Origin of the sequence: Pararhizobium antarcticum, from assembly GCF_001885585.1 — a bacterium.
GTDB classification, from domain to species: domain Bacteria; phylum Pseudomonadota; class Alphaproteobacteria; order Rhizobiales; family Rhizobiaceae; genus Pararhizobium; species Pararhizobium antarcticum.
In genome coordinates, this window is the sequence record NZ_LSRP01000071.1 from 1 (window position 1) to 55,382 (window position 55,382).

The window sequence follows — 55,382 nt, forward strand, 5'->3', positions numbered from 1 at the left end:
GGTTGGTGGTGGCCAAAGTTGGCGTCGCAACTGTGCCCACGGCCGTGCGCGGCATGCCATTGGTGTTGACCGTGGTGCTGGTCGATGGCGCCCATGTCGCGATCCGGTTGACCCCGAAATGCGGCTGCAGCGGAAAGAACCGGCCCGACGGGCGCTGCACATCGAGCCATCCCGCCCCGGCGCGGTCGCGGGCGTAGACGGCGAGCTTGCCTGCGGGCGGCGGGTCCGGGGCGGCGGGCAGGCTGGACATGTGCAGGGGTTCGGGCAGTTCAACCCGGCCCGAGTTGCGGTCGATCCTGATGGCGTCGAAAAAGGTCGATCCGTTCGGGCTGACCTTGAAGCTGAAGTCGTCATTGCCCAGCAACCCGATCAGCGCTCGTGCCGAAAACCCGGTCTTGAAGGCGAAGGCGGCGTCGTTTCCAGCGGCGTTCTTGTTGAATGTCGCCTCGATCCCCGCGCCTGCATTATTGAACAGCATGGCCGGGGCATTGATCGACAGGCGATTGTAACTGTCAGCCGTGGCCCCGCCGAGGCCCAGCAGCTGGGCGGTCAGGTTGGCTTGCGGCATCCCGACCTGCGTCACGGCATTGGCGAAGGTGACGGTTGGCGTGGTCACCACCGTGGAGCCGCCAGCCCCCGCGGTGGCCGAGCCGATGTTGACGACCGTGGTTGATCCGGATGCGCCGCCGGTGCCGAGGTTCACGGTCTTGGTGACGCCGGTCGTCGTAGTCCCGGTTCCCATCCCATAGGTTGCTGTCGTCGTTGCCGTGCCGATGTTTGCCGCAGCCGCCGAAATTGTGACGGTGCCCGACGCTGTCAGGGTGCCGGAGAAGGTCTTGTTGCCGCTGAACGTTTGGGTGCCTGCAAGGATCGCCAGTTCCGAAGATGTGTTTGGCAGCGTGAAGGTTCGGGTGGTGCCGGTGGTGAAGCCAGACAGCAAAAACGTCGCCTTCTTCGTTGGATCGGCGTTGTTCACCAGACTGAAGATGGCATCAGACACATCCACCGGTTCGCCGACCGCATCCCAGGTGGTGCCATTCCAGACAACAAAGGCAGCCTCATCCGCGATCCAAGCCAGCCAGCCTGGGCGCGGTACCAAGCGCATCCAGACGCCGTCGACCCAGAAGGCCACGTTCAGATCCCAACCGGCCCAGAGACCCGTGGCCCCACTGGCCACAATATGCCGATCACCGTCGGCAGGGCTCGCAGGCGGTGTGGTGCGCGCGCGATCGAGGACCGACAGCTGGACCATGGCATCCAGCAGCCGCAGCGCCTCGTTGTGGGTGACGTGTTTTTGGGCCTGCGATGCCAAGATGTAGGGCAGCAGGAGATGGGTAGTGATGTCGGACATGGCTGCCTTCAGAAGGTAAGTGTGACGGATTGCCCAGCGCCCCGGCCGATCAGGGCCGAAAGCTGATAGATGCGGATGGAGAGGGATTGGCCCGGGCCGAGGGGCGCGCCCCAATCGGCGGTCTGCTGGGCGGCGGTGTAGAGGGCAAAGGGTGTGGCAACTTCCAAGGTTCTCTTGCGAGTTGCCCCGTCCAGAATGTCGACCTCATACACCTCGCTGTCCTCGGCCAAAGAAACATCGCCCGCACCCCAGTTGTCGGCCGCCAGCGACCGCGACCGGCGTGTCCAGCGGATCGTCAAGTCGCCCGGGCTGCGCGCTGTTCGCCATGGCTGTGGAACATGGCACCCCGAGAAGGGCCGCAGCCCAGCGCCCTCGGGTGTGAAGCTGGTGGCGACAAAGGTCTCATCGCTGACCGGCCGCGACGCCGGGCCGATGCGCCAGTTCCATGGCAGACCGAGATCGGCCTCAGAAATCGGTAGTGGGGCCAGCGTGGTGTCCAGCACGACAACCCGCGCGCCGGTCGGCACGACACTTACGACTGCGTTCTCTGTTCCACGCTGACCACGCAGCAGCCGGGTCAGGCGATACCGCCCTGCTGCGATCAATTCGGCATTGCCAGCCTGGACGATCTCCCATGCGCCGGGAGCGGTTTCGATGGCCAGCGCATTGGCACCGCCAAGCAGGGTAATATCCGTGACGCTTTCCAGCGTTCCGAAATAGAGATCGACCACCAGCGCGTTCCCAAGATCGAAGCGCGACACAGGCCCAGCGTAGAAGTCCGCTGCGAGCACGCCCATGCGGGCGCGCGCGCTAAATGTGGTCAGCAGTGCAAATCCATCCGTCGCCGCACTGCGATACACCGCCATTTCGCCGGGCCATGGCTTTGCGTGGGCGGCAATGAGCGGCCGGTGCGCAGGTTGATCCTCGCGCAGTTGCGGCAGGTCCAGCAGAAGCACATCTGGCGTGCCGAAGACCGTCGGCGTCGACAATGATGCAGGGCGGGACTCTCCGGGCGGCAAATCGTAGACGGCCCGGTCCTGGCGAACAGCATCAATGCTGCGCAGATCGGAATCGGCAATCGACACCAACCGCATCTCGGTCAGGCGGCCGTCATGGTCGAGCAGGATCACATCGCAGGGATCCAGCGCCAGACGTGAAGGCGGCAGGCGGAACACGGCACTTTCGCGCCCGACCCAAGCCTCCATCAGCGCACGACGGCAACGGCGCTCCGCCTCTTCGGGCGGCACTGCCATCGGGAACGCCTCGGACGCGATGCGCGTGGTGTCGACGGTGATGCGCCGGGCCTCGACCTGCGCCGCGTCATAATCCTCATCCGCGCGGGCAACCTGCCATTTCAGCGCCTGCGGCAGTTCGGTTTCCTGCGCGCGGGTCAGTTCCATCACATCGCCCTGTGCCGAGGCGGGTGCGACCATGCTGTCGGGCGCGATGGTCAGACCGGCGACCCGGCCGCGCATCAGAAACCGGATGCGGCCCTCACTCTCGACGGCATCAAAGCCGAAGTGGCGGGCCAGCGTGGAAATCGACGCGCGCGGGGCTTCCAGTGCAGAAATCACATAGCCCTCGACCGCGCCCCAAAGCCCGGAAACGTCGATATGAGATACCGGCATTCCGGCGCGCAGGCAAAGGTGGCGAACGAGGGCGGCAAGCGATACCGCACCCAGCCGCCCGGTCAGCCAGTGACCGAGTTGCCAATTCGGGCCATCGGTCCAGACGTCCGTCAGTTCGGGAAAGAATGGATAGGGTCTCGCGTCCCAGGTCCATGCGGCGCATTCCGGCACATGAACCATGCGCGCGCCGCTAACGCCCGAGATCGGATTATTCTCCGAGTTGTTCCAGAACAGATAGGTGACTTCCAGATAGGCGCGCTGGATCGCATCGTCGCGCCAGCCGCGAGAAAAGTATGGCGTGAAGCTTTCGGATGACTTGGGATCGAAGAACACGTTGGGCTGGTTGGTGCCACGATCAATCGCTGGACACCCTAACTCTGTGAACCAGATCGGCTTTGATTGCGGCACCCATGCCGTTGGCGTCCCAATTTCCACACCACCGGGTCGGTTGAAATGCGGGTTTTGCCACCATGCCCGCAGATCCTTGAAGCGGAAGACCCATGGCTTGGCCGCTGCCCCATCAGTGATCGGCGTGCGAACCTGCGCCGTCCGGTCGGCTGGATTGGGATAGAACCAGTCAAACCCTTCGCCGCCGATGATGTTCGATTGCAGATAGGCGCGGTCGTAGATCGCGGGCGCCAGCGTGGCGTCGGCGTGATCAAACCCGTCGCGCCAGTCTGACAGCGGCATATAGTTATCGATTCCGATGAAATCGATGCTGGCATCCGACCAGAGTGGATCGAGGTGAAAATACACGTCATCTGAGCCGTCGCCCGGATGATGCCCGAAGTATTCCGACCAGTCAGAGGCGTAACCGATCTTCGGCCCAGCGCCGAGAATGGACCGGACATCGGCCGCGAGGCTCTTAAATGAGGTGACGGCGGGATAGGTGCTGGCACCCGAGCGGATGGTTGTGAGTCCGGGCATTTCTGACCCAATCAGAAAGGCGTCGACGCCACCAGCTGCTTTGCACAGATGCGCATAATGCAGGATCATCCGCCGCAACGACCATTCGCCCACTAGGCCCGTCCAACTGACGCTTTCGCCGGAAACCGCAAAGTTCGCGGGCGTGGCGGTACCGAACAGCGCGGTAACCTGCGTCGCGGCCGAGGCAGTTTTGTCCACGGACCCGGCGTAACCCGCCGCCGGGGAACAAGTGATGCGCCCGCGCCAGGGAAACGTCGGCTGGCCCACCGTGGCGGCATTGGCACTGTAGGGGTTGGGCTTGGTATTGCCGGGCGGGACGTCCATGAGGATGAAGGGATAAAAGGTGACGCGCAACCCGCGTGCTTTCATCTCCTTGATCGCCTGTACCACCGCGAAATCCGCCGGTGTTCCGCCATAGACCGGGCGGTCCTCCGCATCTCTGCTGACCAGAAACGCATCCGCGCGCGTTACGCCATTTACAACCCAAGCAGAGGGCGTCGTCGTCTTGGCCGCAACCTCCACGCCGGGGCGGACTTTGCAATTGCCTGCGCGCAGGTCATCGCCGAACCACGCCACTACCAGCGACACACTTTCCACCGCCGGTGCCATGGACTGCAGACGGTCCAGCGCCACGACGATGTCTGCCGTGTCGGAAATCGCATTCAGGTTTTCGGCAACCGTCGCCCCACCAGCGCCGCTCGATTTCTTCACTGGCACCGTCGCGTAGCTGAACTCGCCAGAGGCCGGGATCAGCGTGACGGCTTTGACCAACCCCTCGGCCGTGTCCGGGTCCGCGAGGGGCCGGAACACCTCAAAACTGATCTGCGGCAGGCGATTGCCGAAACCACTGAGGTTCAGTTCCTCAAACACAACATAGGCAGTGCCACGATAGGCGGGGGTGTTGGCCGCGCCCATCTTGGCTGCAATGAAGGGATCGGGGCTTTGCGCCTCGTCGCCCGGATACCAGCGCCAGGTGACGCCGGTCATATCCATCGCCTTGCCGTCGGCCCAGACGCGGCCGATGCCGGTGATCTCGCCCTCGCACAAAGCGACGGCAAAAGACGCATAGTAGAGATACTCGGTGGTCGTGACCTTAGGCCCGCTGCCCTTGCCACCGCCCTGACTGGTGGTGTTGACCTCTTCGCGGAAATCGGTGGCCCAGATGATGTTGCCGCCGATGCGCATCCGACCGAACAGGCGCGGGATCACTGCGCCTTCGGTCGAGGACGTGATGCGCAGGCTATCCAGCCGCGCGCCCTCGATGCGTTGAGCCGGGGCGAGGGACGACACGATCCAGTTGTCGACGACCGATCCGATGGTCGAGCCGATGAAGCCACCGATGACAGCACCGGAAAAGCCGAGGATGGCACCGCCAAAAGCGCCACCAATCGCGGAGCCGACGGCACCGAGAACCAAAGTTGCCATGTGAAAATCTCAGATGTTGCTGGAGCGCGGAAACAGGAAGGCGAAGGCGATGCGCCGTCGCCATCTTGGGGTCAGGGATTCCTCGACGACGCCAAGCCGTTCGTAGGAATGAATGAAGCGGTCAGGCGCGGTCAGGATCCCGACATGCTTGGCAATGGCGCGTGAGGCCATGCGGAACAGGACCAGCGCGCCGGGACCGACATCACTCATTGCAATCGGGATCAACAACGATGCGGCACCGTTCGCCAGCACCTCGTGCGGCCCTGTTTCGCCCCAATCCCGACTGTAGGGAGGGATCTGAAAAGGTTCGTCCCCAACCACGTCGCGCCAGACGCCGCGTGCCAGCCCGAGGCAGTCGCAGCCGACCCCGCGCAGACTCGCCTGATCGTGATAGGGCGTGCCCAGCCAGCTTCGCGCTGTGGCGACAACGAGGACGGGATCAGCGGAAATCACAACACGCCACCTTCATGCCCGCCGTCCTGGCTGGCATAGCGCAACACTGCATCCTGCCCAGGGATGTTCGGAAAGCCCCTGAAGTTGGCGGAGTTGGCGAACTTCGCCCCGCAGGTGGCGATCCGCTTGTCGCAGCCCGCCCGCGCGATGAAGCTGTCCCCCTCGGCGATGGCGCGCACCGGGGCTTCCAAGAGGGTCAGGGTGGCGATGGCATCGGCAACGCCATGGGCCAGTAATTCAGTGATCCGCCCGGCATTGGCACCGCTGGTCCAGGTGACTGTTCCGGATGTGAACCAGCCAGCGTTAAAGCCGGGCAAACCAGACGCCATGAACGCGCGGTCGCGCAACAGGTCCGTGACCACGCCCGAACCCTTGTAGACGGCGTTTTCCAGATTGATCCCGCAACGCGCGTCGCCCAGCGCTGCATCACAGCCCGCCTGAAACGTCCGCCCGACAGTCTGACCCAACACATGCGCCAGTGACCGAACTTCCGCCACGAATGCCATGCGGCCGCGCCGGATTTGCCCCACGCCCCCTCGGCGCAGCAGCACCCGCTGGCTGGTGTCGGCCCAGTTCACCCGCCACAGCTCGACCGCAGCATTGTCCCAGCGCCCGTCGAGGATGTCGGTTTCTGTGATCCGGTCCGAGGTCAGCACGCCGGTCGCGTCCTGCGCATCGACGGCCAGATCGGAACCTGATCGAATTTCCGACGCGGCAAACCCGCTTTCAGGCTCAAACTCGGTACCGTCAAAGGCCAGCATCCGGTCATGATCGGTGAAGCCCAGCGCCACGCCGTCCGCCCGCGAAATCCGCCAGCACCAGGACATGGTGGTGGTGCCATCGTCCAGATGAGCCTGCAGTGCGGGAGAGAGGGATTTCATCTGCGGATCTCCAGCAGCGGTATGGAGGTGATCGAGCCCAGCCGTTCAACATCGAGGGTCACGTCCAGCGTGTCAGTGTCGAAGCGGACGGGCACGTCGAATTCGAAGCCTGCGGTGATCGCGATGCCCGCGCCCGGTGCGGCGGCGAACGTGACGCTGCCGTTGGTAGTATCGACGCTCCAGCCGGTCATCTGCTCGACCCCGTTCAAGGCAAGGCGAACGCTGCCTGCGACAGGTTTGGCGATGGCGCGGGTCCAGCTTTGTGCGCCGGAGGTGTAGCGTTTCAGGAGCGCGAAGGTTGTGACAGCGCCGTTGCCGGTGCCGATCGGCTGGTCCGTCGGGGCCACGGCTTGCGACGGCATGCAGGATTTGTAATCCGCCCAATCCTTGTAGCGGAACCCGTGCAGGCGGCCGTTGCGGGCCTCGAAGAAGGCGACGACCAAAGCCAGATCATCGGCGCGACGGATGCCATAGGCCACGTCAAAGCGGCGGCGCGAGTTGGCCCAGCTGGCGTTGCGTTCCTCGTCACCGGAGGCAAGTTCGACGATCTGCGTGCGTCGTTCCGGGCCGCCTCGCGCGCCACGGCTGATGTTGTCGGGGAAGCGAACTTCATGGAACGCCATCACATGCCCCTTCGGCCCAGCGACACGGCGCGGGCAATGTCGGCCGCGACCTGTGTGCGGGATTGCCGGAAGCTTTCGGCGTCACGCGCATTGATGGTGACGGAGATATTCGGGGCTGCACTTTGACCCTTGCCATAGCCAGCCGCTTCCCGGCGCGACAGAACCCGCTCACCCCGTTGCAGGATCGCCGGAACCTCGTCGGGTTTGATGCCTGCCCAGCCACCGGAATGCATACGCGGGGCACCGGCGAAGGCCAGCGCCGGGACCATGCGGCCCGGGCCCGGCGATCCGACAGTGCCACCGGAATGCAGGATATCTGCGAACAATCCACCTGCACCGCCCAGCGCGCCCGAGAGGGCATCGGCGATAGGCCCGAGGATGAAGCGCCGCGCCGCCAGCTTGGCCAGATCGGCGATCATCGAGGTCACGAGGTCGCGGAAATCCAGTTTGCCGGTTTTGACGAAGGTGGCCACGGCGTTCTCGGCGCTTTGGAATGCGCCAACCAGTGTCTGGCCGATATCGCCGCCGATGTCGCGGGCCTTGGCTGCATAGTCGGCGAGCGCTGCGGTGACTGCGCCCCAGCCGGTTGCGGCTTGCTCCGCGCCCTCGGCCGCTGCCGCCCCGGCAGCGCGTGCCGCGGCTCCTGCACCACCGGCGGCGGCGGCCGTTTCGTCGAGTTCCAGCCCGAGCGCATCCGCCGAGGCCGCAGCATCGGCCAGTGCGGCTTCAGCTTCGGTACCGGTGCCGGTCACGGCGTCGCGCAGCGCTTGCCAGCTGGCCAACGGTCGACCGGCGGCATCGGCGAGCATTCCTGCGGCTTCGCGGTAACCATCGGCACGGGCGCGGGCGTCGTCGGCCATTGTGCCAAGCCCGAGGTCAGGTGGTTCAAGATAAGTGCGTGACAGAGCGGCGGAGAAGGCATCACCTGCGGCGGCACCCGCTGCGGTTGCCGCACCCTCAAACGGGTTGCCGATCCGCGCCAGTTCCAAGGGATCCAGCGAGCCGATCCGGACCCCACCTTCACCCGTTGCCCATTCCGGCAGCAGCGACAGAGCGGTGTTCAATCCGGTGATGAAAGTGTTGATCCGGGTGACGACACCGTTCAGCATCGCTTCGACGCCGGAGATCAGGCCGTTCGCGGCCTGAAAGGCAAAGTCGCCAATGGCACCGGGCAGACTGCCCCAGATCGCCACCGCCGCATCATAGGCCCCTTGGAAGATCGCCGCCGTCCGGTCGCCGAAGCTGACCACGCCCGCGATGGTGCCCTCAAGTGCCGTGAGACTTGCGGCCTTCAGCCCCTCCCACCCGGCCGCCATTTGTGCCAGCGCACCATCGAGCGCCAGGCCCATCCGCGACCAGACCTCCTTGGCCAGATCGCCAAGCAGCCGGAACGCCTCTCCAACGCCGCCAACCCGGGTGACAAGTTGTGAGAATTGATAGACCAGCTCACCCGCGCCGACGATCAGCGCCCCGATGCCGGTGCGGATCAGCGCTCCACGCATGAAGACCAGAGCGGTGGCGAGCCCCCGCACCGACAGCGCAGCCGCCGCCATAACAGCCACCCAGCGCCCGGCCATGATGCCCGCGAACGTCGCAGCATAGGTGGTCAGCCGTCCGAGGTTGTCGAACAGCGCCTTGATCGCGATCCCGAGTGGCCCGGTGCGGCTGGCAATGGCTGCCATGGCGTTGGCCATTGCCTCCAAGGCAGGCGCCGCGGCGACCGCCAGCTGGTTCGACAGCCCGCGCCAGATCAGGCCGAGACGCGAGATCGCGTCATTGGTACGCTCAATCTGATCGGCGTCAGCTTCGGAAACGACAACCCCGAAGGCAAGAACATCCTCGGTCGCCTGGCGCAGTGTCGCAGTATCGATCCGGGTGAACACCAGCGCCGCGCGGTCGCCAAAGAGCTGCGAGGCCACTGCCGCGCGTTCGGCCTCGGGGATAAATTGCCCGAGCGCTTCCTGAATGGCCGCGATGCGCGCATCCAGCGGCAGGCGCTGCAACTCCTCGGCCGAGAGGTGCAGGCGGTCCAGGGCATCGACCGCTGGTCCGGTTCCGGCGGCCGCCTGGCTCAGCCGCCGCGTCAGTTGCACGGTGGCTTGCTCGACCTGACCCATCGACACGCCCGCCAGATCGCCCGCGCGCTCCAGTACCTGAAGGCTGGCGACCGTCGTGCCGAGCGACTGCGCCATCTTGGCCTGCGCATCGACGGTCTGCAGGCCAGAACGGATCATCGCGACCCCCGCCGCCGCGAGCGCCCCAGTGGCAGCCGCTGCGGCAAGCGTGGCGCGGCGGGCAAAGGCGGCAACGCGCGCATTCGCCATGTCCATCTCGCGCGACAGCCGCCCGAACCCGCGCGCGCCTGCCTCACCGACGCCTTCCAGCTCGGCGCGGACCTGGCGGCCGCCCTCTGCCACAAGGCGGACGCTGACCCTTTTCTCAGCCATCGCGGCCTCCTTCCATCTGTTCGTTCAGTTTGCGGACCATCACAGCCTCGATCTCGGGCAGCAGTTCGGCAGCGATCAGGGTGTTGATGCCCAGCGCCTGTGAGAGTGCGAGGGCCGCGCCCATGTCCCAGCCGAGGACCGCGCCGGGGATCACACGTAGTTGGCCCCCGAGGCGGCCGACCAGATCCCAGACCTGCCAGCCCTCCGGCGTTCGCGGCTGGTTCAGTCTTGCGGGGCAGTCGGGGCAATTGCCCTCGCGGCCCTCGAAGGGTGGGCAGGCCGCGCAGTACCGATCGCCCCCGCCGAAGGACCACTCGGCGAGAGCGCGGAGACGTTTTTTTCGGCGTCCAGGATCAGGCCACGCGCGACGTATTGAGTCTGGAACGCCTCGAAGACCGGCCAGATTTCCAGAAGGGCATCGATGCCCTCGGGGGAGACGGGGACTATGTTGCCCACGTCATCGCCGACACCTTCCCAATCCAGCACTGCGCGGCGGGCCACGGCTTTGGCCATGACGAGGGCGAGTTCCTCTTGGGAAGCACCATCGGGCAGTCCTTCGATTGCCGGATCGGCGCGGGCCGAGACCATCAGGGCGGTGGTCAGCGGGCCGACAAGCAAGCGCAGGCCGGGGGCGAGGTCCAGCCATTGTGGCGTGGCGGTCAGGTTCAGGCGGATCATCAGTATGCCTCGATATCGTTGATCAGGGTTGCGGTGCACATGCGGGCGGGGCTGGCAGCTTTCGCCGCTTGCCAGTCAAAGGTGGCCTGCACGCCCTGCGGCCCGGAAATCTCGATCCGGGGTCGCGGGAGGTAGACGGCGTGAACGGTGAAGGTGAAGCTATCCCCGGAGGGCAGGACATAGGCGAAGCTGATCTCGCAGGGGTCGCCGTTGATCGCCTGTGTCACCAGCGTGCTGTCGGCAAAGCGGACCTCGATCCGGCCGGTCAGTGCTGCGATGGACGGGTCTGCCCCGTCGATCTTGCCGTCGCTGCGGATGGTCTCGATCCGGTCGAGGTTGTTGGCATAGGTGATTTCCGCCGAGACCACGTTGCCGAGGGCGCTGCCGTCTCGGCTGATCGCGCCGTTAAAATGGCCGAACCGCTTCAGGGCTAGCTCGGCGGGCGTGCCTGCGCTGGTCGTCGTGGCGATGGTCTCGCCTTGCGCCACAAGCCGGGCGGTCGCGGTCAAAAGGCCGGAGCGTTGCACCTGCCACGACAGCTGATCCAATACGCAGCCCGAATACATCGCAAAGCGCGGCACCTCGGGCATGCCGGTCTCGATCGACATTGATGGCAGGGTCCAGCCGCCCGACCGGAACTCATGGGTATAGGGTCCAACCCCAGAGGTTGTCGGTTCACCGAAGGCTGCCTTCAGCCAGAACCCGAAAGCCTCGGCGTCGATCGGCACCATGACATCGCCGTCGGCCGTCACTGCGTCCTTGATCGGGGCCAGTGGGTCGCGGCCATAGCCGAGCAGCTCGCTGTTCAGAAGCGGCTGTTCCGATCCCAGCGAAGTGCTGGCGAATGGCATCTTCGTGAAACCACTGAGCGGCGGGGTCCCGTAAACCGTCTCATACGCAAGCGCCATCTGCGCCCGCGCACCTTGCGCACGTGCCATATTTTTCTCCTTATTGTCGGGGTGTCAGGCCAGCGGGCCGGTGGTGGTGTAGTGCAACACGACAGTGATCACCGCCGCCTTCAGGGCCGCCGCGCCCTCAACAGGCAGATCGACCGAGGCCGGGGCTCCGGGTTCTATCCAATCGCAGAGGCCGCCGAGCGTGCGGTCAGCTTCCAGCACGTCGCCGATAGCGGCAATCAGGTCGTCGAAGGCGCTGGCCCGGCCGGTTCCAGCTTGGACGACGACCTCGAGCTCGGCCCGGTGTTGGAAATGGTAGCGCAGCGGCGACAGCGTCGCCTCCGGCTCGCCCGGCTGGCCATCGCGCAGGATGATCAGTCCCGCAGGTGGGATCCGCTCTGGCAGAACCTCATCGCGCAGAACAAGGGCGGCCAAGGGCTGCAGCCGCGCGAGCAGCGCGGCGAGGACATTTTCGCGGGCAGTTGGCATATGTTATTCCAAGACTGATGGCTTCACCGACGCCTGCTTCGAGCCCAGAGTTACCAGTCTTTTGTGATGTAGCGAACGTCTGCATTTTAAGGCCGGAGCGTCAAACTTTCGGCATTGAAGGGTGGCTACCCGCAAATTTGATTGCAGGTAGCCGCCGGAATTTATCACTCGCTTCGGACAATCTCGCTGTATGACCCCCGCAGTTGCAGCGTTACCGTCAGCTCGACATCGTCGCGGTTGCGCCAAAACCAGCCGTGATCTCCTGCGAAGGGAGTTTCAAAGCTGCCTTCACCGGATGTCTGGCCACGGCCCGTCTCATAGGTGACCGCGTCGCTACCTGCATGGGCATGAAGGTCAAAGTTGACCCTCCCACCTGTGGCGACCCAATCATAGGTCAGCGTGGCCCCTTGCTCCATCGTGGCCTTGATCTCGGTGGACTCACCGGGTGCGAGTGTGAATATGATCTCATCCTGCCACGCTTCTTGTGCATGGGCGGCGGAGACAAACAGGCCGAAAACATCGTCCAACACGGACGATGTGTCACCAGCGGCATCTAGCAAACGGTCCGCTTCTGCTTCTGCTGCCAGTTGCTGCTTGATCTCGCCCATTTCTGTCAGGCCAAGAATGCTGCCCACGCCAGTGGGATCGGTGCCGTATTCTGCTGGCAGATAGACCATGACGCCGATGGCCACGGCCCCGATCGCCGCGATGATCGTTGAGCGGCGCAGCTGGCTGGGGGTGGGCAGGTCTTCGAGTTTGGGTTGTGGTGCGTTATACATTGTGTGTTCCAATCTTTATGTGTTGGCGATGTAACCGGCGATCTGCTGGTAAGTCAGAAGGAGGCCGAGAAAAACCATGACGATGTTGGCGATATTGGCCTGACGCATGAAATTGGGGCTTCTGCGCCAGTAACCCATGACGATCAGGATCACGAACAGAGCGAGAAGCTGACCCACCTCGACGCCGAAGTTGAAGGCCAGAAGGTTGGCCAATAGCCCATCGTCGGACAGCTGATAGTCTAGGATTTTTGACGCCAGTCCGGTGCCATGGAACAGACCGAAGATCAGGGTTGCGGCCTTGGTGTTGGGCTGAAACCCGAGCCATTTCTGATAGAGGCCAAGATTATCGAGTGCCTTGTAGACGACCGACAGGCCAATGATGGCGTCGATGATATACGCGTTGATGCCCCAGCCAAACCAAACGCCCGCGATCATGGTGACGGAGTGACCGACGGCAAAGATGCTGACGTAAATCGCCACGTCTTTCATGTGGTAGAGGAAGAAGACGACGCCAAGCAGGAACAGGATATGGTCGTATCCCGTGATCATGTGCTTTGCGCCCAGATAGATGAACGAGATGATGTGAGGCCCGAAAATCTCTTGGATGTAGCCCGCGTCACCGGCGGTCACAGCATGGGCGTAGGCAGAGGTGGCGAATGCGATCAGCATCAGCATGATTGTGGTACAAAGGATCAGGGACTGCCGCAAAGCATGCGACGGGTGCCCTGACCGATAGGATCGGTTGGGTATCATTTTGATTTTCCGCTTGTTGAGTGTGTAAGATGACAGCGCCCGGAAGGCGCAACATTACAATCGTGGCGGTCGATCCAAACCGTAGTCCCTGCTTCCCGGCATGGCGTTGTCAGCCATGATCAAACGTATGCGGGTTGGCAGGATCGCACTGGTCGCCTCGCTCGGGAGCAAAAATGAGGTGATGTGTTCATGCTCGGCCATCTCGTGGGCATGACTTTGAAAGACGTGCATTATATCCACGATGTCGTCATGGGAATGGCCGTGGTCTTCGATGTCGCCCTGATGCCCGGCCATGATCTCTGCGATTTCGACAAGATCATACGATTTGCTCTGTGCTTCAGACGACAACATAAATGCCATCGCCAAAGCGATGGTCAATGCAAAGCGCAGGAATGATGTCGCCTTTCGTTTCATGTGCCCGATTCCGCAGGTCTCGGCCTGCTTGCTTTATCCCCCTGGGGAGGATAGTCGTTGTCTATGATAAAACATATCCCCCATGCAACCCACCCCGAGATCGTAAAACGGCTGAAACGTGCCAACGGCCATCTTTTGAGTGTGATCGGGATGATTGAGACGCAGCGGCCCTGCACCGACATCGCGCAGCAACTCCATGCCGTCGAAAAGGCCATCACCCAAGCCAAACGCACCCTGATTCAGGATCACATCGACCATTGTCTTGATGCGGCGATGGCCGGTGCGGGCGGTGATGGAACGCCTGCAACGGCAGAGTTCAAGGCGATCACCAAGTATTTGTGAGGTCTCCCCGTGCTTTTCGTCCTTGCCGACCGCACCTACCGCCACCTTTTTCTGGCCCAGATCACCGCCCTGCTGGGGACCGGGCTGGCGACTGTGGCGCTAGGCTTGCTCGCCTTTGATCTGGCGGAGGAACGCGCAGGGCTGGTTCTGGGGACGGTCTTCACGATCAAGATGGTGGCTTACGTTGGCATAGCGCCCATTGCCGGAGCATTTGCGAACCGATGGCCGCGGCGCTCCATGCTTGTCAGCCTCGATCTGGTCCGCGCCGCCGTGGCGCTCTGCCTGCCGTTCGTGAGTGAAGTCTGGCAGGTCTATGTGCTGATCTTTGTGCTGCAATCTGCCTCCGCCGCATTTACCCCGACGTTTCAGGCAACAATCCCAGATATCCTGCCGGAAGAAGAGCGCTACACCCGCGCCCTGTCCCTGTCGCGGCTGGCCTATGATCTGGAGAACATCATCAGCCCGATGCTGGCCGCGATTCTGCTGGCCTTTGTCAGCTATCAAGCGTTGTTCTTCGGAACTGTCATAGGCTTTGTCGGATCAGCCCTGCTGATCGTTTCCGTCCTGCTGCCCAGCCCGCAGGAAACGGCACGCCGTGGGATCTATGACCGCACCACACGCGGGATGCGCATCTACCTCGCCACACCACGGCTGCGCGGTCTTCTGTCTCTGAACCTTGCCGCAGCGGCGGCAGGGGCGATGGTACTGGTCAACACGGTCGTTCTGGTACGGTCCGTTTTAGGATTTGGCGACACACAGGTGGCCCTCGCCCTCGCCGCATTCGGAGGAGGCTCCATGCTCGCGGCCCTCTTGTTGCCTTGGCTTCTCGACACTCAGCCTGATCGACCCGTTATGATGGCTGGTGCTGCCGTGCTGGTGATCACCCTCCTTGGTCTCGCCGCGCTGACAATGATCAACGGCGTGGGTTGGTATCCGCTTTTGGCTGGGTGGCTGGTGATCGGGGTAGGTTATTCTACTGTCCTGACTCCGACCGGGCGGCTGCTCAAACGCTCTGCACATGCCGAAGACAGGCCCGCTGTCTACGCAGCCCAGTTTGCCCTATCTCATGCCTGCTGGCTGGTAGCCTATCCCTTGGCAGGTTGGCTCATAACCGATTTTGGTGCAGCAACGGCGCTTGCAACATTGGCGCTGCTGGCCGCAGCTGGAATGGTAGGAGGCATTATCCTCTGGCCACATGATGATGTAGGGGTTGTTGAACATTCTCACGACGATCTGCCTGCGGACCACCCTCATGTGCAGAACGGACGCACCCATAGCCACCCCATCATCATTGACGATTATCATCCGCATTGGCCGCTTTTAAGGGAATCTAAAAACCACCAAGGCTAGCACATTCCATCGGGCGTTTGCTTTCTGTGTTGAAGCAGCCATTGGAGCAAGCGCAGCGAAAGCTAGCGTTGTCCGCATTGCAGACGTCAGCCCAGCTGTCCCTCCACCCAGTTCGCCACGATCAGGCCCGGCACGCCGTCCACCGCGCGCTCTGCATCCCGCGCGAGATCCAGCCGTTTCCGTAGCTTGACCTGCGGCACCAGCAAAAAGATCGGCACGGTTGCCACGCCGCGTCCGCTCTTGGACTTGGATGCCACCGCTCGGCCCTTGGTATTCAGCCGCCCCTCGGCCACCAGCAGGCTCGGCCCGCGACGGCGGTAGATAAATTGCAGTCCCAAGCCGGTGCGGCGTTCCCATTCACCGGGGGTGATGCGGCCGCCTTTGCTACTTTTGCCAGCGGCAGCAGTTGGGATCGCAAGCCAGAACCCGTTCTTGGACCGGATCAGTGGGCCGGTGTCATGCGCACTGATGATCACCGGGGCGTTGGACCAGACCAGTGCCGCCGCGTTCAGGCTGTCGCCGGATTTGGGGAAGCTGGCCAGGCGGATGCTGTTGCCAAGCCTTATGCCCAGCCCAGCGCCGGTGATCTGTGTCCGCCAGGCGAATTTGAGACCGGTGCCAGCTTCGCGCATGGCGGAGGACACTGCTTTTTCGCCAGCAGCGATTTCAGCCTGCATCAAGGCGGCGATGTCAGGATTGATCTCGATCCTGAGCCTCATGTTGGCTGCAGGTCCAGCGACCAGATCAGACGCTCACGATCCCGCGTGGGTTCTCCCTGAATCGTAAAGCTGTCTGCCCCGACCACGATCAGATCACCGGGGTGGGGATCGGGCAGGTCAGCGACGCGGACGTCCACCATCATGGTATCGCTGACGAAGCGCCCAGCGCCGAACTCGGTGATGCGGTCCGGGGCGCGGCGGATGACCCGAATGGGCGTTTCCTCTGACGTGGTGGCAGAGATCCACAGGGCCGCCACCGCCATGGACGGGTTGGCATAGATGCGGTCCACGGCGGAAACAATGACATTCATGGCGGATCCGTCAGTTCGAGGTGTGAATGCGGATCGCGATGCGCGGCCGCTTGTTCACCGGCAGGATCGAGGCTTCGGTCATCAGATCGATCCAGCGGCCTTTCTCGTCGAGATGCTGGCGGGCGTAGAGCGGCAGACCCATTGTGTTGGCCGCCTCCAGCAGGTTGGCCGGGCCGCCATAGGTGGTGAAGGTGTCCATCGTGCCGAGCGGGAAGGCGATCCCCTCGCTGGCGGGGACCAGCCGCTCGGTGGCCTTGGTCGAGAGGGTGACGGTGCCCGAATATTCCTCGAACACGATGCCTGCGAAGGGGAAGTTGCGCCGCACATCCTGGCGCAGGGGCTGCGCGCCGGTCGCGGCGTAGAACTTGTAGGCTTCCTCGGTCTTCGGATGCGCGATCAGTTTGTCGAAGAATTCCCGGCTGACGAGGGCATGCACATCGTTCATGCTTTCGCCCAGCAGGTTGTCCTCCATGGCGCGCAAGACCTCGCGCACCTTGCCCTGCACATTGGTGCCAGCCGTGCCCAGCACGAAGTCCACCGAGATTTGCGCCAGACCAAACTCGGTGAAGTAATTGTAGAGGGTGATCCCCGCACCATCCTTCACGATGCCACGCAGGGCGTTCATCTCCATGTATTCGCGGGTCTGGGCATGCTTGCGGCGCATCAGCTGCAATTTGCGGTTCATCACCTCGACCAGCGGGTCGGCACCATCGAACACGCCCAGCGCCGGTTGGCCTTGGATATCACCGGGCAGAATGACGTCATCATGCGGGATCCACGGCAGGGCGAAAGACCGCATGGACCGGCCCTCACGGGTGCCGACCGTGGCGGGTCCGCCAAGGGGCACCGAGGGCAGCAGGTTCAGCACGCCCTCGTATTGCTCGATGATCACCGACCGCTGGCTGACGCCCTCGAAGCGGAACAGGCCGATCTGGCCAAGGCGGGTGTAGAGGTTGGGCAGGATATTGATGGCCTGCGTCATCTCGGCCAGCGAATAGCCGCCAGCGTCAAAGGGATTGCGGACAAGGGTCATGGGGTGCTCCGGGGGAAAGAGGGATGGATGTGGATGCGCCGCGCCGGTGGGCGTCAGACGCCGTCGCGGGCAATGATGCCGACGGCGGCAAGTTGGCCGAGCTTGGTGATGATCTTCGGTGCGTCATCAACGGTGCCGTCATAGGCGAGGCCTGCGCGCGACACGATCGAGGGACCACGTGCCACCACAATTCCGGTGGCGTCCGCCAGCGTGGCATCGACGGCATAGAGCAAGACGGCCGTGGCGGTTTGCGCACCGTCTGCGCCACCGCTGGTGGCCAGCTTGTATTTGCCGCTGGCTGTGATGCGCCCGAGGACCGAGCCGACCGGATAGGGCATGCCGATCAACAGGGTGATGACTTCGCGGGTGTAGTTCGGGTTGACCTCATATTTGAGGACATCGCCCATGCTGGGCTGTTCCGTCAGGACGGGCATTGGTCAGTCTCCATTTTTGGGGTGAGGGACGTGGGTGCTGGATCAGCGCTTGGCGTCGGTCGCAGCTTTTTTGGCAGCTGCGATGATCGGGCTGTCTTTTGCAGCCGCCGCAGCCGGGGCCGTGGCGATGATGCCAGCGGCATCGCTGCGGGCGGCCAGATCGGCCAGAACGCGGGCGCGAAGGGCTTCAGGCTTCAAACCGCGCGTGACAGCGTCGGCGGCATCAATGGTCACTCCGAGCCGGGCCGCCTGCGCACAGACCTGTGCAACTTCTGCTGCTTCAATGCGAACTGCGTCGGCTGACATCGCCACCGGATTGGGCGCGTGTACGGCGGCCGCTGCAGCCGGAGCCGGTGGTGCAGCCCCGACTGGAGGCGTGTCGACGTTTTCGGCAGGTGTTTCAGGCGTCGTGGTCATCTGTAGACCCTTTCTGCTGGGGGGAGTAGTGCCGCGGGGTGCGGCGGCGAAAGCGTGGAAGGCATTGACGGGATCGGCGAGATCGTCGGCAAGGCCTGCTGCGATGGCATCGGCCCCGCGAAACACGGCCGCTTCGGTGGCAAGTGCGGCGGCATGGGTCAGCCGATCCCCGCGCCCTGCGGCGACGGTTTCTGCGAACAGGAAGCGCACGACCTCTAGCTCGCGCTGCATCTGGTCATGCACCGCCTCGGGAAGCGGCTGGTACGGATTGGCGTCGATCTTGTGGAGCCCAGCATGGATCAGGGTGACGGCAATGCCCTTCTGGTCCAGTGCGCCGCTCATATCCGTGTGCAGCGCAACGACACCGATGCTGCCGACAGCACCGGTGCGGGGCAGAATGATGCGGTCGGCCTGGGAGGCCAGGACGTAGCCAGCGGACAGCGCGTGTTCGGCTACGAAGGCATGCACCGGCTTTTGTGCCCGCGCCACCCGAATGCGGTCGGCCAGATCGAAGGCACCCGCCACCTCGCCTCCAAAGCTGTCGATATCGAGCGCAATGCCACGCACGCTGGGATCTGCCAGCGCCGCCTGCAGTTGGGCCGCGATCCCCTCATAGGAGGTCAGCCCGGAAGATTGCCCGATCCATGCGCCACGGTGCACAAGTGTGCCCGCGATTTCGATGACGGCGATGCCATCCACCACCGCAAAGGGCTGAATGCCATTGCGCTGGTGACGCTGGGCGAGATCATTGCCGAACAAAGAGGCGCGAGCAGGCAAGGCCGCATGCTCAATATCATTGGCAGGCAATTCAGCGCCCGAAAACGTGATCTCCTGTCCCGTAATGCGTGGTCCGAGGCCAGACAGGAAAGCCAGCGCCTTGGCAGGGTCCACCATCAGTGGCGTGTTGAAGGCGCGCTGAGCGATCTGGGCATGGTGCATCATACGCTCTCCTTGGCTTCGGTTTTTTCATCAGCGTTGTCGTCTGCTTCGTCGTCGTTGGCGTTGTCGTCCCGCTGGGTGTTGTCATTTTCCTTCGCCGCGCCCGGCCCCTGTGCCGGGGATCCCGGACGGCGGAAGTCGAGACCCAGTGACAATTCGCGCTTGCGCTCGGCGGCAATCTCGCGGTCGACCTGTTCTGCGTCAAAGCCCCGTTCCGAGATCGCCTGCGTGCGGGATTTCAGGCCGGACTCGATCTGCAGGATCTCGGCCGAGGCGTCCTTCATTGGGTCGATCCAGTCCCATTTGGTCGGCAACCAGGCGCAGGCCTGATATTGCCGCCGCTGTTGATCATAGCCGGGCAGATCGATGGCACCCGACAGCACCGCGATATCCATCCAGCGTGCCCAGACGGCACGGCAGAGCTGGAACACCAGCACGCCATGCTGCCAAGCGGAGATGCGGCGGCGGAATTCGATCAGGGATATCCGTGTGTTTGAGAAGTTGCCCTTGGCGGTGTCACCCGTCAGGTAGCCGTAGGGGATGCCCAGCGCCGCCGCGATTTGCAGCAGCGTCCGGTATTGGAACAGCTCGTAGGTACCGCCGGAGTCGGGTGTGGCAGGCGTCGAGACATCCTCGCCGGGATCCAGCCGCACCACTTGGCCGGGCTCGACTTCCAAATCCTCCTCGGTCGGTTCCAGTGGGGTTTCAGGGGCGGGGGAGGTGATGAACATCGCGAACATCGCCGCGATTTTCTTCCGCTCCAGCTCAGCGTCATCGTAGAGGTCCAGCGTGAACAGCTTGACGATTGCGGCGGCAAAGCGCGACACGCCGCGCAACTGGCCTGCCTCGACTGGGTCCAGCACGTGGATCACATCTGCGGCGGGCACACGGACGGTCTCATTGGTGAGGCCGGGGTCGGTCAGATCACCCGGATGGCGGCGCAGGAAATGATAGGCGACGCGGCGACCGATGCCGTCGAATTCGATCCCTTGCCGGATCAGCCCCGCGCCTGGCAGGGTCCGGTTCATGTCGAGCGGCAACATTTCGGCAGGCAGCATCTGCAGCTGGATCGGCACGGTCAGACCGTCTACCGCGCGGCGGGGCCGGATCCGGATGAACACCTCGCCTGACAGAAACACCTCCCGGGCGGCCCGGCGCTGCAGCCCGTAGAAATCGGTCAGGCCTTCCGCGTCAGCGTCGTCCGTCCAGGCCAGCCACAGCGACTGCAATTCTTCCTTCTTTGCAGCATCCGCGATCGTAGATGAGGGTTTGATCCCATCGCCGACCACATTGCTGGCGAACGACTCCACAGCGTTCGCTGCATAGCCATTGTTGCGGACCAGCCAGCGCGCGCGGGCGGTAATCGTGTCGCCGGAGGCCGCGATCAGCGTGTTCACATGCGCGCGGGACGCCCGGAAGCCCCGCAACCGCCGATGGGCCTGCGCTGCATCAAACCCGCCAATGATGCTGCCGAGCCGCTGGCGGAACGCTTCAAACGCCATGGTTCACAGGCCCTTCGAGGCAACAGTGCCCCAGCGACGACGACGCGGCGTGCCGGAGGTGGCCGTAGCAATCCGGCCTTCCAGATCGCTGATCGCGTTCGCCAGTTCTGCGTCCGAGCCGTAGTTGATGGTCTTGCCGTCATAGCTGACAGAGCGGACGCCCGCGTAGCGCGCTTCCTGCAGTGCCGCCAGCAGGGCGCGCATCCGTTCCAGATCCATCTCAATCCCTCATGAAGTTCGGTGTGTAAGCCCGGCGTTTTCGCCGTGGCGTCGTTGGTGTTCCGGCCTTGGGCGCGGTCGGGGCATCTGTCGCTGCAGGTATGGCTGCGAGCATCTGAGGCTTGGTCTCGACCCCGGCCTGTTCTTCCAGCCGCCGCCAGGTCGCCTCGTCCCAGCGATCAGCCCCGAGGATCCACGCCGCCGCCCGGGCATAAACCCGGCAATCCAGCGCTTCGTTGCGTTCCCGCATTTTCTGCCATTCAGGGTGGCTGTAGCCGCGCTTGTTGCGCACGGTGACGAGCTGTTCGGCGACCAGTTGCTTCAGCCATTCGGTATCAATCCACTCGGGCAGGTGCACGGTGCCGGGCGCATCACAGACGCCCAGCGCCCGGTCCTCGTCCGAGGGGCGCTCCAGCCGCAGGAAGCGGTAGGTCTCGGTCTTGAACGTCGCCGTGGCCACCGACCACAACCGCGCGCCCCGGCGCAGGCGTTTACCGCCGATGGTCGCATCGACAAAGGTCGGCCCCGACACCGGCGTGGCCCGGTTGAAGCCTTCCAGCCCTTTGATTGGCGAAACCTGGTCGAACCCCTGTTTCCGCGCCCATGCATACACAGCTGGGGCTTCATAGCCGGTGTCGATCGCCAGCTTGCCGATCACCATCACAGCACCATTGGCGCAGGCCCAAGTCCGCCCCAAGAGGGCGGTCAGCTTGTCCCAGCAGGCGGGATCATCCGGACCACCGGCAATGACAATGTGATCGACCAGCCAGCTTGTCCTATCCCGACCCCAGGCCCAGACATCGACCTCGATGCGGTCCTTCTGCACATCGCCACCGGCGGTCAGGAACAGACCACCGACAGGGACCTGCACACCACCATAGGCTTCGCGCCGTTCTGCCAGCCGCTGCCATTCCGGCGCGTCGCCACTTTCGACCCATGTCTCGCCCAGCAGGGTGTTGCGTGCGGCGCGCAGCATTTCCTCCGAGCCTTGGGCTGCGAGCCAGTCCCGCGCGATCTGTTGCCAACTCTTCCAGCCCAGTGGCGAATAGAGCGCCGAGATGTGAAAACCGATGGAATGCGGATCAACTGAGGTCGCCGTCGCCCGCCACTCTCCTGCCGCCAGCATCTGCGTCTTGTGATGCTCGGCGATGGGCTTCTCGCAGCCCTCGCAATGATAGGTCGCCGTGTCAGGCCGTCCTTTATCCCAACGCAGGCGTTCAAACTGCAGCCATTGCATCGCGCCGCAATGTGGGCAGGGCACGAAGTACCGGCGCTGATCGGATGCCTCGTATTCCCGCTCGATCCGGCTGATGCCCCGGATCGTCGGGGTCGAGACCATGAACACCTTGCGCCGATGCGAGAAGGTGGTGGTCCGGGCCTCGGCCAGTGTGACCGGATCGCCTTCTTCGTCGGCAGAGGCCGGATAGGCGTCGACCTCGTCGAGAAAGATGTAGCGCGCAGGCATCGACCGCAGGCCGGTCGCGGAATTGGCCCCCGTCAGCACCAGGATGCCGCCCTGAAATTCCTTCGACAGCATCGAATTGCCCGCGTCGCGCGACCGGGCCGGATTGACCAGCGCACGCAGCACCGGGCTTTCCGAGATCAAGGGGTCGAGCCGCCCGCGCGAGGTGCGTTTGGCCATTTCCACCGTGGGCAATACTGCCAACATCGGACCCGGCGCGTGGTGGATTACGAAGCCGATCCAGTTGTTGCCAGCCTCTGTAGCGCCAACCTGCGCTGCTTTCATGAAGCTGATCCGTTGCGCCGGGTGCCGCGGCGACAGCGCGTCCATGATTTCGCGCAGATAGGGCGCTCGCGCGGTGCGATATCGCCCCGGTTCGGCCGCAGCACGCGACGACAGCCAGCGATGCGCATCCGCCCATTCCGACACCGTCAGGTCCGGATCAGGCCGCATTCCACGTCGCCAGTTGCGCAGAATATCCTCGGCCCCATCAAACCCGAGGTCGAGGTCTGCGGTCAGATCATCGCTGGCCGTGCTGTCGTTATCCGAGGCTGACCCTGAGATCGGCGAGGGCTTCGAGGTGCTGTCTGACATGGGCTTCCAACACCCTCTGCAGGATCGCGGCCTCAATGATCACCGGTGTTCCGGTTTGTTTTTCCACTCCCAAAGCCACTTCGGCCGCCATCAATGCCGCCACCCTGCTAGGCCACGTCACCCATGTGTCGCGTTCCTGCCGCGCAAGGCGAAAGACCAGTGCCTCGGCGCGCGCCCGGTCGACCAACGTGCCCTTCTTCTTCTGGATGCCAAGCTGCTTGTCCTGCGCCTGGTAGACCGTCAGCGCAGTGCGTGCCTTCAGGTACGACGAGCTGTCGGCGGGGCCGCTGAAACTGCTATCGCCGCCGCCAGTGCTGCGCCGCTGCTGGTCGGGGTCGGTCATGTCGGCCCGGCGCACATCAGACGCCGCCGCATTGATCGACCCGTCACTGTAAACCACCAGCCGACTGGCTTTGCGAGCTTTCTGGATGGCCCCGCGGGACAGGCCGGAATGGGCGGAATACTCGCGTTCGGACATACCTTCCATGGCGATTTGACTAACCTCAAGATATTGTAATTAAACGGAAATAACGATCTTATTCAGTTGATTGCACTCCGCGATGGAGCGATTCATGGTGCGAGGCAAACGGGTGCATCGCACCCCTTACATGAGGATCGGAGACCACAATGCGCGCGCAGGAAAAGATGGGACACAGCTCGATGAGCGACGGGTGGCGCAACCACACCAGCCCCGCGCAGGAGCGGGTGAACTGGGTGATGGACGAAGTCATGTCGGGGCGGATGAGCCAGGCCGACGGGATGGACGAGATGGCACGCGCCCACGAGATGATGCGCGAGGAAGCCCGCGCGCGCACGACCCACCCTGAGCACCGCTGGGAAGAGTGATCATGGCCAAACGCAAATCCACCCCCGAGGCCGCCCGCGAAGCTTTGATCCTCGATATCGCCCAGCGCCGGTTCTTCATCGAGACACTGGAGACCCGCAATCGCGACCGGCTCGACTTCCACGATGTCGCGGTCTGGGCGATCCGCGATGCGCTGGAAGAGGCCTTTGAAGCTGGCCGCCGTGCCGCAACCCAATCCTGAAAGGACAAGATCATGACCGCCACCACCACCATCCGCATCGACATCGCCACGCTGCCCGACCATCTCGACCGTTCGCGCCTGAACAGCGTCGCCGCCAGCATCGAGGCCGCGTTGAAGGACGCGGGCGTTCGGGCCGATTGCTCGGACCTGTTCTCGCACATCAAGATCGACCTGCCGACAGCACAACTGGCCGCCGCCAGCACCGTGCTGGTCGAGCTGCAGTTGATCTGAGGCGGGCAGATGAGCACGCGCGCGCAGATTGCCATCCAGACCGGCCCCAACGAATGGGCGCATGTCTATGTCCACTTCGACGGCTATCCCGCCCATATGCTGCCCGCGCTGGCGCGCTGGAAGCCCGAAGACATCCTCGCTGCCGGTGAAATCCGGCAGGTCGCGGCCGACGCGCTGGACCGCTTCATTCCGCCCCGCGCCCCGCGCATGCTGCCGCGTCCGACGCAGGAGTTTGCCCATCTTTATATGTGGATCGGCTGCCAATGGGTGAACGTGGTGCCGAAGGCAGATGCGGAGAGAGTATAATCAGAAAGCACTGATATTGCTCGTTATTGCCTACACTAACCACCCCGCCAGAGCGATGGTGATTACACCAAAACGATGCAACTCACCGAAGGACGACCAAGCCATGACCACCCGCCGCGCGACCGACAACACCAAAGCCCTCGACGCCTTCATGACCACCAAGTCCCAGATCGACGCGATTCTGGAGCGGTTGAAGGCCCTGAGCGATGACCATTTCAACACCCACCCCGGCGAGATCAATTGGGGCGACGTTGGCTCCCTGAACCACTACGCCAGCTTGCTGAGCCAGATCACCGACAGCGCCTTCAAGGAGGGCGAACATGCCGCTTGATCCCGCCCAGCGCCACCAGATCGAACAGGACGCGATCACCGCCGCGTGGGAGGCCGAACGTCTCGTTGCCTGCGACGATGCCATCGCCTTGCTGCGCGAAATCGCCGATCTGGAACGCGATGACGATGGTGATGTGATCATCGGGACCGATGCCGATGGCCACAATGACCTCATGCAGCGCATCACCGCCTTCCTTGCCGCCAACGACCAATAGAGGAACCCGCCATGACGAAGCTGACAGAAACCCAGACCATCATCCTCAGCGCCGGGGCCCAGCGCCCCGAGAACATTGCCCTGCCTCTGCCGGAGGGGTTGCACGGTGCAGCGGCGAAGATGGCCGTCACCAAGATGATGGAACGCGGCTGGCTGCAGGAGGTCGACGCCAACCTGCGCCGGGGCGAGCCGCTTTGGCGCGAAACTGGCGATGGGCATGGCACCACGCTGGTGGTCACCGAGGCGGGGCTGCTGGCCATCGGGATCGAACCGGTGGTGGTGAAAACCGTGGTTGCGATCCGCGAACATGCTGTCAAGACACCTGCGCCGAACGACCCTGCTGCCGCTCAGCCGAAACTGCGCGTCGGGACCAAACAGGCGCAGGTCATCGCCATGCTGCAACGCCCTGAGGGTGCTACCATTGTCGAGATCGTCGCGGCGACTGCGTGGCAGCCGCATTCAGCCAGAGGTGTGATCTCAGGGGTTCTGAAGAAGAAGCTGGGCCTCGAAGTCAGTTCAGAAAAGGATGATGTGCGGGGAAGAGTCTATCGCCTCCGGTAAGTTGCATAAGCATACGGAACCCTGCGCACGTCGTGCTAGATGGGTCGCCCGTCGGGGTTGGAATCCTGATCGCCAGTAAGGCGTCGTCTGGCAGCGATCAAGACGTCCGGGCCAAACCTGTCAGGAAAGCGCAAGACGACGGCTTCTGCACTCATGTCGAGCATCCCGCGTTCTCGTAGGAGGAAATAGCCTTCTGACGCAGTCGGTTGGAGGGCCAGATCCGCCAAAGTCTTGAGGACGCCAACGCGAGCAATTTTCTGTCGCGTACGATTCAGGCGGGTAGTCTTTCCGCGTTCTTCTGACAGCGCGAATTCTAGGGCGAAGATGCTTTTCCAGAAATCCAACACCATCGAATCGCTCGAACTGTCCTTTGATTTCAGCGCTTCGACTTCGATTATTCGCCGCCGCGCAGCATCTGCTATCTCAGGAACCCCTTCGCGTTCAGCGTTCCGCACCCAGTTCTGAAGCTTCCCGATATCTGTGCAGACGGAAATCAGTTCGATGAGCTTTGCATGCTTTGTCACTTTGCGTGCTCCCCGAGTGCCGAATACCGCGACGCACGAGAGAAGATGTTTCCCGGGCTCGTGATTTTGACATTGCCTTGCTCCAGCCGATAGCCACGTTGTTCCATGATCTGGCGTACCATGTGACCCATCATCTGCTTCATTCTATCCACGGCTATTTCTGCGCCGAAGCGTTGAACCAGAAATGGCGAAAGGGGTTCGATCGCAGGGCGAGACAAGTAGGTGGCTGTTTCCATCCGTATCAGATTTTCGGGCTCGGTTATGAAGGCGAACAGTTCATCTCCATGATTGCTTTCAAATGTAGTTCGGTAGCGGTCGGGTTCATACTTCATGCTAATCACTCCATATTTGACGCGTCTTATATGACACGGCAATTATGAAGTGTCAATAGTATCCTCAGGCTTGAGTTTGACCAGCCATTGATGATCGCAGCGCCACCTTGCCCGTCGCCATTTCCCATCGCCGCACGGCGACATCACAATAGACCGGGTCCAGTTCCATGGCGAAACACCTCCGCCCAGCGCGCTCGGCGGCCACCAGCTGGGTGCCGGAACCGCAGAACGGCTCATAGATCAGGTCGCCGGGATCCGAAAACGCCGTCAGCACTGCCTCGACTAGTGCAACCGGGAACACGGCTGGGTGCGATCCGGCAGCACCCAGTCCGCCCTTGTGGCGCATGATACGGAACACGCTGTCGGGGATTCGGTGGCTCTGGATCGCGTTGCCGGTGCCGGTCTTGGCGTGGACGGTGCCGTCGGCGCCGCGCAGCCCACCGCCGCCGAGGGTTTCGCCCGCGTGCTTGGACGGGACGGTCTTGTGCGGTTTGCGGGGAGCGCGGTTGAAGTGGAAAATAAACTCGTGCGATGGGGCCAGGCGGCCGTTCCAGTCGCCCGGCAGCCCCGGGCCCTGATCCCACACATACCAACCAAACCGTCGCCAGCCAGAGGTGCGCATCCATTCGACCCATCCTTCCCAATAGGGCTGCCATTCGCTGTCGCGGTGCACGAGGCCGAGATTGACCAGCAGTTGCGCCTCGGCAGTGACTGGGGCTGCGGCGAACACGCCCTGCATCAGCGCATTCCAATCCCCGACCTTTTCTTTGGCCGCGCCGTAGTCGCGCTGCTGTGCATAGGGCGGCGAAGTGAACATCAGTCCGGCTTGTTCACCTTGCATCAGCCTGGCGACAGTGGCCGGATCGGTGGCATCGCCGCAGCACAGCCGGTGTTTGCCCAGCGCCCAGATATCGCCGGGGCGGGTGATCGGATCGGCGGTTGGCTCGGGGATTGCATCGGCGGCATCGTCAGAAATTGCCGGGCGGTCGTCGGCGTCTGCGAGCAATGCGTCCAGTTCATCGTCCGGAATCCCGATCAGCCCGAGGTCGAAATTCTCGGCCAGCAGCGCCTGCAATTCCTGCAAGAGCAGCGCCTCGTCCCAGCCGCCAAGCTCGGTCAGCTTGTTGTCAGCGATGCGGTAGGCCCGGCGCTGCGCCTCGGTCAGATGGCCCAGCACGATGACCGGGGCTTTGGACAGGCCAAGATGGGCGGCCGCTAGGATGCGACCATGGCCAGCAATCAGCTCGCCATCGGTGGCGACCAGCACCGGCACGGTCCAGCCGAACTCGGCCATGCTGGCGGCGATCTTCGCGACCTGATCGGCGTCGTGGGTTTTGGCATTGCGGGCGTATGGTTTCAGCCGCGCGAGCGGCCAATGCTCGATCCGGCCCGGCAGCAGATGCGCGTTCATGCAGCGAGCCTCTTGGCCTTCAGTTCGGCGAAGGTCTCACCGGTGTCGGCCAGCACGGCATTGGCGCCGGTGAACTGCTGCCATCGCTCGATTGCCACATCGACGTAAGCCGGGTTCAATTCGATCCCGAAGCACACACGGCCGGTTGTTTCCGCCGCGATCAGCGTGGTGCCGGATCCCATGAACGGCTCAAACACAGCCTGGCCCGGGCTGGAGTTGTTCAGGATGGGCCGCCGCATGCATTCGACTGGCTTTTGCGTGCTGTGGACAGTGGCCGCGTCCTGGTCCTTGCCGGAGATGTGCCACAGCGTGGTCTGCTTCCGGTCGCCTGCCCAGTGGCCCTTGCCAGTCTTTTTCACGGCATACCAGCACGGCTCATGTTGCCAGTGGTAGTCGCCGCGGCTGAGAACCAGCCGATCCTTGGCCCAGATGATCTGCGACCGCACGGCGAAACCCGCCGCCACCAGGCTCTCGGCGACAGTCGAGGAATGCAGCGCGCCGTGCCAAACATAGGCGACGTCGCCGGGGAACAGCGCCCACGCCTCGCGCCAGTCCGCTCGGTCGTCATTCAGCACCTTGCCGGTGCGCTTGGTCTTGGCCGCACCGGCCTGGTTGCGCCATGATGGATCGTACTCAACGCCGTATGGCGGATCGGTGACCATCAGCAGCGGTCGCACATCACCCAGCAGTCGCGCAACCACATCGGCCGATGTGCTGTCGCCGCAAATCAGCCGGTGCGATCCGAGCTGCCAGAGGTCGCCCGCCATCGACACCGGCGTGACCGGGGGTTCGGGAATGTCATCTTCGCCCTCGACCACGCCGCCTTCCACCTGATCCGGATCGCGCAGCAGGGCGTCCAGATCCTCGTCGGTGATGCCCAGCAGCGACAGGTCGAAATCCTCGGCCAGCAGCCCCGCGATCTCGTCGCGCAGCATCGCCTCGTCCCACTCGCCCAACTCGGTCAATTTATTGTCGGCGATGCGGTACGCCCGGCGTTCGGCCTCGTCCAAGTGGCTAAGCCGGATCACCGGCACGTCCTTCAACCCGAGCATCGCAGCCGCCAGCACCCGACCATGCCCGGCAATCAGCTCGCCGTCGTCGGCCACCATGCAGGGCACGGTCCAGCCGAACTTGGCCATGCTGGCGGCGATCTTGGCCACTTGATCGGTGCCGTGGATCTTGGCATTGCGGACGTAGGGGCGCAGCCGGTCAATCGGCCACGTCTCGATCTGGCTCGGTGCAAAGACCAGGTCCATGGGCAGTTCTCATTTAAGGTAGGGCTGACGTGCCGATGCGCGCGGGCAACATGGCCACCGACATTATCGGGGTCCGCGATGTGGGGGAAACGAAAACGCCCGCGAGGGGATACCTGCGGGCACTATTCTTCGATGATCAATAGGTAGGTCAAGGGGGGCAGCTTTGTCAAATGAAAAAATGACGTGGATTCAATGGCTTCTTACGGGTTGGCTTCCGCTGGCTGGCTTTCGACACGGTGGCTTCCACAAACTGGATTCCCTGGATTCCGAAAAGAATCCAGCACGCCAAGATCGTGATTCCGCAAGTCTTTGATAATGAGTCGCTTTTTCCAAAATCGAGCGGCAGGTGGATTCCGCCTGGATTCCCCGGTGAAAGTGCCTGTCGCTAGCAAAATGCCGCGCTGCGCCCCCCCGCATACAAACGGGGCCGGGGAGGAACCATGCCGTGGGGGGTAAGCCTTAATGCGATTGCTTGACCAGCTTTGCTGACGCCGGATCGTAGCGGTAATCAACAATCGTTCGATCCCTGATGCGCTCGACTGCCTCGTCGACGACAAAGAGCGGCACCATGAACCATTCCCGTGGTACGACAGGACGGCCGAAGCGGTCGAGGATCTCCACATCGAACCTTGCGGGTTCGAATATCCGGTGGATCAGGTTCTCGAGTTTCGAGCGGTTGATGTTGAAGAGCTCGTAGGTGGCGACCACCTCGACATCCGCCAGAAGAAAGGTCGGCTGCATGCGCGCGCCCGCGATCCGCTGTTTCAGACCGTTGCTGGTCACGCCGATCTTGTGCACAAGATCGCGGTGCGCAGCAACCATGGGATGGTCGGACATGCTGCGCAGCACATAGATCGTACCGCTGGCTGCGTCGCCATCTTGTGGCTGGTCTGCGAATAGCGGCCCTGCAACAGGTTCATCGATGCGGCGGCCTGCTTCATCCGAGGTCAAAGCCTTCTGCAGCGACCGCATCAGCAGGTTGCTTTCCGTTCCATTGTCAAAGACCACCCGCAGCCGGGCGTCGGAGTTGCCGCTGGCATTGATCTCGACCTTCCCTTTTTCTGCGACATAGGCCTTTTGACCGCCGAGGATGAAGAAGCGGCCAGGCTCGATTTCGGATTTCCGTTCGAACTTTCGGGCGGTCCGTATCCCCTGATCAAGGTCGCGCTGAACCTGCTCAAACAGCGGTTTGAAGCTGGCAAAGTCCGCACAGCGTTCCCGGTTGGCGATTTCATCTGCCGCCCGCTTTTCGGCGCTTGACCGGACATGACGCAGTTCCATGATTTCTGACAACCCACCATCGACGCCGAGCTCTGCTAGCAAGGCGTCATCGTCCAGATCGTCCGTCTCGTCAGATGGTGCCGCTGCAAGGCCCGTCAGCAAGCCTTGGTGGTCGAGAGAGCCAACAAGGTCACGGCACTCGGGCAGCTTTGCAATCCGGTCCAGCCGAACCGCATAAAGCCGTTCGAAAATGTCGTGGCTTTCGCCATGCCGTGGGGCATGCCCGTGCTCTTCTACAAAGCGCTGGATGTCTTCGAAACCAGCGATGACCCGCTCCTGCTGCGGCGTGCGTGAGCCAACCCGCTTGGCCGCTACCTCAACGCCAAGTTCAGCCAGTAGTGCGTCATCGTCGTCAGTAAAATCAGCCATTTGCAGCTTCAGCCTTCATGCGGGCAAGGAATGCGACACCTTCTGCCATACGCTTTTCCCAAGCGTCCATCGAGGTAATTGACGGCAGGCGCCCACGCTCTTGCTTGAATTTCAGGGCTCGTTTGGCAAGATCGCGCGCCTCTTCGGGTGTCAGGTTCACCTTCTTGGCCGAGATCACGGCCGCCACCCGCTTGAGGCTTTCTTCGCTCATAGTCTTGGCAAGGATCGCATAGGCCTCGCCGAACGGGTTGATCCGGTCAATCAGGTCGATGTCCAGATCACGCACATTCATGAACTTACGCACACCGTCGATCAGGGCAGTGCTGCCCGAGCGTTCTGCATCACCACTGGCGAGCGCCAGTTCTTTGGCCTTCTGCGTCAGGTTCAGGGCCGCAACGGCATGCTGCCGCACGGCTTCCTGATCGTGATCATCCAGCTGCGGGTATTTGTCCTTAACGATCTTGCCCATGCGAACTTGCGTCAGCTCTTCGGGTACCATTTCAGAATCGAACAGGCCGCGCTCAATCGTGGTCTTATCCTGGACAAAGGCGGTGATCACCTCGTTCAGGTCTTGCGTGCAGATGCGATGGGCAAAATCACTTTTGGGCTCGGACAGGCCCTTGATCTCGATCTGGAACTTGCCGCTGGTCGAATTGAAGCCGACATTGCATTTGGTCGGGTCATAGCCCGCGTCGCCGTAGTCAAACCCCGGCTTAGCCGTGCTGGCCACCGTCTTCGGCTTGAATTCGAACCGTGGGGCCAGAACCTGTTCCATCAGCAGGCTGGCCGCAATCGCCTTGAGGGTGTCGTTAACAGCCTCGGTCACAGCACCTTCTGACGCATCTGGCTCGGCGATCAGGTTGGTGAACCGCGCGGTTTCCTTGCCCGGCGCGTCGCGAGTGGCTCGGCCGATGATCTGAACCACCTCGGTCAGGCTGGCACGATATCCAACAGTCAGGGCATGTTCGCACCAGATCCAGTCGAACCCTTCCTTGGCCATGCCGAGTGCTATGATGATATCCACATGATCGCGGTTCATCTTCTGGGCAGGGTCTTTCAGCGCGGCCGACACCTTGTCACGCCGTGGTCCTTCGTCGTCGACAAGATCGGCGATGCGCAGCACCCGGCCATCCGGCACCTTGACCAATTGGAACCCCGTCACCGGATCGGTGCCTTGCCATTCGCCCAGCGCGTCGAGGATATGCTCCACCTCCCGATGCTTGTCCTTGGTGCTTTCGCGAGCATTTACGTTCGGGATGTGCAGGATGGTCTTTTGCGCCGGGTCCAACACCCGCAGGATGTCGTCCACATAGGGGCCATTGTAGAAGAAATAACCGATGTCGAGATTTTTGAGATATTCGTAGCCGTTCAACTGCTCGTAGTAGGTGTAAGTCACTGTCTCAAACTTGGCCTCGTCTGTCGGCATCAGAACCGCTTCGGCGTCGCCCCGGAAATAGCTGCCGGTCATCGCCACGATATGGGCCCGGTCCCGCGTCATGAATGAGGCCAGGTGCCCGCCCAGCTTGTTGTCGGGGTTGGCACTGACATGGTGGAATTCGTCGATGGCGATCAGACGGTCGTCAAAGGCCTCTACCCCGAAGCGCTCCACCGCAAAACGAAAGGTGGCGTGGGTGCAGACCAGCACGCGGTCGTCGCTTTCCAGAAACGCGCCGACCGAATTCACTTTGCCGCCATCCGTGCCGGGCGAATTGCACAGGTTCCATCGCGGCTCGACCTTCCAGTCAGCCCAGAAACCGAACTTCGACAGCGGCTCATCGGCAAAGCTGGAACCGATGGATTTTTCCGGCACCACGATGATCGCCTGCTTCAGGCCCTGATTGTGCAGCTTGTCCAACGCGACGAACATCAGCGCGCGGCTTTTGCCCGAGGCCGGAGGCGACTTGATCAGCAGATATTGCTCGCCCCGCTTTTCATAGGCGCGCTCTTGCATGACACGCATGCCGAGTTCGTTGGCCGTGGTCGAACTACCATTGCGGGCATAGGTTACGGAAACGGAGGGGACGGATTGTACCATGTTTAAATCCTGTACTCAGAAAGCAATTTGATCGCCCAGTTGGGTGGAGACGGCCAGCTTCGCCCGCCAGCTATATGCCATGTGACACTATCGGCGCCGATCAGGCCATTTTGTTCAAGATGAACAACAAAGGCATCGTGATCATAGATGTAGCAATCCTGACCATGAAAGAAGGAAATGTGGATGGATTTGCCCAGATACTTCTTGTCGATAGTCAGCCGCCCCTTCAGTTGCACTTTCAGGATGGTTTCACCATCGACGTGGCAGGCCATGAAATCTGCACCCTGCCAGTCATCCGTCAGGCGTAGACAGTTATAGCCATAATCGGCCAGCCGTGCCGCAACCTTTTGGAAATTGTGGTTTTCCTTTTGGCGCGAATTCAGGGACGCGTAGGTGACGGGCCTAAACACGGGCGCTGGCCTTTGGTTTGGTCGTCATCTTGGTATACATCTCGAACAGCTTTTCCAGCCGTTCGGTGTCGTTCTTGAAGCGGCGGCCGATGTAGATGCGCTCAAGGGTTTCGTCGTTGCGGTCATGGGCTTGCCTCAGGTTTTCGGGCATCTTTTCGGGGTCATAGAGGTCGGCGATGGTGGCGGGGAAATGCGCCTCGCGGGCGAGGAGGATGGCCTCAGCGCAGGCGGTCAGGTCGGCTTTGTTCTTTTCGGTCAGGGTGGGGACGGGAAAGGTGTTCCAGCCGAGGGTGTTGGAATAGCGGAAATCAGTTTTCATCTTGCCGCAGACGGTCCCTATCCAGACCAGATGCAGGCGCGAGGCGATCAGCGCCATGTTCCAAAGCGGCGCGTCATATAGGGCGAAGGCGAGGTTGGTGACGATGGTTCCAGCTTCGCAATAACCGAATGGCAAGTATTCGCGGCTTTCCGATGAGACGCTCGGAATGATTGTGACTGTTTCATTGCCCTTCTGCCTGACCTCCCCAAACTTATGGGACGATGATGCGGAATCAACCGTTGCCGTTTTCGGACTTTCCAAGCGCATTTGCCGAACGCCTTCGATCCGGGCGCGAAGCTGGTCAATCGCCATGGCTTCTGACAAATCCTTGTCTTCGACCCAAAGGCAATAGCGTTCCTGCCCGCGAATGAATTCTGCGGAGCCGTAAATGCGGCGCAGGAATTTTGCGCGTTGAGCTGTGGTCAGGCCTAAGTCATCAGCATCGCTGCGCGACATAAGCAGGTTGCCGCCATCGACGGGTTTGTTGCCGAAATCCATGTCGGCAACTTTGGTCAGCGGGCGCGATGCTTTGTTCACCACCACATTCGGCCCGGAAACCAGATAAGCGTTAATGTGATCTGTTTCGCGCTGAATGATGCCGCCATCGCCATCGGGCGAAAATATCCGACGCAGTGGGCCGGGATCGAGAGCAATGGCGACAATGGCCACGGTCACTCCAGCATTGTGGCTGGCCAAATTGGCCCATTTGAAGCTGGTATGCGCAAATGCAATTTCATGCTTGGTCTGGAAAATGAGCGGCCAGAGGATCGGCACTTGCTGGCCCTGACAGATGGAATTGGTGGACACAAATGCCGCCACTGATTTGGTGTGCATCCCAAAATCCGCAGCCTTCATGAACCAGCCCGCCACATAGTCCAGCGACTTCCAGCTTTTCGTGCGGCCCTCAAAAATGCGTTGCAAATCCTCTTTCTGCTCGGTCGTCTGCCAGGTTGACCCCAAATAGGGCGGGTTCCCGCAAATATACGTCTCGCCACCCTCATTCTCGAAATCAATCTGCGCCTGGTCGAGCGGAGTGTGGAACAAATCCTCAGCTTGGAACCGCACCCCCGTCCCCGTGGGTGGGCAGATCGATAGCCAGTCCAACCGCAGGGCGTTGCCTTGGGTGATCCAGTTCTGCGCGTTCAGCGGCAGGAACTCGGCCCGCGCCTGCACTGCGCCGCGATAGGTCACGTCGCACTGGAACTCGGCAATGATCAGCGCCAGACGGGCGATTTCGGCGGCAAAGTCGCGCAGCTCGATCCCGCGAAAGTTGGTCTTGGGGATGTCGGTCTTGCGATCCGCCTCGCCCCGGCGCTGATTGATCACCGCCTCGATCGACCGCATTTCCTTGTAGGCGATGACAAGGAAGTTGCCCGACCCGCAGGCGGGGTCAAACACCCTGATCTTGGCCATACGGGCGCGCAGGTTCAGCAGCTTGCGGGGGTTGTCGGCAGCCTCGTCCAGTTGCGCGCGCAGATCATCCAGAAACAGCGGGTTCAGCACCTTCAGGATGTTCGGCACGGATGTGTAATGCATGCCGAGCGCCGAACGCTCACCCTCATCCGCGACGGCCTGAATCATCGAGCCGAAAATATCGGGATTGATCTTGGTCCAGTCGAGGTTGCCGATGTGCAAAAGGTAACTGCGCGCGATCTTGGAAAAGCGCGGAACATCGGTGTCGCCTGAGAACAGGCCGCCGTTCACATAGGGGAAGGCGTTGGCCCAGTTGCGCAGGTCGGCGGTGGGGCGGGCTGGCAGCGCGGTGTTCATCGCGCGAAAGATTTCGCTGATCACCCAATGGGTGTTTGCGCTGTTCTGGTCGCTGAACTGGCTTACGGTGGTGGTGAACAGGGCGTCCCCGTTGAAGATGCCGGTGTCTTCGGCGAAGAAGCAAAAGATCAGCCGCGCCATAAAGTGGTTCATGTCATGGCGGCGCGCCTCGGTGCCCCATTCGGGGTTGTCCTTCAGCAGTTCGACATAGAGCCGGTTCAGGCGGCCGGTCGCCTTGATGTCAAAGGCGCTTTCGCGGATCTGCTTGACGGTAGTGATGCCCGCGAGCGGCAGAAAAAATCCGAAATGGTCGTGGAAATCGGGATAGGCGCAGGCGATGGGCGCGTCGTCGGAGGTAAGATCCTCGGCCTCCAGCGTCTCGCCATCGGTGGCAAGGATGAAACGGGCCTTGCCCTTGGTAGTGGCCGGGCTGGTGCGCAGGACGGCAAGGGTGGCCGAGGTTTGGCCAGGCATGCAGGCGACAATGTGGATATTGTTGGTCTGCAGCACGCCGCCGAGGTCGGATTTGTTCGACACGCCTGAGCGGAGGCGCTTGAGCGTGGTTTCCTTGTTCCCAAAGGCCTCAAGGAACTGGAAGGGAAATTCTTGCCGGTCAAAGGGTTTTTCGGCCAGTTCAGAAATGGCCTGTTCAATTTCGACGGCGTTCATTGGTCTTTCCAGGGGTTAATCACGCGAACACCGCAGCCGTCGAAATCCTTGACGTTGCGGGTGGCTATGGGGGCATTTGTGGCGCGGGCGATGGCAGCGATCTGGCAGTCAGCTTCGGAGATGGGGCGACCCGCCGCGCGGCGCTGGGCTGCGATTTCGGCATATGCTTTGGCGGCAAGACTGTCGAAGGGCAGAACGCGCCCCTGGAAGTCTAGGTCGATCATCGCGTCGATGGCCAGTTGCAGCCGGTCGCGGCGTTGCCCCTCTGGCAGGATTGCAACGCCGGTGCGAAGTTCCGCCTCGGTCACGGCCGAAATGAACAGATCAACCGCGTCATGCTGGCCGAACCAGTCCAGCACGGTCTGGGCCGGTTCTGCGCGCATCAGTTCCGAGATCACATTGGTGTCGAGGAGGATCATCGATTACTCGAAGTCTGGTGTGGGCCGCATCGAGCCGCGCTTTGTCGGGGCCAAGTCGATGCCGCCCACCGCCGCAAACCGGGCATTAATGGCCTGACCGAGGTTCTTCGGGGCGCTGGGCGGGCCGACAACCTGCCGCAGGATATCGCGAGCCTCTTCCTCCATCGACCGGCCATGTTCGGCGGCGCGCACGCGCAGGCGGCGCTTTACGTCATCGTCAAGGTTGCGAATCGTTATGCTGGCCATGATACCCTCCGGTTTAAAGGCCAAAGATAGGCAGTGATAGCATTGCAATCAAGCTAAAGCTGAGATGTTGAGTGGGTGAATTGCAGTCAATCGGCAGGATTACCGCTTTGTAAACCCACCTATTTGTGGAGTGCGGTCAACCACGGTCGCATCTTTGGCATCGCTGCAGTCACCTCGACGTCCCGCAGCATCCTTCCCGCCACCAGCCCATCGCGCACCCAATCCAGCGCCTGCCACCAATCTTCATAGCCGCGCCGAGCGGCTGCGATCTGTTCAGGGTGCGGTCGCCAGGTCACCGGGCAGGCGAGGATCTCTATGGTTTTCCAAGTGCCGCGTGCCGTCGGGCCTTGAACCCGTATGCGCTCAAAGCCCACCACGATGGTGGCAGAACGTTCGCCATACTGATTTTGCTTGGTCTCCACCGGCACGCAGCGCGGCACGACGCCGGGCATCCAGTCGGGCGTTATCCCCGCGCGCGCCATTTCGGCCACGCTGATCGCCATCCGAATGCCGCCGAGACTGTCAGGCATCCCCGCGACGGTGGCCGCCACCACCTCTGCATCGGCATGGGTGTAACTGCCCATCTTGTGTTGGCCGCCGTCCACTTTACAGCCCAGCGCCGCGCGTTGCAGCAGGATGTATTCGAGGCCAAATCCATAGCCTTCTTCGATTGCATCCTTTGGTGGGGGCAGCTCCAGCTGCGCCTGTTCCGTGCGAAACGCCCATTCTAGCAGCGCTTGCACGCCCAGTGCGCGTTTAACCTTTACACCACCGGCGCGGCCAATCCGTCCGTGCATGCTCATGGCAGCGATCCGTCAAAGAGGCTCATCTGCGCTGGGCCCTCCGTTCCCTCGGTCGGCCGCCAGATCCAAGGGCCCGAGGCCATGGGCAGCTGCGAGAGAGCGCCACGCATGCGCTGCTGCCAGTGGATGAACTCCATTGCCGAGCAGGCGCAGAGCCCGTGCCCGATGGGCCAGCCCATCAGCCATCCGACGAAGAGCGGGTTCAGCCGCCGTCGTGCCCGGGCGTTCAGGATCCGTCGCGAGACGACCCGCCCATGTGAGGCAATCATTGAAGCCCACAGCGGGCGCGAGATCGGGGCGTGTGGACAGGACTGCCGTCCATCCGGCGTGATCGCCGGGACCGGGCGGATGAAGCCCTGCTCGGCCCGATAGTGCAGGATATCCATACGGCTCTTGCCATCGGCGCGGATGATGCTGGCCGGGCTGCTGCCCTTCCAGTTCTGCGCCGCCGGGGTCGGCCACTGGATCGCTTGCGCACTCAGCTTGGGTTCGCCCCGGCTGTTGATCTTGCCGCGCAGCCGGTCCACCTGATCGTTCGCAACGGGCGTTTGCCATTGTGTCGCCTGCGCTGGCAGGGGTGGCATCCCGCCCGAACCGTAACTCTGCCCCGGACCGCCCTTCGCACCATCTGTCGCCTTGGGCGTCGACCAGTTGCTGATGCCCAGCGCCAGCGCTTCCGCCTTGCGGGTAAAGTCGCTGTTGCCCGCTGGATTGTAGCGATCCGTGCCGGGATGCAGGCTCATCGGTGTGGGCCAGGATGAAGATGCGGAGCCGCTGGTGCGGCGCGCCGACTTCTGCCGCGCTGAACAGGCCCGCCGCAGGCGTGTAGCCCATGCCCCAAAGCTCTCGCAGGACGGTTTCAAGGCCGAGGGTGACATGCCCGGTGACATTTTCGAGGAAGACCCACTCGGGGGCGCATTCCCGGATGACGCGGGCGACCTCGGGCCACAGGTGACGGGGATCGTTTGCGCCACCGCGCTTTCCAGCTGCGCTGAACGGTTGGCAGGGATATCCGGCGAGGACGGCGTCGAAGGCGCCGCGGAAGGGCCGTGCGTCGAAGCTGCGCAGGTCGTCCCAGATTGGGGCCGGGGCGAAGTACCCAGTGCGCTGGGCGGCGACGAGGACGGCGCGGGGCCAGTCTTCCCATTCGACAAAGGCGCGGGTGTGATAGCCGGGCTCGGCGAGCATGAGGCCCAGATCAAGGCCTCCACCGCCTGCGCAGAGGGACAATCCATGCCGGGGACGTGACACCATGCCATTCACCGCACCCCTCGCATCCGGAGCCGTTCGGCTGTGACCAGGCCACGCACCAGCATCAAGTCACGGATGCTGTTGTTGATCGCGCTGACGGGCAGGAAGCCATCGGCGTTGACCATCTTGGCGTAGAACGCCGCCTTCTCGTCGTCGCTGAGCCGGGGAGAATCCACGCGCTTGCGCTGTTGCTTGGACTTTTGACTTTTGGCGTTTGCAAAGGTCGCCTGCGCATCGCGCTGGGCTGTCCGTTCCATGAACCGGTCGAGGGCTTTGGGGCCATCGGGCGGATTGGGATGATCGGTTCTGGTCTCGGTGGCCGTCTCGATGATCCGCTTCTGTGACAAGCCGAGGTCATCGATCCAGCGGCGAACATGCGTTCTGGCTGGCCAGCCTTGCCACCATGCGGGCAGGGTGGCATTGGCGGCAAAGCCCAGAGCAGTCAGCAACTCTGCGAAAAACTGATCAAAATCGGAATCGCGCGCTTGCGCGTCCTCCTCCTCCTTTACAGGTTTACTTAAGGGTTCTCTTACAAGGTTAGTCTCCGGATTCCGGAGATGGCTTTGGGCAAAATCCGGAGATGGCTTTGCCGAAAATCCGGAGATGGCCCTATCTCCGGTTTCCGGAGTTGGGTCGGCATCTTGTTCGTCATCCGTTCCGCAAGAGCCGTGTCCGGTTTCCGGAGTTGGCTCTTGTGGAAACCCTGCCTCAAATCCCAGGATGTAGCGTGTGGCTTGGCGTTTATGGGTGCGCGGATCATGGACCCGGACGCGGTGAATCAGGCGCAGCTCTTCCAGCTTGGCGAGGTGTTCGTTCAGCGCCGAGATCGACATTTCCGCATCGTCGGCCAGCCGCGCCTGCGTCGGGAAGCAGCCGAAATCCGGGTTGTGCCGGTCGCACAGAAACCACAGCACGATTTTGGTGGCAGGCTTCAGCCCGCGTTGCTGGATGGCCCAGACGGTCGCCTTGTGGCTCATGGCCGGACCCTCCGCGCCGGGATGTGCACACGATTGGTGAAGCCATTGTCAGCGAGTGCGCTAAGCGCATCGTCGACGGACCGCACCAGTGCCCAGCCGAAGCCCTGCGCGCAGACCGTGTCGCGAAACACCTCCTGCGATTTGCGCAACCGCCCCGTCTCGCTTTTGACCTCGAGGAACAGCACGCGGCCGCCGGAGATCACGATCAAGTCGGCAAAGCCGGAATGGACGCCCATGCCGACAAGGATGGACTGACGCCTGGCACCGCGCGGCCCAGCTTCGGTCACCTCGTTGACGCAGTGATGGACAATGGCATCTCGGGGCAGAGCAAAGCGCAGCGCCTGCACGATGGCGCGCTGGGCATCGGCTTCGGGTGTGCTGCGCCGGTTCATGCGGCACCGCCTTTCGCGAACGCGGCGGCGGCGATGGCATGCAGGGGGCGTCGGTCCAGCAGGCGCAGCAGGTCGAGGGCATCGGCACATTCACCGGCATCGCCGGTTTGTCCGACGACCACACGGGCCGCGAGGATGACCAGCGATTCCGGATGCTGCGTGGTATCGGCCAGGACGCCGCGCGCCTCGGCCAAGCGGTCGTGCAGCCAGTCGCCGGTGCTTGGGGCTGGGACGAGGGGATGGGGCAAAAGGGCGGTCATCGACGGCCACCCGCGCGCCGAGAAATCGGAACTTCCTGCAATTGCAGCCAATCATGCACGGCGTCGCGACGATAATAGACTTTGCGACCGGCGCGCACACAGGGCGGCCCAAAGCGTTGCGCTTCCCATCGGCGAAGGGTGTCGACGGTTAAGTCCAGTTCAACGGCCAAGTCCACACGGCTGATCCAACCGCTCAGCAATTCACCCGTGGCGGTTCGCGCCGAAGTTCCCGCTGCTGTCATCTTCTGTCTCCCGATTATCGCCCGGAATGGGCTGATCTCCGGTGTCATGAGGCGCAGACGCGAATGGGTGGCGGGAAGGCAGTGACCGGCGGTGATGCGCCAAAAGCTTGCCGGGCATTGTTTTTATTAAATATTCGGGGAATCTGGTGCGGTTCAGCGCCGGGCTCGAAGCTCGTGGCTGGGCCTGCGACAGCTGATCCGGATCGGCGCAGACCATTCGCCACGGCTCATTTTCCGAATTTCGCAGCGTTTTGCGCGTGTTCGGCGGCATAAGCAGGGTTTGGCAGGGGTGGCAGAGGGTCCAGACCCTTGCCGGTCATTGATTTCATTCGAGATTTACAAAATCAGCGCGTGTTTGGGCTGGCATGCCTTGGCAGAGGTTCATCTGCGCGGGCATCCTGGTGGCGACTTGCAACATCTGCACTGCTGATCTCGGGCCAAAACGCATGGCGGTTCCGAAATTCTCCCATGATTTCAGTGACCGGCAAGCATCGGACGCATGATCGCCGGTCACCGCCTGATTGCCGCGCCAGGCACCATGCTTTGCTTGATAAGGGCGCGAATCTACGCCTGTGTCATCGGCGACAGGAGGTGCAGACATGGTCAAGAGGTTGCGATTGAACGATAAAATTGTGAGGGAACAGGTCCCGGAGGAGGGTCGCCACTACCAAGTGTTCGACACGGAGGTGCGGGGCTTTTCCATCCGCATCCTCCAATCAGGAGGTCGGTCTTTTTCACTGGATTACCGCTTTGCGGGGGCCCAGCGCCGCATGGCCATCGGGCGGTGGCCTGAATGGACGGTGACCGCTGCGCGGGAGCGCGCAAGGGATCTGCGCCGCGTGATCGAAGAGGGTGGGGATCCACTGGGCACGCGGGGCGAGTTGCGCGAAGCTCCACGGTTCAGCGACATGATCGACCGCTATCTGGCGGAGCATGTGCCGCATCTGGCCAAAACCAATGCCTCGGACCAGCAGGCGATGCTGACAAAGCTTGTGGCTCCGCATTGGGGCAGGAAGCTGGTGACCGAGATCACGCCGCATGATGTGGCGAAACTGCTGAACATCATCGCCAAGGGTAGGGCACGCCCATCGAAGGAAAAGCCAAACAACCGCGCGCGCAAGCTGCAGGGCGTGAAGCCCACGCCGATCCGCGCCAACCGGGTGGGCGAAGTGCTGCGCAAGATGTTCACGCTGGCCATCAGCTGGGGCTGGCGGATGGACAACCCGGCCTCTGGCTTCAAGAAGCGGATCGAGAACGAACGCGAACGCTTCCTGTCGCAGGAGGAAATTGGCAGGCTGGCTGAGGTGTTGGATGCAGCCACCGATCAGCGCGGGGCGGGGATCATCCGTCTTTGCATGTTGACTGGCAGCCGGGTGGGCGAGGTGCGGCAGGCGCGGTTTGAACAGTTCAATCTGGAGCTGGGCAGCTGGTCAAAACCTGCCGCCAGCACCAAACAGCGCAAAATCCACCGTATCCCGATCTCGGCCGAGGTCGCAACAATCGTGCGTCAGCGCCAGCTTTTGGTGCCAAAGGGCAATCCATGGCTGTTCCCCGGCGATGCGCCCGGCCAGCCCGTCAAGGAAATCCGCCGGTTCTGGATCAACGTCCAGAAGGATGCCAAACTGCCCGAAGTCCGGATCCATGATTTACGCCACACCTTCGCCTCCCTGCTGGTCAGTGGCGGGGCCTCGCTCGAGATGATCGGCAAGCTCTTGGGCCACAGCCAGATGCAGACGACCCAGCGTTATGCACACCTGATGGATTCCCCACTTCGGGCGGGCGTCGATGCCGTTGCCAGCATGTTCCGGCCCCGCCCGAAGATCGTGCATGATGCAGACAAGAAAACCGCGTGACGCGGCGGCCCTTCAGCTTTCGCCGCGCAGTTTCCGCCAGATCGGCCGCACCCTGCGACGGATGGTGCTTTCATCTGGCACTTGGCCGTTTTGCGCCACCTGGGCAAACCAGTCCTGAAGTTCTGCGACAAGCTCTGACTGGTTGGCGGGCACGCCTTTTTCGTGAACACGCTGGATGACCGTGACGTACATCCCCTCCCAATCGTAGGGCGAGCCGGATCCCGTGCCACCGCCAACGCGGCGCAACAGGTCGTGTTCTTCCTCAAATCTCAGTACCTCGTGGCCAGCGATCTGCAGGTCGGAAATCGAGATATCCACCCCATCGCTGGGTTCGGTGACATAAACCCAACCCTCCGAACCGGCGGGCATGATCCGCATCAGCTTCACCACAGTCGGGCCGGTCCCGCAGCGACGAAACATCGGTAGAATATCCATGGGAGATATGATGACCTTTCCTGAAACCCTGTCCGCGCCACATGTGACGGTGGAAATGCCCGTCAGGATATCCAGCTTGCCGTCGCACGCCCATCCGGCAATATCTGCAATCATGCACGCCCAGCGCGCAGCCGTTTCTTGTACAGTAAAGAATACTCGTGGTGGTAAGGCCATTCTGACTTCCGTCCCCATTCTGAGCTTCCGCCGGATTCCACCTCAACGGGTGGTTTCTGCGTTAGGCTGGTGAGAGGGTCGAGACGTCAGGGCGTATGGTTCTCGTAGGCGCTCTGCGCCATCAAAGCAGGATGTGCTTCGACCGAATCAACCATACCGCGTTAATCTACAAGGCGACTCGCCCTCTAGTACACGCTACGATAGGGTCCACGTTAAAACCTGTCGTAGAGGGAAAAGAATCGTCATGTCATTCCACAAGGCGCAGGATCTGCTCAAACTGGCCGAACTGGCTGCATCCCGTCACAGCGGGATCAGCTTGCCGGATATTGCTGTGGAATTCGGGGTGAACATGCGGACGGCCCAGCGCATGGTGCGCGCGCTCGAGAGCACCTTTCCCAGCGTTTCAATCAAAACCGACGGTGATCGCAGGCGCTGGTGGAAGCTGCGCGACACGGCGATGCTCGGAATGCGGGGCATTTATGACCGCGAATTAGTGGCGCTTGAGATGGCCATCCGGCGCGCAGAACGCGAAGGCGCGCAGTCGGAAGTTGAGGCGCTGCAAGCATTGCGCGGGCGCTTAGTGGCTACCCTACCATCTGCCCACGCAAGGCGCGCCGAGGTGGATGCCGAAGCGGTGCTGGAAGCGCAGGGCTACGCCTGCCGTCCTGGCCCGAAGGTGAGAGCGTCGCCAATGGTGACCGGCGCAATCGCCGAAGCGCTGAAGGCACCCTTTTCGCTGACCATCCGGTATAAAGGCAAGCAGGATGCCGAACCACTGGATCGGACGGTTGAACCTTACGGCATGCTGCTGGGCACGCGGCATTATCTGATCGCCCGCGACCCGAGCAAAGGGTCCGCGTTTCGGCGCTTTCGCCTGGATCGGATCATGGATGCCAAGATTACCGGGCAGTCCTTCGTGCGGGACAAGGATTTCGACCTCGACGCCTATGCCGCCCAGTCGTTCGGGTCGTTCCACTCGGACGCGGAGTTCGGCCTGGTCGTCTGGCGCTTCACCCCGGCCGCGGCCGCTTCCGCTCGTGAATTCGTGTTCCATCCAGACCAGGTATTCACCGACCACGCTGATGGGGGGCTGATCGTCACGTTCAGAGCCAGCGGTTGGATCGAGATGGCTTGGCATCTGTACCAGTGGGGCGACACGGTCGAGGTGATTGAGCCGCCGCCCTTGCGGGAGATGGTTGACTTATGGCACAATCCTCACATTTGGGTCTTGCCCTGAATTTGCGGCAGCGGGAATCAGCTTGGGCGAACGGCGGGCAAGTGGATCGCGATCAACCTGAGAAGTAGCGATAGGAAATGTTGTATGGGGCGAAGTAGGTATGCCGCAATAAGGCAAAGACGTCGCTGCCGCAGAGAGGCGCGTCAAGCAGCTCACTGCTGTAAGTTGCAGGCTCTTCCCAATAAATATGTTAACACGCAATTGCCGTCTAATGCTGTTTCTGAAGCGCTCGGCTTTCTTGCCGGACCCGTTCTTCTCATGACCAACCGCTAGGAATTTATAATTGAGTTTGTCTGCAGTGAAACGGAAAGCGATACGTAACGCACTAGAGCTCAAGCTTCGTCGCTGCAAGGGCACTCGCTTGCAGGAATTCTTTGCTGAACTGATGAACATAATTCATGGAGATGCGTTCGTACCTACTGGCACCGACTACTCACGCGGTGACCTTCAGTGTGACGGCATCCTCTTAGTGCCACTTACTATTTTTGCCTGCTATGGGCCAGTCAACGCTGGGACAAACGCAACTGAGGCATCGATGGAACGGGCCGTGAAGAAGGTGGCGTCAGACTTCGCTGGTGCAATCAAAGAATGGCCTGCACTTAAATCGTGGGTATTTGTCCACAACTATGTCGAGGCGCCAGCTCAAATCGTACAGAAGATACTTGATCTGCGTACCAACAACCCTAAGCTTGACATTAAGATCTTCGGTAAGAGCGGGTTCGAAAGTGCCCTTCTAGATTTGGATGAGGCCTCCATCGAAGCTTTGATTGGCGATGCTGCTACGGAACAGGATTTCCGATCATTGCAGCCCGAAGACGTCTTGGCGGTGGTGTCAAGCATCATGGCCAGCGTCGATCATGATGGCATTCCTGATGATGCTCCTGTTGTGGTGCCGGATCAGAAGCTCTACTTCAACGGTCTCTCATCAATTTGCAAGCAGCGCATCGTCGACGGCCTGCAAAACGCCAACCGCGTGGCCACCCTGCTACTGGATCATCAGGATCCCATGCTGGATGCCCGGTTGGCATCAATCTTCAAAGCAAAGTACTTTGAACTTAGGGCACAGTCTATTCATCCTGACGATATACTATTCGAACTTCGCGACTTTGCTGCTATGGAAAAAAAGACCACTGCGCGGCGTGAAGTGGCTGTATGGAGCTTGCTGGCGCACTTCTTCGAGAAGTGCACCATATTCGAGGACGCACCGGTCGAGGCTGTGGCATGATCCTACCAGGCAAACACCTAAAACCAGATAGAGCTTTGCTCACGATCGGGAGCGAGATCTTGGCCGTCATGACCAAAGGCACCAGTACAGTCTCAATGGTCTGGGATGATGTTCGGGCACTGCGCAACAAGCAAGATTATGCTTCGCCTCTGCCGTTCGACTGGTTCATTCTGGCTTTGTCATTGTTATACGCTATGGGCGCGGTAGATCTCGATGGTGACAATCTCACTCGAGTCGTTCTGCCATGATCAGGACCGTCTCGAGTTCGCTACCGACGTTCAAGACCGTAAAGTTCCAGTCTGGCCTCAACATCTTGCTTGCCGATGTCGCGGCCGTTTCTACCGGTCGTCACACTCGAAACTCGGCGGGTAAAACTAGCTTGGTTGAGGTCATTCATTTCCTACTTGGTGCGGACGCCGACAAGAACTCACTTTTCAAGAGCGCCGGTCACGATAGCCATACGTTCTCGATGGAAGTCCACGTTTCGAGTCAGTGGATACTTGTCACTCGCACGGGCCAGAAGGACAAGGATCGGCGGATCTATCTGTCAGATGAACATGCCGCGGCCGTAGGACTTATCCTCGATAGGGAGGATGACGGCAAAGGGTTCATCTCGAACGAGACCTGGAAAGCATTTCTAGGATCAACTTGGTTCGCGCTCCCAATGAACCGCGAAGGAACTATTTTCGAGGGAAAGAGTGCTCCGACGTTCAGGCAACTCATCGGTTACTTCGCGCGACGGCGCAAAGATAGTGGTATGGATCTGATTGAGAAGAACGGAAAAGATCAACAGCCAGGCAGTGTTCAGGTTGCGCTATCCTATCTGCTAGGGCTGGACTGGGAAATCCCACGTCAGTTTCAGTACATGCGAGAGCGTAGAAAGCACGCGACAGCTCTTCGGATGGCGGTCAAAGAAGGAGAGCTGGGTCAGCTATTCGGAACAGCAGCTGAGATTCGTCCAGAGCTTGCACGAACCGAAGAAAGAATCGCCATACTGCGCGCACAGATCGATACGTTTCAGGTGCACGATAGTTACAAGGAACTGGCAGGGCAGGCTTCCCGCTTGAGGGACCGTGTTACTGAGGTCACATTCGAGTTGGCGGAGGCAGACTCCGCTGTCGAGTATATGAAGAAATCCTTCGATGCGGAAGCACCACCGGCATACGCTGACGTAGAGACCCTTTATCGTGCAGCCGGGATTGAGCTGCCAAGCGTCGCGCTGCGCCGATTTGAAGATGTAGAAGCCTTCCAGGCATCGGTAACTGCGAATAGGCAAAGCTACTTGCGTGATCAGATTGACGAAACAAAGCGACACCGAGACCAGTCGGCGGCAGATCTGGTCAAGTTTTCTGGTGAGCGAACCGAAATTTTAAAAAAACTCGATGGCAAAGGAGCCTTTGAGGATCTCATTCGTTTACGCGAGGCCTTTGGAGAAAATGTAAGCCGCGCAGAAACGCTGCGCAGTAAACTTCAGCATGCCGCTGCGCTGGAAAACAATATAACTCAGATGAAAGCAGAGGCCGCTGAGTTAGAATTAAAGCTCCAGCAGAACTACGAACAGAACGAAGATAAGATTAAGAGGGCGACCGTTCTGGTAGATAAGGCCATCTCCAAGCTCTATGATGACAGGACTGGTAATCTCATCATTGAATCATCACGGTCGGGTCCAAAATTTCGCATCGACATTCAAGGGGGCGGGAACAAAGGCGGGATCGACATGATGAAGATCTTCTGCTTTGATACGATGTTACTGCGTATTGCTTTCGAAAGATTCAAGCCGAGTTTACAGTTTCTCGTTCATGATAGCCATTTGTTCGATGGGGTCGACTCCCGCCAAGTCGCACAAGCTCTTGTCTACGGCAAGGCCGTGGCTGACGAGATCGGTGGTCAATACATCGTCACTCTGAACAGTGATGAGTTCCATAGTGCCAACGCATCAAGCGATCTGCCTCTCGACGAATTCGTAAACACGGTGAAGCTGGCTGATGATGAGACAGGCGGGCTGTTTGGGTACCGTTTTGATCTTAAGAAGGCGGCGCCCCAATAGCAGTGCAAATCGTTGATACTCAGACAGAGGCACGTTTTGTAATTTTTAGGACGATTGGTTTCGACGGAAAGTGATCATACTCAGATCCTAGGCGGACGAGACTGTGTCAACGCCATGTCAACCCGCATACACCATTTTGTCGCTGTCGGTGCCGGTCAAAGCAGGTCAATGTCGGTTGTTGTCGGAATGGAAAGCGCGCCAAATCAAAGACTTGTCTGATAACTCATTGAAATACATAAGCTATTGGAATCGCTAAGGTTTTGGCTCATAACCTGAAGGCCGCAGGTTCAAATCCTGCCCCCGCAACCAACGAAACTTGTAACCGCTTCCAGTCAGCCTCCTCCTCAGCGAGGACAGCACAGAAGCGGGCAGTAAAATCCAGCTTCTCATTGATATCACTGAACTCACCCGCCCGAACCCGGCGGGCGAACTCGTTTGCGTGCCGCTCCCGCAGACCGGCGCTGTATTCCTGAAATGCCTGCATTGAGGCGAGGATGAAAGCCATCCGGCTGGCGACCGTCAGGTCGGCAGCCTTGCCATCCGCCGACGGCACGATCAGCACCTTCTGGACGAGATCGCGGATGAAATTGAAACGGCGCAGCACCTCATCATGTTCGGTGTTGCCGGTACGGGCGATTTTCGTCAGCGCTGCCATGGCTGCACTGTACATGCATGCACTGTACATGGATGGGTTGACGACAAAGGTCTTGGCAGCCCCTTTGCGCTTGACCGCGGACTTTACCAATGCGCCCTCCAGTTCGTTTCGCTGTTTCTGCAAATCTTCCAGCAGCCGGTCGAAAGCAGCGATCTGAAGCTGACCGGCGATCAAACGCTCTGCCACCTGATCGGCAATGAGGTCTTGCTTTCTCTTCACATCGACAAGCGTTCGCGCGAGCTTTTCCTTATCGCGCCTCATGGATCCAACCCGGCGTTTCCGGCGAGACGTGGCTTGGAATGCCGTAGGGCCAGGAGAAATGGCGGAACAGGGGATGCAGCCCGTTGCGGCTGCGCTCGATGGCTGGATAGTGTTCCAAAAGAGCCTTCAAGATAGTCTGCGCCACGATGCCACGGCCCGGCATGGCCGGGTCCGATGACATAGATCATGTCCAGATCGTTTTGCGTGATCAGGCGGTTGAGATGGACATAGAGAAAGTTCAGACCCGGTGTCGTACCCCAGTGGCCGAGCAGGCGCGGCTTGATGTGATCCAGCGTCAGCGGGAATTCCAGTCGCGGATTTCCTTGAGATAGATCTGGCCGACCGACAGATAATTGGCGGCGCGCCAGTAGGCATCCATCCTGTGAAGAAGGTCGGGCGAAAGCGGTGCTGCAGCGCGGGTCTGATCGTTTATCGGGATATCCTCACACTGTCGCGAAATCGAGAACGACGCGGCCGGCCACCTTGCCGTGCTCCAACCGGTCGAACACCTCGTTGATCGCAGACAGCGGCTGCAGCTCGATATCAGCCTTGACCTTGCCTGCGGCAGCAAAGGCAAGGGCTTCCGCCATGTCCTTGCGGTTGCCGACAAAGGAACCGCGAATGGTGATGCAGTCTGCCACGACCCCGAACAGCGGCACGGGGAACTCGCCCGGCGGCAGACCAACCAGCACGCAGGTCCCTGTCTTGCGGGTCATCGCAACGCCCTGCTTGAACGCCGGCAACGAGGGTGCCGTGATCAATACGCCATGCGCGCCGCCGCCGGTGTCTTTCTTCAGGGTTTCGGCCGGATCGCCGGCCATTGCGTTGATGGTCAGATCGGCGCCGAGGCGTTTGGCAAGCGCCAGCTTACTGTCGTCGATATCGACCGCACAGACATTGAGCCCCATGGCCTTGGCATACTGGATGGCCAGATGTCCAAGTCCGCCCGCGCCGGAGATGACGATCCATTCGCCGGGCTTGGCCTCGGTTTCCTTGATGCCTTTATACGTTGTGATGCCCGCACAGATGATCGGGGCTGCCTCGGTCGCCTTCAGGCCTGCGGGTATATGCGCCACGTAGTTGGGGTCGGCGAGGATGTATTCGGCAAAACCGCCGTTCTTCGTATAACCGCCGAACTGCGCCTCGGCACAGACAGTCTCCCAGGCCGAGAGGCAGTATTCGCAGTGGCCGCAGGCGGAGTAAAGCCATGGCACGCCGACGCGCTCGCCTTGCTTCACATTCGTCACTCCGGCTCCCAGGGCCACGACGATGCCGATGCCCTCATGGCCTGGCACGAAGGGCGGCGAAGGCTTCAACGGCCAGTCACCGCGTGCGGCATGCAGATCGGTGTGGCAGACGCCGCAGGCCTCGGTCTTGACGAGGATCTGGCCCGGTCCGGGCGTGGGAATATCCCATTCGCGCAATTCCAGCGGTTTTCCGAAGGCGGTGACGGTGGCGGTTTGCATTGTCTTGGCCATGGGATGGCTCCTTGTCTCTGTTGGGGGATCTTCGGGAAACACAAAATCACGCGGCGGCGCGCCCGAGCGGGCGGACGGCTTCGATCATCTTGACGAGCACGGCCTGGGCGTCGCCGCAGACCATGTTGCAGTTCTCGCCGTAGAACAGGGTGTTGACGATGCCGGCATAGCCCTTGCCTTCGCCGCGCTTGACGACGAACACCTGCTTTGCCTTGTCGGCATTGAGGATCGGCATGCCGAATATCGGAGACGGCTTGTCGGTGCGTGCCGCCGGGTTGACGACATCGTTGGCGCCGATCACCATCACCACATCGGTATTGGCAAAATCGTCGTTGATGTCTTCGAGTTGCAGGATGAGATCGTAGGGCACGCCGGCTTCGGCGAGCAGCACGTCCATCTGACCGGGCATGCGACCGGCGACCGGGTGGATTGCGAAGCGGACCAGCACGCCCGCCGACTGGAGCAGTTTGACGAATTCGTAGAGTTTCTGTTGTCCCTGCGCGACGGCCAGGCCGTAACCGGGAATGATGATGACACTCGCTGCATAGCGCATCGCGATGCCGGCATCCCCGGCCTCGGTTGGGCGCAGGCTGCCCTTGATGTCACCCTGTTTCTGCGTCACTGACGGACCGAAATTCGTGAACAGGATGTTGCTGACCGAGCGGTTCATGGCATTGGCCATCAAAAGCGTCAGCAGCAAGCCGGCAGCACCCACCACCATTCCGGCGACCATCAGGGCAGGCTTCTGCAGCACGAAGCCTTCGAGCGCCACGGCAAGGCCGGTAAAGGCGTTGAAGACGGAGATCACCACGGGCATGTCCGCACCACCGATCGGCATGGTCATGAGGATGCCGAAGACCAGTGCGCAACCGAAGAAAATCGTGATCAACGTCGTGATGCCAAGCACGGGCACAAGTGTGCCGAGCGAGGCGAGTGTCAGATAGGCACCGATGGCAATCGTCACCGCAAAGGCGATGACGTTGACGGCCTGCTGCCCCTTGAAGCGCCAGGGGTTTGACAGGAGACCATCGAGCTTGGCCCAGGCGATGACGGAGCCCGACATGGAGACGGCGCCGATCAGGGCGCCCGCCAGCGTCACGATAAGCGGCATCAGTCCCTGCGCCCGGCCGCCAAACAGTTCCATGGCCGCAATCGCGCCGGCTGCTCCGCCGCCCATGCCATTGTAGAGCGCCACCATTTGCGGCATCGCCGTCATGGCGACGCGCTTGCCGCTCCACCAGGCGACGCCACCACCGATCATGAGAGCGATGATGGCAAGGCCGACATTGGTCGCCAGAAAGGGTTGCGTCGCATCATTGGCACTGAATATGTAGAGAAAGCTGGCGGCGACGGCGACCAGCATACCGATGCCGGCGGCCAGGATGCCAGAGGGGGCCGTGACCGGCGACGACATGCGCTTCAGCCCGTACATGAACAGAAAGGCAGCTGAAAGATCGGCAACGCCGATGAGGACGAGCGGCAGGGTGGGGAGCATGATTTTTCCTCAAGCCTTCTTCACGGGATGCCGTTTGGCACGCGCCGTTTTTTTCGGGCTGGCATCGGGAGCGCTGGTCTGGAACATGGCGAGCATACGCCCGGTCACGGCATAGCCGCCCGCCGCATTGCCGGCGCCGAGCAGGACAGCGAAGAAGCCGATAATCTGTTGCTGCACGGAACTGGCATTGATCAGGGCATAGAGGCCGCCGACCACGACGATGCCGTGGACAAAATTGGCGCCCGACATCAGCGGCGTGTGCAGGATCGCCGGCACCCGGCCGATGATCACCCAGCCGGCAAAGGCGGCGAGCATGAAAATATAGAGTGCGACAAAGCCGCTGATCGCCATCTGGCTATCCATCGATGTATCTCCAAAAAAGGGTCAGGCTGCCTTGGGCTTGGGTTCCATCATGCGGCCCGCATGGGTGAGTGCTGTGCCGGCAAGGATCTCGTCGTCCCAGTCGATGGTGACGACATTGTCCTTCAGCATCAGCGCCAAAAGGTTGAACTGGTTTTTGGCGTAGAGCGTGCTGGCGTCCTCTCCGAGAAGCGAGGGGACGTTGAGCGGTGCGACGATGGTCACGGGACCGACACGGATCGTTTCGCCGGGAACGGTGTCCTCGCAATTGCCGCCGCCTTCGGCAGACAGATCGACAATGACAGCCCCTGCCTTCATGCCGGCTACCTGCACTTTGTCGATCAGTTTGGGCGAGGGGTGTCCGGGAATGGCGGCTGTGGTGATGACCAGATCAGCGGCCTGGATATGGTCTGTCAGAACGGCTGCGACCTTGGACTTCTCATCGGCGCCGAGTTCGCGGGCATAACCGCCCTTACCGCGCGCATCGACGCCGGTCTCGACAAAGGTTGCGCCCAGCGACAGCGCCTGTTCCTTCGTTTCCGGCCGCACGTCATAGCCTTCGACGACGGCACCCAGACGGTGGGCCGTGGCGATGGCTTCAAGTCCGGCAACACCGAGCCCCATGACCAGAACCTTCGCCGGGCCGATCGCTCCGGCCGCCGTCGTCAGTTTCGGCAGGATGCGGGCGAGATGGGTGGCACCCAGTTGCACGGCGTAATAGCCGGCAAGCGCCGACTGGCTGGACAGCGCATCCATACTCTGCGCCCGCGTGATGCGCGGCAAGCGCTCCATGGCAAAACAGGTGATCTTCCGGTCGAGCAGGCGCTGGACAAGCGCCGGCTCCTTATGCGCGTAGACGAAGCAGATCAGGATCGATCCCTCCTTCATCGCGTCGATCACGTCGAGCGCTGGCGGCTGGACGCAGAGCACCACGTCGGCATCCTTCACCAACGTGTGGCGATCCTTGACGATCGCGACATCCTTGAAGGTCGCATCCGCAAGTTTGATCGCCTCACCGGCACCCGCCTGCATATGCAGTCTGGCGCCGAGTTTCACGAGCTTTGGGACAAGCGACGGCACAAGCGCTACGCGCCGCTCATGCGGCTTCGTCTCCTTCAGGATCGCAATGTTGACATACATGGGAAAGCTCCGGGTTCAGGCGCGGGATGCAAGCGCAGGGAGTGGTCAGGCTTTCACCGGCTTTCCCTGCGCCATCGTTTCAGGCCGGCGGTCAGAATGGCGCGTCGGCGACCACGTAGCGCACCAGCTTCTTGTTGACGAAGGCCTGGATTCCCATGTCACCGAGTTCGCGGCCGTAGCCCGAATTCTTGATGCCGCCGAAGGGAAGCTCGGCATCCGACCAGCTGATATTGTTGATGAACATCATGCCGGTATCGATGCGGCTGGCGACCCGCTTGCCGCGCGCCACATCCTTGGTGAAGACCGACCCGCCGAGCCCGAAGTCGCTGTCATTGGCCAGCGCAATGGCTTCCTCCTCGTCCTTGACCCGGAAGATCATCGCCACGGGCCCGAAGAACTCGTCGCGGAAGGCAGGATTGCCCGGCTTGACGTCGGTCAGGATCGTCGGCTGCATATAGGAGCCCGGACGATCGACGCGCTTGCCGCCGATCAGCACCTTGGCACCATGCGTCACGGCGACATCGACCTGTTTCAGAATGTCGGTCAGCGCGGATTCGGACGATAGCGGACCGAGCGTCGTCTTCTCGTCCAGCGGGTCGCCGGCCTTCAGTGCGCCAAGTGCCGCCTGGAATTTTGCAATGAACGTATCGGCGAGCGTTTCGACGACGATGAAGCGCTTGGCCGCACAGCAGGTCTGCCCGGTATTGTACATCCGGCCCCAGACCGCCCATTTGATCGTGTGTTCCATATCGGCGTCTTCGAGAACGATGAAGGCGTCGCTGCCGCCGAGTTCCATCGACGAGGGCTTCAGGTTCTGTCCGGCCCGTGCGGCGATGCTGCGGCCGGCGGCGACGCTGCCGGTGAGTGCCACGCCCTTGATGCGCGGATCGTCCACGACCCGGTCGGATTGCGCATGCGAAATCAGCAGGTTGGTGTAGAGGCCGACCGGCGCGCCGGCGTCGAGCAACAGCTTTTCAAAGGCGATGGCGCATTGCGGGACACAGCCGGCATGCTTGATCACAAGCGTATTGCCTGCCATCAGATGCGGCCCGGCGACGCGTGCGAGCTGGTAGTAGGGGAAGTTCCACGGTTCGACGCCGAAGACCACGCCGATCGGGCTGCTCTCCATATGGCCTTCACCGGTGGTCGGGTTCAGATCCGTGTCTGCGAGAAAGCGCTCTGCATTCTTGGCGTAATAGCTGAGGATTTGCGCGCTGAATTCCACTTCGCCGCGCGCCTCGTCGATCCGCTTGCCCATTTCAAGGGTCATCGTCCGGGCCAGTTCCTCAACCCTGTCATGCACAAGCATGGCAGCCTTCTCGATGATGACGGCGCGTTCGGCATAGGGGGTGTGCCGCCATGTCTCGAAGCAGGCCGCGGCAGCAGCCAGCTTCGTTTCCAGCTGCGCGTCCGTCAGGTCGTCGAATGTCTTCAGAAGTTTGCCGGTTGCGGGATTGAAGCTCTGATAGGTCATGGAAAATGTCCTGGTTTGGTAGAATTGAAATGACTGATGCCGGTTCGTCGTTCAGGCTTCGATGATGACCTTGAGCGCCTTCGTATCGGCGGCGCGGCTGAAGGTGTCGTAGGCATCCATGATCTGCTCGAGCTTGAAGTGATGGGTGATCAAAAGCTTCGGATCGATCTTTCCGGCTTGCACGGTGTTGAGCAGCATCGGGGTGCTGACGGTGTCGACAAGCCGTGTCGTGATGGTGAGGTTGCGGTCCCATAGGTTTTCGAGGTGAAGATCGACCTTTGTGCCGTGGACGCCGATATTGGCGATCGTGCCGCCCGGCGCGATGATCTTCTCACACAGTTCGAAGGTTGCCGGGACGCCGACGGCCTCGATCGCGGTATCGACGCCACGATTGCCGGTCATCGCCATCAGTATTTCCACGGCCTTGCCATCGCTGCTGTTGATGCTGTCGGTCGCGCCAAAGCGTTTTGCGATGTCCAGCCGGTTGTCGTCGAGATCGATCGCGATGATCCGCGCCGGTGAAAAGAACTGGGCCGTCAACAAGGCCGCAAGCCCGATTGGCCCGGAGCCGACAATGGCCACTGTGCTGCCGGGTTGGACCTTGCCGTTCAGCACGCCGCATTCGAAGCCGGTCGGCAGGATGTCGCTCAGCATCACGAGTGCTTCTTCGTCGGCACCATCCGGTATCGGGTAGAGGCTGGTGTCGGCATAGGGGATGCGGACAAATTCGGCCTGTGTTCCATCGATCTTGTTGCCGAGGATCCAGCCGCCGGTCGTGCAGTGCGAGTACATCTGGCGCCGGCAATATTCGCACTTGCCGCAGGCGCT

At 61.5% G+C, this 55,382-nt stretch carries 60 protein-coding genes and 2 pseudogenes (1 of these 62 running past the window's edge); 14 read left to right on the forward strand and 48 right to left on the reverse strand.

Annotation, left to right across the window (positions count from 1 at the left end):
• The 13 genes from AX760_RS06040 to AX760_RS06095 all read right to left on the reverse strand — a co-directional run.
• Positions 1–1,351, reverse strand: a 1,351-nt coding sequence (locus AX760_RS06040; protein WP_071832102.1) for a DUF2793 domain-containing protein, incomplete at its 3' end; no start/stop codon positions are given.
• 8 nt (positions 1,352–1,359) lie between these two features.
• Entirely contained in the window at positions 1,360–5,331 is a 3,972-nt protein-coding gene (locus AX760_RS06045) for a baseplate multidomain protein megatron (RefSeq protein WP_071832103.1), read from the reverse strand.
• Positions 5,332–5,340: 9 nt separating this feature from the next.
• Positions 5,341–5,784, reverse strand: coding sequence for an NlpC/P60 family protein (locus tag AX760_RS06050; RefSeq protein ID WP_071832104.1), 444 nt, complete (start codon positions 5,782–5,784; stop codon positions 5,341–5,343).
• A complete protein-coding gene (locus tag AX760_RS06055) occupies positions 5,781–6,665 on the reverse strand; it encodes a DUF2163 domain-containing protein (RefSeq protein ID WP_071832105.1) in 885 nt (294 codons plus the stop codon). The genes AX760_RS06050 and AX760_RS06055 overlap by 4 nt, the downstream gene beginning before the upstream one ends.
• Positions 6,662–7,288 carry a DUF2460 domain-containing protein gene (locus AX760_RS06060; RefSeq protein WP_071832106.1) on the reverse strand — a complete coding sequence of 209 codons (627 nt, stop codon included), beginning with the start codon at positions 7,286–7,288 and terminating at the stop codon, positions 6,662–6,664. Before AX760_RS06060 ends, AX760_RS06055 begins: the two co-directional genes overlap by 4 nt.
• Positions 7,288–9,735: a phage tail tape measure C-terminal domain-containing protein gene (locus AX760_RS06065; protein WP_071832107.1), complete on the reverse strand. Its 2,448-nt coding sequence runs from the start codon at positions 9,733–9,735 to the stop codon at positions 7,288–7,290. The genes AX760_RS06060 and AX760_RS06065 overlap by 1 nt, the downstream gene beginning before the upstream one ends.
• On the reverse strand, positions 9,728–9,889 hold the full coding sequence (locus tag AX760_RS27935; protein ID WP_425348820.1) for a DUF7697 family protein: 162 nt from the start codon (positions 9,887–9,889) through the stop codon (positions 9,728–9,730). Before AX760_RS27935 ends, AX760_RS06065 begins: the two co-directional genes overlap by 8 nt.
• Positions 9,890–9,957: 68 nt before the next feature.
• Positions 9,958–10,413 carry a hypothetical protein gene (locus tag AX760_RS06070; RefSeq protein WP_071832108.1) on the reverse strand — a complete coding sequence of 152 codons (456 nt, stop codon included), beginning with the start codon at positions 10,411–10,413 and terminating at the stop codon, positions 9,958–9,960.
• Positions 10,413–11,351 carry a phage tail tube protein gene (locus tag AX760_RS06075; RefSeq protein WP_071832109.1) on the reverse strand — a complete coding sequence of 313 codons (939 nt, stop codon included), beginning with the start codon at positions 11,349–11,351 and terminating at the stop codon, positions 10,413–10,415. Before AX760_RS06075 ends, AX760_RS06070 begins: the two co-directional genes overlap by 1 nt.
• A gap of 24 nt (positions 11,352–11,375) precedes the next feature.
• Positions 11,376–11,798 carry an acyl-CoA transferase gene (locus AX760_RS06080; RefSeq protein WP_071832110.1) on the reverse strand — a complete coding sequence of 141 codons (423 nt, stop codon included), beginning with the start codon at positions 11,796–11,798 and terminating at the stop codon, positions 11,376–11,378.
• A 164-nt stretch (positions 11,799–11,962) separates the two neighbouring features.
• On the reverse strand, positions 11,963–12,577 hold the full coding sequence (locus AX760_RS06085; RefSeq protein ID WP_071832111.1) for a transmembrane anchor protein: 615 nt from the start codon (positions 12,575–12,577) through the stop codon (positions 11,963–11,965).
• Positions 12,578–12,592: 15 nt separating this feature from the next.
• The gene (locus tag AX760_RS06090; protein WP_425348821.1) at positions 12,593–13,246 is read right to left on the reverse strand and encodes a HupE/UreJ family protein; all 654 of its coding nucleotides are present in this window, start codon (positions 13,244–13,246) and stop codon (positions 12,593–12,595) included.
• Positions 13,247–13,384: 138 nt separating this feature from the next.
• Positions 13,385–13,744: a hypothetical protein gene (locus AX760_RS06095; RefSeq protein WP_071832113.1), complete on the reverse strand. Its 360-nt coding sequence runs from the start codon at positions 13,742–13,744 to the stop codon at positions 13,385–13,387.
• Positions 13,745–13,807: 63 nt separating this feature from the next.
• Here AX760_RS06095 and AX760_RS06100 point away from each other — a divergent pair, with 63 nt between their 5' ends.
• Positions 13,808–14,086 (forward strand): metal-sensing transcriptional repressor, encoded by a 279-nt coding sequence (locus AX760_RS06100; protein WP_087149180.1) that lies wholly within the window; start codon positions 13,808–13,810, stop codon positions 14,084–14,086.
• Between the two features lie 9 nt (positions 14,087–14,095).
• Complete coding sequence (locus AX760_RS06105; RefSeq protein WP_071832115.1) at positions 14,096–15,436, forward strand: MFS transporter; 1,341 nt, start codon at positions 14,096–14,098, stop codon at positions 15,434–15,436.
• A gap of 86 nt (positions 15,437–15,522) precedes the next feature.
• Here AX760_RS06105 and AX760_RS06110 read toward each other — a convergent pair whose 3' ends face one another.
• From AX760_RS06110 to AX760_RS06150, 9 genes are read right to left on the reverse strand one after another with little or no spacing between them, the layout of a single operon-like run.
• A complete protein-coding gene (locus AX760_RS06110) occupies positions 15,523–16,155 on the reverse strand; it encodes a DUF6441 family protein (protein WP_071832116.1) in 633 nt (210 codons plus the stop codon).
• Positions 16,152–16,466: a head-tail joining protein gene (locus tag AX760_RS06115; RefSeq protein ID WP_071832117.1), complete on the reverse strand. Its 315-nt coding sequence runs from the start codon at positions 16,464–16,466 to the stop codon at positions 16,152–16,154. Before AX760_RS06115 ends, AX760_RS06110 begins: the two co-directional genes overlap by 4 nt.
• A 10-nt stretch (positions 16,467–16,476) precedes the next feature.
• Entirely contained in the window at positions 16,477–17,499 is a 1,023-nt protein-coding gene (locus AX760_RS06120; protein ID WP_071832118.1) for a major capsid protein, read from the reverse strand.
• Between the two features lie 53 nt (positions 17,500–17,552).
• A complete protein-coding gene (locus AX760_RS06125) occupies positions 17,553–17,933 on the reverse strand; it encodes a head decoration protein (RefSeq protein ID WP_071832119.1) in 381 nt (126 codons plus the stop codon).
• A gap of 42 nt (positions 17,934–17,975) precedes the next feature.
• Positions 17,976–19,292 (reverse strand): S49 family peptidase, encoded by a 1,317-nt coding sequence (locus AX760_RS06130; protein WP_083531084.1) that lies wholly within the window; start codon positions 19,290–19,292, stop codon positions 17,976–17,978.
• Positions 19,289–20,791, reverse strand: coding sequence for a phage portal protein (locus AX760_RS06135; protein ID WP_071832120.1), 1,503 nt, complete (start codon positions 20,789–20,791; stop codon positions 19,289–19,291). The genes AX760_RS06130 and AX760_RS06135 overlap by 4 nt, the downstream gene beginning before the upstream one ends.
• Before the next feature lie 3 nt (positions 20,792–20,794).
• Positions 20,795–21,010 carry a phage head-tail joining protein gene (locus AX760_RS06140; protein WP_071832121.1) on the reverse strand — a complete coding sequence of 72 codons (216 nt, stop codon included), beginning with the start codon at positions 21,008–21,010 and terminating at the stop codon, positions 20,795–20,797.
• A 1-nt stretch (position 21,011) separates the two neighbouring features.
• The gene (locus AX760_RS06145; protein ID WP_071832122.1) at positions 21,012–23,066 is read right to left on the reverse strand and encodes a phage terminase large subunit family protein; all 2,055 of its coding nucleotides are present in this window, start codon (positions 23,064–23,066) and stop codon (positions 21,012–21,014) included.
• Complete coding sequence (locus AX760_RS06150; RefSeq protein ID WP_071832123.1) at positions 23,014–23,553, reverse strand: hypothetical protein; 540 nt, start codon at positions 23,551–23,553, stop codon at positions 23,014–23,016. Before AX760_RS06150 ends, AX760_RS06145 begins: the two co-directional genes overlap by 53 nt.
• Before the next feature lie 140 nt (positions 23,554–23,693).
• Between AX760_RS06150 and AX760_RS06155 the strand changes: the two genes are divergently transcribed.
• The 7 genes from AX760_RS06155 (at position 23,694) to AX760_RS06185 (ending at position 25,754) form a co-directional block, all read left to right on the forward strand.
• Complete coding sequence (locus AX760_RS06155) at positions 23,694–23,912, forward strand: hypothetical protein (protein WP_071832124.1); 219 nt, start codon at positions 23,694–23,696, stop codon at positions 23,910–23,912.
• Positions 23,913–23,914: 2 nt separating this feature from the next.
• Positions 23,915–24,112 carry a DUF6900 domain-containing protein gene (locus AX760_RS06160; protein ID WP_071832125.1) on the forward strand — a complete coding sequence of 66 codons (198 nt, stop codon included), beginning with the start codon at positions 23,915–23,917 and terminating at the stop codon, positions 24,110–24,112.
• A gap of 12 nt (positions 24,113–24,124) precedes the next feature.
• Positions 24,125–24,343 (forward strand): hypothetical protein, encoded by a 219-nt coding sequence (locus AX760_RS06165; RefSeq protein ID WP_071832126.1) that lies wholly within the window; start codon positions 24,125–24,127, stop codon positions 24,341–24,343.
• Between the two features lie 9 nt (positions 24,344–24,352).
• Positions 24,353–24,649: a hypothetical protein gene (locus tag AX760_RS06170; RefSeq protein ID WP_071832127.1), complete on the forward strand. Its 297-nt coding sequence runs from the start codon at positions 24,353–24,355 to the stop codon at positions 24,647–24,649.
• 103 nt (positions 24,650–24,752) lie between these two features.
• A complete protein-coding gene (locus AX760_RS06175) occupies positions 24,753–24,980 on the forward strand; it encodes a hypothetical protein (RefSeq protein ID WP_071832128.1) in 228 nt (75 codons plus the stop codon).
• Positions 24,970–25,194, forward strand: a complete 225-nt coding sequence (locus AX760_RS06180) for a hypothetical protein (protein ID WP_071832129.1) — start codon at positions 24,970–24,972, stop codon at positions 25,192–25,194. The genes AX760_RS06175 and AX760_RS06180 overlap by 11 nt, the downstream gene beginning before the upstream one ends.
• Before the next feature lie 11 nt (positions 25,195–25,205).
• Complete coding sequence (locus tag AX760_RS06185) at positions 25,206–25,754, forward strand: DUF3489 domain-containing protein (RefSeq protein ID WP_071832130.1); 549 nt, start codon at positions 25,206–25,208, stop codon at positions 25,752–25,754.
• Between the two features lie 35 nt (positions 25,755–25,789).
• On the opposite strand, the gene AX760_RS06190 is transcribed toward AX760_RS06185, so the two are convergent.
• The 17 genes and pseudogenes from AX760_RS06190 to AX760_RS06270 form a co-directional block, all read right to left on the reverse strand.
• A complete protein-coding gene (locus tag AX760_RS06190) occupies positions 25,790–26,278 on the reverse strand; it encodes a hypothetical protein (RefSeq protein WP_071832131.1) in 489 nt (162 codons plus the stop codon).
• Positions 26,275–26,610 (reverse strand): hypothetical protein, encoded by a 336-nt coding sequence (locus AX760_RS06195; protein WP_071832132.1) that lies wholly within the window; start codon positions 26,608–26,610, stop codon positions 26,275–26,277. Before AX760_RS06195 ends, AX760_RS06190 begins: the two co-directional genes overlap by 4 nt.
• Positions 26,611–26,674: 64 nt before the next feature.
• The gene (locus tag AX760_RS06200) at positions 26,675–28,021 is read right to left on the reverse strand and encodes a site-specific DNA-methyltransferase (protein ID WP_071832133.1); all 1,347 of its coding nucleotides are present in this window, start codon (positions 28,019–28,021) and stop codon (positions 26,675–26,677) included.
• Positions 28,018–29,277 (reverse strand): site-specific DNA-methyltransferase, encoded by a 1,260-nt coding sequence (locus tag AX760_RS06205; RefSeq protein ID WP_071832134.1) that lies wholly within the window; start codon positions 29,275–29,277, stop codon positions 28,018–28,020. Before AX760_RS06205 ends, AX760_RS06200 begins: the two co-directional genes overlap by 4 nt.
• Positions 29,278–29,736: 459 nt before the next feature.
• On the reverse strand, positions 29,737–30,927 hold the full coding sequence (locus AX760_RS06210) for a GIY-YIG nuclease family protein (protein ID WP_071832135.1): 1,191 nt from the start codon (positions 30,925–30,927) through the stop codon (positions 29,737–29,739).
• Positions 30,920–32,962: a DEAD/DEAH box helicase gene (locus AX760_RS06215; protein WP_071832136.1), complete on the reverse strand. Its 2,043-nt coding sequence runs from the start codon at positions 32,960–32,962 to the stop codon at positions 30,920–30,922. The genes AX760_RS06210 and AX760_RS06215 overlap by 8 nt, the downstream gene beginning before the upstream one ends.
• 2 nt (positions 32,963–32,964) lie before the next feature.
• Positions 32,965–33,372: a hypothetical protein gene (locus tag AX760_RS06220; protein WP_071832137.1), complete on the reverse strand. Its 408-nt coding sequence runs from the start codon at positions 33,370–33,372 to the stop codon at positions 32,965–32,967.
• A complete protein-coding gene (locus AX760_RS06225; protein ID WP_071832138.1) occupies positions 33,365–36,130 on the reverse strand; it encodes a class I SAM-dependent DNA methyltransferase in 2,766 nt (921 codons plus the stop codon). The genes AX760_RS06220 and AX760_RS06225 overlap by 8 nt, the downstream gene beginning before the upstream one ends.
• Positions 36,127–36,549 (reverse strand): type II toxin-antitoxin system VapC family toxin, encoded by a 423-nt coding sequence (locus AX760_RS06230; RefSeq protein ID WP_071832139.1) that lies wholly within the window; start codon positions 36,547–36,549, stop codon positions 36,127–36,129. The genes AX760_RS06225 and AX760_RS06230 overlap by 4 nt, the downstream gene beginning before the upstream one ends.
• Positions 36,550–36,552: 3 nt before the next feature.
• Entirely contained in the window at positions 36,553–36,795 is a 243-nt protein-coding gene (locus AX760_RS06235) for a FitA-like ribbon-helix-helix domain-containing protein (RefSeq protein WP_071832140.1), read from the reverse strand.
• Positions 36,796–36,914: 119 nt separating this feature from the next.
• Positions 36,915–37,598 (reverse strand): hypothetical protein, encoded by a 684-nt coding sequence (locus AX760_RS06240; RefSeq protein ID WP_071832141.1) that lies wholly within the window; start codon positions 37,596–37,598, stop codon positions 36,915–36,917.
• Positions 37,595–38,341: a DNA methyltransferase gene (locus AX760_RS27595; RefSeq protein ID WP_071832142.1), complete on the reverse strand. Its 747-nt coding sequence runs from the start codon at positions 38,339–38,341 to the stop codon at positions 37,595–37,597. Before AX760_RS27595 ends, AX760_RS06240 begins: the two co-directional genes overlap by 4 nt.
• A 55-nt stretch (positions 38,342–38,396) precedes the next feature.
• Positions 38,397–38,852: pseudogene (locus AX760_RS28120) on the reverse strand (DNA cytosine methyltransferase); the annotation flags it as partial.
• A gap of 5 nt (positions 38,853–38,857) precedes the next feature.
• Positions 38,858–39,826 (reverse strand): helix-turn-helix domain-containing protein, encoded by a 969-nt coding sequence (locus AX760_RS06255; protein ID WP_071832143.1) that lies wholly within the window; start codon positions 39,824–39,826, stop codon positions 38,858–38,860.
• Entirely contained in the window at positions 39,823–40,218 is a 396-nt protein-coding gene (locus tag AX760_RS06260) for a VRR-NUC domain-containing protein (protein ID WP_071832144.1), read from the reverse strand. Before AX760_RS06260 ends, AX760_RS06255 begins: the two co-directional genes overlap by 4 nt.
• Entirely contained in the window at positions 40,215–40,478 is a 264-nt protein-coding gene (locus AX760_RS06265; protein ID WP_071832145.1) for a hypothetical protein, read from the reverse strand. The genes AX760_RS06260 and AX760_RS06265 overlap by 4 nt, the downstream gene beginning before the upstream one ends.
• The gene (locus AX760_RS06270) at positions 40,475–40,720 is read right to left on the reverse strand and encodes a transcriptional regulator (protein ID WP_071832146.1); all 246 of its coding nucleotides are present in this window, start codon (positions 40,718–40,720) and stop codon (positions 40,475–40,477) included. The genes AX760_RS06265 and AX760_RS06270 overlap by 4 nt, the downstream gene beginning before the upstream one ends.
• A gap of 599 nt (positions 40,721–41,319) precedes the next feature.
• On the opposite strand from AX760_RS06270, the gene AX760_RS06275 reads away from it, so the two are divergent.
• On the forward strand, positions 41,320–42,573 hold the full coding sequence (locus tag AX760_RS06275) for a tyrosine-type recombinase/integrase (RefSeq protein ID WP_071832147.1): 1,254 nt from the start codon (positions 41,320–41,322) through the stop codon (positions 42,571–42,573).
• A gap of 12 nt (positions 42,574–42,585) precedes the next feature.
• Here the strand turns inward: AX760_RS06275 and AX760_RS06280 are convergent, their stop codons facing one another.
• Positions 42,586–43,182: a hypothetical protein gene (locus tag AX760_RS06280; protein WP_071832184.1), complete on the reverse strand. Its 597-nt coding sequence runs from the start codon at positions 43,180–43,182 to the stop codon at positions 42,586–42,588.
• Positions 43,183–43,426: 244 nt separating this feature from the next.
• Here AX760_RS06280 and AX760_RS06285 point away from each other — a divergent pair, with 244 nt between their 5' ends.
• The 4 genes from AX760_RS06285 to AX760_RS06300 all read left to right on the forward strand — a co-directional run bounded on the left by AX760_RS06285 (position 43,427) and on the right by AX760_RS06300 (position 47,691).
• Positions 43,427–44,419: a helix-turn-helix transcriptional regulator gene (locus AX760_RS06285; protein WP_071832148.1), complete on the forward strand. Its 993-nt coding sequence runs from the start codon at positions 43,427–43,429 to the stop codon at positions 44,417–44,419.
• A gap of 283 nt (positions 44,420–44,702) precedes the next feature.
• Positions 44,703–45,644 (forward strand): ABC-three component system protein, encoded by a 942-nt coding sequence (locus tag AX760_RS06290; protein ID WP_139276461.1) that lies wholly within the window; start codon positions 44,703–44,705, stop codon positions 45,642–45,644.
• Positions 45,641–45,892, forward strand: a complete 252-nt coding sequence (locus AX760_RS06295) for an ABC-three component system middle component 6 (RefSeq protein WP_071832150.1) — start codon at positions 45,641–45,643, stop codon at positions 45,890–45,892. Before AX760_RS06290 ends, AX760_RS06295 begins: the two co-directional genes overlap by 4 nt.
• 131 nt (positions 45,893–46,023) lie before the next feature.
• Complete coding sequence (locus AX760_RS06300) at positions 46,024–47,691, forward strand: DUF2326 domain-containing protein (protein WP_175552022.1); 1,668 nt, start codon at positions 46,024–46,026, stop codon at positions 47,689–47,691.
• 265 nt (positions 47,692–47,956) lie between these two features.
• On the opposite strand, the gene AX760_RS06305 is transcribed toward AX760_RS06300, so the two are convergent.
• The 8 genes and pseudogenes from AX760_RS06305 to AX760_RS06340 form a co-directional block, all read right to left on the reverse strand.
• A complete protein-coding gene (locus AX760_RS06305; RefSeq protein ID WP_071832152.1) occupies positions 47,957–48,607 on the reverse strand; it encodes a hypothetical protein in 651 nt (216 codons plus the stop codon).
• Positions 48,603–48,986, reverse strand: a pseudogene (locus AX760_RS06310) (phosphoketolase family protein); the annotation flags it as partial. The gene AX760_RS06305 and the pseudogene AX760_RS06310, both read right to left, overlap by 5 nt.
• Positions 48,987–49,050: 64 nt before the next feature.
• The gene (gene adhP, locus AX760_RS06315) at positions 49,051–50,085 is read right to left on the reverse strand and encodes an alcohol dehydrogenase AdhP (protein ID WP_071832153.1); all 1,035 of its coding nucleotides are present in this window, start codon (positions 50,083–50,085) and stop codon (positions 49,051–49,053) included.
• A gap of 46 nt (positions 50,086–50,131) precedes the next feature.
• Positions 50,132–51,580 carry an NAD(P)(+) transhydrogenase (Re/Si-specific) subunit beta gene (locus AX760_RS06320; RefSeq protein ID WP_071832154.1) on the reverse strand — a complete coding sequence of 483 codons (1,449 nt, stop codon included), beginning with the start codon at positions 51,578–51,580 and terminating at the stop codon, positions 50,132–50,134.
• A gap of 9 nt (positions 51,581–51,589) precedes the next feature.
• Positions 51,590–51,943: an NAD(P) transhydrogenase subunit alpha part 2 gene (locus AX760_RS06325; RefSeq protein ID WP_071832155.1), complete on the reverse strand. Its 354-nt coding sequence runs from the start codon at positions 51,941–51,943 to the stop codon at positions 51,590–51,592.
• A 21-nt stretch (positions 51,944–51,964) separates the two neighbouring features.
• Positions 51,965–53,080 (reverse strand): NAD(P) transhydrogenase subunit alpha, encoded by a 1,116-nt coding sequence (locus AX760_RS06330; protein ID WP_071832156.1) that lies wholly within the window; start codon positions 53,078–53,080, stop codon positions 51,965–51,967.
• Positions 53,081–53,171: 91 nt separating this feature from the next.
• A complete protein-coding gene (locus AX760_RS06335) occupies positions 53,172–54,554 on the reverse strand; it encodes an NAD-dependent succinate-semialdehyde dehydrogenase (RefSeq protein WP_071832157.1) in 1,383 nt (460 codons plus the stop codon).
• 51 nt (positions 54,555–54,605) lie between these two features.
• A protein-coding gene (locus AX760_RS06340; protein WP_071832158.1) for a zinc-dependent alcohol dehydrogenase family protein crosses the window boundary here: on the reverse strand, positions 54,606–55,382 show its 3' portion. 261 nt of this gene lie beyond the right edge of the window; 777 of the gene's 1,038 nt are visible here — the last part of the coding sequence; its start codon lies beyond the right edge, outside the window; it ends in the stop codon at positions 54,606–54,608.

Excerpts from the sequence above, each read along its gene's own strand:
- AX760_RS06305 (WP_071832152.1), bottom strand. The coding sequence starts at position 48,607 with ATGAGGCGCGATAAGGAAAAGCTCGCGCGAACGCTTGTCGATGTGAAG.
- AX760_RS06265 (WP_071832145.1), bottom strand. The coding sequence starts at position 40,478 with ATGACCGCCCTTTTGCCCCATCCCCTCGTCCCAGCCCCAAGCACCGGC.
- AX760_RS06180 (WP_071832129.1), top strand. The coding sequence starts at position 24,970 with ATGCCGCTTGATCCCGCCCAGCGCCACCAGATCGAACAGGACGCGATC.
- AX760_RS06140 (WP_071832121.1), bottom strand. The coding sequence starts at position 21,010 with ATGGATCTGGAACGGATGCGCGCCCTGCTGGCGGCACTGCAGGAAGCG.
- AX760_RS06210 (WP_071832135.1), bottom strand. The coding sequence starts at position 30,927 with ATGGCTGATTTTACTGACGACGATGACGCACTACTGGCTGAACTTGGC.
- AX760_RS06125 (WP_071832119.1), bottom strand. The coding sequence starts at position 17,933 with ATGCCCGTCCTGACGGAACAGCCCAGCATGGGCGATGTCCTCAAATAT.
- AX760_RS06325 (WP_071832155.1), bottom strand. The coding sequence starts at position 51,943 with ATGGATAGCCAGATGGCGATCAGCGGCTTTGTCGCACTCTATATTTTC.
- AX760_RS06155 (WP_071832124.1), top strand. The coding sequence starts at position 23,694 with ATGCGCGCGCAGGAAAAGATGGGACACAGCTCGATGAGCGACGGGTGG.
- AX760_RS06065 (WP_071832107.1), bottom strand. The coding sequence starts at position 9,735 with ATGGCTGAGAAAAGGGTCAGCGTCCGCCTTGTGGCAGAGGGCGGCCGC.
- AX760_RS06095 (WP_071832113.1), bottom strand. The coding sequence starts at position 13,744 with ATGAAACGAAAGGCGACATCATTCCTGCGCTTTGCATTGACCATCGCT.
- AX760_RS06175 (WP_071832128.1), top strand. The coding sequence starts at position 24,753 with ATGACCACCCGCCGCGCGACCGACAACACCAAAGCCCTCGACGCCTTC.
- AX760_RS06285 (WP_071832148.1), top strand. The coding sequence starts at position 43,427 with ATGTCATTCCACAAGGCGCAGGATCTGCTCAAACTGGCCGAACTGGCT.
- AX760_RS06235 (WP_071832140.1), bottom strand. The coding sequence starts at position 36,795 with ATGGCCAGCATAACGATTCGCAACCTTGACGATGACGTAAAGCGCCGC.
- AX760_RS06280 (WP_071832184.1), bottom strand. The coding sequence starts at position 43,182 with ATGGCCTTACCACCACGAGTATTCTTTACTGTACAAGAAACGGCTGCG.
- AX760_RS06275 (WP_071832147.1), top strand. The coding sequence starts at position 41,320 with ATGGTCAAGAGGTTGCGATTGAACGATAAAATTGTGAGGGAACAGGTC.
- AX760_RS06185 (WP_071832130.1), top strand. The coding sequence starts at position 25,206 with ATGACGAAGCTGACAGAAACCCAGACCATCATCCTCAGCGCCGGGGCC.
- AX760_RS06330 (WP_071832156.1), bottom strand. The coding sequence starts at position 53,080 with ATGTATGTCAACATTGCGATCCTGAAGGAGACGAAGCCGCATGAGCGG.
- AX760_RS06295 (WP_071832150.1), top strand. The coding sequence starts at position 45,641 with ATGATCCTACCAGGCAAACACCTAAAACCAGATAGAGCTTTGCTCACG.
- AX760_RS06090 (WP_425348821.1), bottom strand. The coding sequence starts at position 13,246 with ATGCTGATCGCATTCGCCACCTCTGCCTACGCCCATGCTGTGACCGCC.
- AX760_RS06230 (WP_071832139.1), bottom strand. The coding sequence starts at position 36,549 with ATGATCCTCCTCGACACCAATGTGATCTCGGAACTGATGCGCGCAGAA.
- AX760_RS06320 (WP_071832154.1), bottom strand. The coding sequence starts at position 51,580 with ATGCTCCCCACCCTGCCGCTCGTCCTCATCGGCGTTGCCGATCTTTCA.
- AX760_RS06205 (WP_071832134.1), bottom strand. The coding sequence starts at position 29,277 with ATGGACCTGGTCTTTGCACCGAGCCAGATCGAGACGTGGCCGATTGAC.
- AX760_RS06240 (WP_071832141.1), bottom strand. The coding sequence starts at position 37,598 with ATGAGCATGCACGGACGGATTGGCCGCGCCGGTGGTGTAAAGGTTAAA.
- AX760_RS06080 (WP_071832110.1), bottom strand. The coding sequence starts at position 11,798 with ATGCCAACTGCCCGCGAAAATGTCCTCGCCGCGCTGCTCGCGCGGCTG.
- AX760_RS06100 (WP_087149180.1), top strand. The coding sequence starts at position 13,808 with ATGATAAAACATATCCCCCATGCAACCCACCCCGAGATCGTAAAACGG.
- AX760_RS06075 (WP_071832109.1), bottom strand. The coding sequence starts at position 11,351 with ATGGCACGTGCGCAAGGTGCGCGGGCGCAGATGGCGCTTGCGTATGAG.
- AX760_RS06225 (WP_071832138.1), bottom strand. The coding sequence starts at position 36,130 with ATGAACGCCGTCGAAATTGAACAGGCCATTTCTGAACTGGCCGAAAAA.
- AX760_RS06200 (WP_071832133.1), bottom strand. The coding sequence starts at position 28,021 with ATGAACGCGCATCTGCTGCCGGGCCGGATCGAGCATTGGCCGCTCGCG.
- AX760_RS27595 (WP_071832142.1), bottom strand. The coding sequence starts at position 38,341 with ATGAGCCTGCATCCCGGCACGGATCGCTACAATCCAGCGGGCAACAGC.
- AX760_RS06060 (WP_071832106.1), bottom strand. The coding sequence starts at position 7,288 with ATGGCGTTCCATGAAGTTCGCTTCCCCGACAACATCAGCCGTGGCGCG.
- AX760_RS06085 (WP_071832111.1), bottom strand. The coding sequence starts at position 12,577 with ATGTATAACGCACCACAACCCAAACTCGAAGACCTGCCCACCCCCAGC.
- AX760_RS06135 (WP_071832120.1), bottom strand. The coding sequence starts at position 20,791 with ATGGCGTTTGAAGCGTTCCGCCAGCGGCTCGGCAGCATCATTGGCGGG.
- AX760_RS06055 (WP_071832105.1), bottom strand. The coding sequence starts at position 6,665 with ATGAAATCCCTCTCTCCCGCACTGCAGGCTCATCTGGACGATGGCACC.
- AX760_RS06215 (WP_071832136.1), bottom strand. The coding sequence starts at position 32,962 with ATGGTACAATCCGTCCCCTCCGTTTCCGTAACCTATGCCCGCAATGGT.
- AX760_RS06150 (WP_071832123.1), bottom strand. The coding sequence starts at position 23,553 with ATGGAAGGTATGTCCGAACGCGAGTATTCCGCCCATTCCGGCCTGTCC.
- AX760_RS06195 (WP_071832132.1), bottom strand. The coding sequence starts at position 26,610 with ATGAAGTATGAACCCGACCGCTACCGAACTACATTTGAAAGCAATCAT.
- AX760_RS06170 (WP_071832127.1), top strand. The coding sequence starts at position 24,353 with ATGAGCACGCGCGCGCAGATTGCCATCCAGACCGGCCCCAACGAATGG.
- AX760_RS06070 (WP_071832108.1), bottom strand. The coding sequence starts at position 10,413 with ATGATCCGCCTGAACCTGACCGCCACGCCACAATGGCTGGACCTCGCC.
- AX760_RS06335 (WP_071832157.1), bottom strand. The coding sequence starts at position 54,554 with ATGACCTATCAGAGCTTCAATCCCGCAACCGGCAAACTTCTGAAGACA.
- AX760_RS06165 (WP_071832126.1), top strand. The coding sequence starts at position 24,125 with ATGACCGCCACCACCACCATCCGCATCGACATCGCCACGCTGCCCGAC.
- AX760_RS06145 (WP_071832122.1), bottom strand. The coding sequence starts at position 23,066 with ATGTCAGACAGCACCTCGAAGCCCTCGCCGATCTCAGGGTCAGCCTCG.
- AX760_RS06160 (WP_071832125.1), top strand. The coding sequence starts at position 23,915 with ATGGCCAAACGCAAATCCACCCCCGAGGCCGCCCGCGAAGCTTTGATC.
- AX760_RS06130 (WP_083531084.1), bottom strand. The coding sequence starts at position 19,292 with ATGATGCACCATGCCCAGATCGCTCAGCGCGCCTTCAACACGCCACTG.
- AX760_RS06110 (WP_071832116.1), bottom strand. The coding sequence starts at position 16,155 with ATGAGGCTCAGGATCGAGATCAATCCTGACATCGCCGCCTTGATGCAG.
- AX760_RS06260 (WP_071832144.1), bottom strand. The coding sequence starts at position 40,218 with ATGAACCGGCGCAGCACACCCGAAGCCGATGCCCAGCGCGCCATCGTG.
- AX760_RS06115 (WP_071832117.1), bottom strand. The coding sequence starts at position 16,466 with ATGAATGTCATTGTTTCCGCCGTGGACCGCATCTATGCCAACCCGTCC.
- adhP (WP_071832153.1), bottom strand. The coding sequence starts at position 50,085 with ATGGCCAAGACAATGCAAACCGCCACCGTCACCGCCTTCGGAAAACCG.
- AX760_RS06270 (WP_071832146.1), bottom strand. The coding sequence starts at position 40,720 with ATGACAGCAGCGGGAACTTCGGCGCGAACCGCCACGGGTGAATTGCTG.
- AX760_RS06255 (WP_071832143.1), bottom strand. The coding sequence starts at position 39,826 with ATGAGCCACAAGGCGACCGTCTGGGCCATCCAGCAACGCGGGCTGAAG.
- AX760_RS06045 (WP_071832103.1), bottom strand. The coding sequence starts at position 5,331 with ATGGCAACTTTGGTTCTCGGTGCCGTCGGCTCCGCGATTGGTGGCGCT.
- AX760_RS06120 (WP_071832118.1), bottom strand. The coding sequence starts at position 17,499 with ATGACCCTTGTCCGCAATCCCTTTGACGCTGGCGGCTATTCGCTGGCC.